General features: G+C 36.3%; 63 protein-coding genes (1 of these 63 cut by a window edge). 9 read left to right on the plus strand and 54 right to left on the minus strand.

Annotation, left to right across the window (positions count from 1 at the left end):
- On the plus strand, positions 1-874 hold the 3' portion of the coding sequence (gene ispG, locus EKQ63_RS22970) for a flavodoxin-dependent (E)-4-hydroxy-3-methylbut-2-enyl-diphosphate synthase (RefSeq protein ID WP_011040674.1). Its footprint begins 230 nt before the window's first position; only the last 874 of its 1,104 coding nucleotides appear in the window; its start codon lies off the left edge, out of view; the stop codon is at positions 872-874.
- Positions 875-954: 80 nt separating this feature from the next.
- Here the strand turns inward: ispG and EKQ63_RS22975 are convergent, their stop codons facing one another.
- The 4 genes from EKQ63_RS22975 to EKQ63_RS22990 form a co-directional block, all read right to left on the minus strand.
- Positions 955-1,368, minus strand: a complete 414-nt coding sequence (locus EKQ63_RS22975) for a Fur family transcriptional regulator (protein ID WP_001054512.1) — start codon at positions 1,366-1,368, stop codon at positions 955-957.
- Positions 1,369-1,381: 13 nt separating this feature from the next.
- On the minus strand, positions 1,382-2,215 hold the full coding sequence (locus EKQ63_RS22980) for a metal ABC transporter permease (protein ID WP_000613827.1): 834 nt from the start codon (positions 2,213-2,215) through the stop codon (positions 1,382-1,384).
- Positions 2,215-2,985, minus strand: coding sequence for a metal ABC transporter ATP-binding protein (locus EKQ63_RS22985; RefSeq protein ID WP_143881541.1), 771 nt, complete (start codon positions 2,983-2,985; stop codon positions 2,215-2,217). The genes EKQ63_RS22980 and EKQ63_RS22985 overlap by 1 nt, the downstream gene beginning before the upstream one ends.
- A gap of 180 nt (positions 2,986-3,165) precedes the next feature.
- Positions 3,166-4,044: a YitT family protein gene (locus EKQ63_RS22990; protein ID WP_000435966.1), complete on the minus strand. Its 879-nt coding sequence runs from the start codon at positions 4,042-4,044 to the stop codon at positions 3,166-3,168.
- 149 nt (positions 4,045-4,193) lie between these two features.
- On the opposite strand from EKQ63_RS22990, the gene EKQ63_RS22995 reads away from it, so the two are divergent.
- Positions 4,194-4,448 (plus strand): DUF2624 domain-containing protein, encoded by a 255-nt coding sequence (locus EKQ63_RS22995; RefSeq protein WP_001048963.1) that lies wholly within the window; start codon positions 4,194-4,196, stop codon positions 4,446-4,448.
- 19 nt (positions 4,449-4,467) lie between these two features.
- Here EKQ63_RS22995 and EKQ63_RS23000 read toward each other — a convergent pair whose 3' ends face one another.
- Positions 4,468-5,364 (minus strand): deoxyribonuclease IV, encoded by an 897-nt coding sequence (locus EKQ63_RS23000; RefSeq protein ID WP_000912469.1) that lies wholly within the window; start codon positions 5,362-5,364, stop codon positions 4,468-4,470.
- Between the two features lie 134 nt (positions 5,365-5,498).
- Positions 5,499-6,809: a DEAD/DEAH box helicase gene (locus tag EKQ63_RS23005; protein WP_087954278.1), complete on the minus strand. Its 1,311-nt coding sequence runs from the start codon at positions 6,807-6,809 to the stop codon at positions 5,499-5,501.
- A gap of 180 nt (positions 6,810-6,989) precedes the next feature.
- Between EKQ63_RS23005 and vrrA the strand changes: the two genes are divergently transcribed.
- Positions 6,990-7,727, plus strand: coding sequence for a VrrA/YqfQ family protein (vrrA, locus tag EKQ63_RS23010; RefSeq protein ID WP_143881542.1), 738 nt, complete (start codon positions 6,990-6,992; stop codon positions 7,725-7,727).
- An 89-nt stretch (positions 7,728-7,816) separates the two neighbouring features.
- Positions 7,817-8,767, plus strand: coding sequence for a 4-hydroxy-3-methylbut-2-enyl diphosphate reductase (locus EKQ63_RS23015; RefSeq protein WP_000706665.1), 951 nt, complete (start codon positions 7,817-7,819; stop codon positions 8,765-8,767).
- Between the two features lie 40 nt (positions 8,768-8,807).
- Here EKQ63_RS23015 and EKQ63_RS23020 read toward each other — a convergent pair whose 3' ends face one another.
- From EKQ63_RS23020 to gpr, 31 genes are all read right to left on the minus strand, one after another.
- Positions 8,808-9,929 (minus strand): Nif3-like dinuclear metal center hexameric protein, encoded by a 1,122-nt coding sequence (locus EKQ63_RS23020; protein ID WP_143881543.1) that lies wholly within the window; start codon positions 9,927-9,929, stop codon positions 8,808-8,810.
- The gene (locus tag EKQ63_RS23025; RefSeq protein ID WP_087954275.1) at positions 9,926-10,633 is read right to left on the minus strand and encodes a tRNA (adenine(22)-N(1))-methyltransferase; all 708 of its coding nucleotides are present in this window, start codon (positions 10,631-10,633) and stop codon (positions 9,926-9,928) included. Before EKQ63_RS23025 ends, EKQ63_RS23020 begins: the two co-directional genes overlap by 4 nt.
- 165 nt (positions 10,634-10,798) lie before the next feature.
- Positions 10,799-11,155, minus strand: coding sequence for a cytochrome c550 (gene cccA, locus EKQ63_RS23030; protein ID WP_087954274.1), 357 nt, complete (start codon positions 11,153-11,155; stop codon positions 10,799-10,801).
- A gap of 385 nt (positions 11,156-11,540) precedes the next feature.
- Positions 11,541-12,668: an RNA polymerase sigma factor RpoD gene (gene rpoD, locus EKQ63_RS23035; RefSeq protein WP_000764060.1), complete on the minus strand. Its 1,128-nt coding sequence runs from the start codon at positions 12,666-12,668 to the stop codon at positions 11,541-11,543.
- Between the two features lie 59 nt (positions 12,669-12,727).
- Positions 12,728-14,524: a DNA primase gene (gene dnaG / locus EKQ63_RS23040; protein WP_048550869.1), complete on the minus strand. Its 1,797-nt coding sequence runs from the start codon at positions 14,522-14,524 to the stop codon at positions 12,728-12,730.
- 854 nt (positions 14,525-15,378) lie between these two features.
- Positions 15,379-16,191: a pyruvate, water dikinase regulatory protein gene (locus EKQ63_RS23045; RefSeq protein WP_000368943.1), complete on the minus strand. Its 813-nt coding sequence runs from the start codon at positions 16,189-16,191 to the stop codon at positions 15,379-15,381.
- A gap of 29 nt (positions 16,192-16,220) precedes the next feature.
- Complete coding sequence (locus EKQ63_RS23050; RefSeq protein WP_000583759.1) at positions 16,221-16,853, minus strand: transcriptional regulator CcpN; 633 nt, start codon at positions 16,851-16,853, stop codon at positions 16,221-16,223.
- Between the two features lie 107 nt (positions 16,854-16,960).
- A complete protein-coding gene (gene recO / locus EKQ63_RS23055; protein ID WP_000487010.1) occupies positions 16,961-17,707 on the minus strand; it encodes a DNA repair protein RecO in 747 nt (248 codons plus the stop codon).
- Positions 17,708-17,740: 33 nt separating this feature from the next.
- Positions 17,741-17,884, minus strand: a complete 144-nt coding sequence (locus tag EKQ63_RS23060) for a YqzL family protein (protein ID WP_000883924.1) — start codon at positions 17,882-17,884, stop codon at positions 17,741-17,743.
- Between the two features lie 176 nt (positions 17,885-18,060).
- The gene (gene era / locus EKQ63_RS23065; RefSeq protein ID WP_001080241.1) at positions 18,061-18,966 is read right to left on the minus strand and encodes a GTPase Era; all 906 of its coding nucleotides are present in this window, start codon (positions 18,964-18,966) and stop codon (positions 18,061-18,063) included.
- Positions 18,959-19,357: a cytidine deaminase gene (locus EKQ63_RS23070; protein ID WP_001086294.1), complete on the minus strand. Its 399-nt coding sequence runs from the start codon at positions 19,355-19,357 to the stop codon at positions 18,959-18,961. The genes era and EKQ63_RS23070 overlap by 8 nt, the downstream gene beginning before the upstream one ends.
- A gap of 99 nt (positions 19,358-19,456) precedes the next feature.
- The gene (locus EKQ63_RS23075; protein ID WP_000715476.1) at positions 19,457-19,810 is read right to left on the minus strand and encodes a diacylglycerol kinase family protein; all 354 of its coding nucleotides are present in this window, start codon (positions 19,808-19,810) and stop codon (positions 19,457-19,459) included.
- On the minus strand, positions 19,807-20,277 hold the full coding sequence (ybeY, locus tag EKQ63_RS23080) for an rRNA maturation RNase YbeY (RefSeq protein ID WP_000054691.1): 471 nt from the start codon (positions 20,275-20,277) through the stop codon (positions 19,807-19,809). Before ybeY ends, EKQ63_RS23075 begins: the two co-directional genes overlap by 4 nt.
- A complete protein-coding gene (locus tag EKQ63_RS23085; RefSeq protein WP_016718495.1) occupies positions 20,274-22,418 on the minus strand; it encodes an HD family phosphohydrolase in 2,145 nt (714 codons plus the stop codon). The genes ybeY and EKQ63_RS23085 overlap by 4 nt, the downstream gene beginning before the upstream one ends.
- Positions 22,419-22,611: 193 nt before the next feature.
- Complete coding sequence (locus EKQ63_RS23090) at positions 22,612-23,571, minus strand: PhoH family protein (protein ID WP_087995411.1); 960 nt, start codon at positions 23,569-23,571, stop codon at positions 22,612-22,614.
- Between the two features lie 3 nt (positions 23,572-23,574).
- Positions 23,575-24,774: a sporulation protein YqfD gene (yqfD, locus tag EKQ63_RS23095; RefSeq protein ID WP_143881544.1), complete on the minus strand. Its 1,200-nt coding sequence runs from the start codon at positions 24,772-24,774 to the stop codon at positions 23,575-23,577.
- A gap of 176 nt (positions 24,775-24,950) precedes the next feature.
- Entirely contained in the window at positions 24,951-25,244 is a 294-nt protein-coding gene (gene yqfC, locus EKQ63_RS23100) for a sporulation protein YqfC (protein WP_000732266.1), read from the minus strand.
- A 108-nt stretch (positions 25,245-25,352) separates the two neighbouring features.
- On the minus strand, positions 25,353-25,796 hold the full coding sequence (locus EKQ63_RS23105; protein WP_000054571.1) for a GatB/YqeY domain-containing protein: 444 nt from the start codon (positions 25,794-25,796) through the stop codon (positions 25,353-25,355).
- 15 nt (positions 25,797-25,811) lie between these two features.
- The gene (gene rpsU / locus EKQ63_RS23110) at positions 25,812-25,985 is read right to left on the minus strand and encodes a 30S ribosomal protein S21 (protein WP_000048061.1); all 174 of its coding nucleotides are present in this window, start codon (positions 25,983-25,985) and stop codon (positions 25,812-25,814) included.
- A gap of 394 nt (positions 25,986-26,379) precedes the next feature.
- Positions 26,380-27,732, minus strand: a complete 1,353-nt coding sequence (mtaB, locus tag EKQ63_RS23120) for a tRNA (N(6)-L-threonylcarbamoyladenosine(37)-C(2))-methylthiotransferase MtaB (RefSeq protein WP_087954270.1) — start codon at positions 27,730-27,732, stop codon at positions 26,380-26,382.
- A gap of 6 nt (positions 27,733-27,738) precedes the next feature.
- A complete protein-coding gene (locus EKQ63_RS23125) occupies positions 27,739-28,488 on the minus strand; it encodes a 16S rRNA (uracil(1498)-N(3))-methyltransferase (protein WP_001190157.1) in 750 nt (249 codons plus the stop codon).
- 144 nt (positions 28,489-28,632) lie between these two features.
- On the minus strand, positions 28,633-29,571 hold the full coding sequence (prmA, locus tag EKQ63_RS23130; RefSeq protein ID WP_000872110.1) for a 50S ribosomal protein L11 methyltransferase: 939 nt from the start codon (positions 29,569-29,571) through the stop codon (positions 28,633-28,635).
- Positions 29,572-29,599: 28 nt separating this feature from the next.
- The gene (dnaJ, locus tag EKQ63_RS23135; RefSeq protein ID WP_071757255.1) at positions 29,600-30,715 is read right to left on the minus strand and encodes a molecular chaperone DnaJ; all 1,116 of its coding nucleotides are present in this window, start codon (positions 30,713-30,715) and stop codon (positions 29,600-29,602) included.
- A gap of 194 nt (positions 30,716-30,909) precedes the next feature.
- Positions 30,910-32,745, minus strand: a complete 1,836-nt coding sequence (gene dnaK / locus EKQ63_RS23140; RefSeq protein WP_000034700.1) for a chaperone protein DnaK — start codon at positions 32,743-32,745, stop codon at positions 30,910-30,912.
- A 26-nt stretch (positions 32,746-32,771) separates the two neighbouring features.
- Positions 32,772-33,338, minus strand: coding sequence for a nucleotide exchange factor GrpE (gene grpE, locus EKQ63_RS23145; RefSeq protein ID WP_087954269.1), 567 nt, complete (start codon positions 33,336-33,338; stop codon positions 32,772-32,774).
- A 114-nt stretch (positions 33,339-33,452) separates the two neighbouring features.
- A complete protein-coding gene (gene hrcA / locus EKQ63_RS23150; protein ID WP_061687119.1) occupies positions 33,453-34,469 on the minus strand; it encodes a heat-inducible transcriptional repressor HrcA in 1,017 nt (338 codons plus the stop codon).
- A 133-nt stretch (positions 34,470-34,602) separates the two neighbouring features.
- Positions 34,603-35,742, minus strand: a complete 1,140-nt coding sequence (gene hemW, locus EKQ63_RS23155) for a radical SAM family heme chaperone HemW (protein WP_143881545.1) — start codon at positions 35,740-35,742, stop codon at positions 34,603-34,605.
- 52 nt (positions 35,743-35,794) lie between these two features.
- The gene (locus tag EKQ63_RS23160) at positions 35,795-36,169 is read right to left on the minus strand and encodes a winged helix-turn-helix transcriptional regulator (protein ID WP_001293546.1); all 375 of its coding nucleotides are present in this window, start codon (positions 36,167-36,169) and stop codon (positions 35,795-35,797) included.
- Between the two features lie 131 nt (positions 36,170-36,300).
- On the minus strand, positions 36,301-38,124 hold the full coding sequence (gene lepA, locus EKQ63_RS23165; protein ID WP_001030953.1) for an elongation factor 4: 1,824 nt from the start codon (positions 38,122-38,124) through the stop codon (positions 36,301-36,303).
- A 210-nt stretch (positions 38,125-38,334) separates the two neighbouring features.
- The gene (locus tag EKQ63_RS23170) at positions 38,335-38,697 is read right to left on the minus strand and encodes a YqxA family protein (RefSeq protein ID WP_140168608.1); all 363 of its coding nucleotides are present in this window, start codon (positions 38,695-38,697) and stop codon (positions 38,335-38,337) included.
- Positions 38,697-39,800, minus strand: coding sequence for a GPR endopeptidase (gene gpr, locus EKQ63_RS23175; RefSeq protein ID WP_087954266.1), 1,104 nt, complete (start codon positions 39,798-39,800; stop codon positions 38,697-38,699). Before gpr ends, EKQ63_RS23170 begins: the two co-directional genes overlap by 1 nt.
- A gap of 181 nt (positions 39,801-39,981) precedes the next feature.
- Between gpr and rpsT the strand changes: the two genes are divergently transcribed.
- Positions 39,982-40,239 (plus strand): 30S ribosomal protein S20, encoded by a 258-nt coding sequence (gene rpsT / locus EKQ63_RS23180; protein ID WP_001274011.1) that lies wholly within the window; start codon positions 39,982-39,984, stop codon positions 40,237-40,239.
- An 83-nt stretch (positions 40,240-40,322) separates the two neighbouring features.
- Here the strand turns inward: rpsT and holA are convergent, their stop codons facing one another.
- Positions 40,323-41,333: a DNA polymerase III subunit delta gene (gene holA / locus EKQ63_RS23185; RefSeq protein ID WP_143881546.1), complete on the minus strand. Its 1,011-nt coding sequence runs from the start codon at positions 41,331-41,333 to the stop codon at positions 40,323-40,325.
- Between the two features lie 345 nt (positions 41,334-41,678).
- Between holA and EKQ63_RS23190 the strand changes: the two genes are divergently transcribed.
- Positions 41,679-41,813 (plus strand): YqzM family protein, encoded by a 135-nt coding sequence (locus tag EKQ63_RS23190; protein WP_000997609.1) that lies wholly within the window; start codon positions 41,679-41,681, stop codon positions 41,811-41,813.
- 26 nt (positions 41,814-41,839) lie between these two features.
- Here EKQ63_RS23190 and EKQ63_RS23195 read toward each other — a convergent pair whose 3' ends face one another.
- The 3 genes from EKQ63_RS23195 to EKQ63_RS23205 form a co-directional block, all read right to left on the minus strand.
- Positions 41,840-44,161, minus strand: coding sequence for a DNA internalization-related competence protein ComEC/Rec2 (locus EKQ63_RS23195; protein WP_143881547.1), 2,322 nt, complete (start codon positions 44,159-44,161; stop codon positions 41,840-41,842).
- 14 nt (positions 44,162-44,175) lie between these two features.
- The gene (locus EKQ63_RS23200) at positions 44,176-44,733 is read right to left on the minus strand and encodes a ComE operon protein 2 (RefSeq protein WP_000439784.1); all 558 of its coding nucleotides are present in this window, start codon (positions 44,731-44,733) and stop codon (positions 44,176-44,178) included.
- 63 nt (positions 44,734-44,796) lie between these two features.
- Positions 44,797-45,396, minus strand: coding sequence for a helix-hairpin-helix domain-containing protein (locus EKQ63_RS23205; RefSeq protein ID WP_087954263.1), 600 nt, complete (start codon positions 45,394-45,396; stop codon positions 44,797-44,799).
- 77 nt (positions 45,397-45,473) lie between these two features.
- On the opposite strand from EKQ63_RS23205, the gene comER reads away from it, so the two are divergent.
- Entirely contained in the window at positions 45,474-46,301 is an 828-nt protein-coding gene (gene comER / locus EKQ63_RS23210) for a late competence protein ComER (protein ID WP_087954262.1), read from the plus strand.
- Positions 46,302-46,472: 171 nt separating this feature from the next.
- Here the strand turns inward: comER and EKQ63_RS23215 are convergent, their stop codons facing one another.
- From EKQ63_RS23215 to EKQ63_RS23250, 8 genes are all read right to left on the minus strand, one after another.
- On the minus strand, positions 46,473-47,222 hold the full coding sequence (locus tag EKQ63_RS23215) for a class I SAM-dependent DNA methyltransferase (protein ID WP_001105574.1): 750 nt from the start codon (positions 47,220-47,222) through the stop codon (positions 46,473-46,475).
- Positions 47,219-47,575: a ribosome silencing factor gene (rsfS, locus tag EKQ63_RS23220; RefSeq protein ID WP_000653200.1), complete on the minus strand. Its 357-nt coding sequence runs from the start codon at positions 47,573-47,575 to the stop codon at positions 47,219-47,221. Before rsfS ends, EKQ63_RS23215 begins: the two co-directional genes overlap by 4 nt.
- Positions 47,572-48,141, minus strand: a complete 570-nt coding sequence (gene yqeK, locus EKQ63_RS23225; protein ID WP_087954261.1) for a bis(5'-nucleosyl)-tetraphosphatase (symmetrical) YqeK — start codon at positions 48,139-48,141, stop codon at positions 47,572-47,574. The genes rsfS and yqeK overlap by 4 nt, the downstream gene beginning before the upstream one ends.
- Positions 48,131-48,700: a nicotinate-nucleotide adenylyltransferase gene (gene nadD / locus EKQ63_RS23230; protein ID WP_029439961.1), complete on the minus strand. Its 570-nt coding sequence runs from the start codon at positions 48,698-48,700 to the stop codon at positions 48,131-48,133. The genes yqeK and nadD overlap by 11 nt, the downstream gene beginning before the upstream one ends.
- 137 nt (positions 48,701-48,837) lie before the next feature.
- A complete protein-coding gene (gene yhbY, locus EKQ63_RS23235) occupies positions 48,838-49,131 on the minus strand; it encodes a ribosome assembly RNA-binding protein YhbY (protein WP_000955224.1) in 294 nt (97 codons plus the stop codon).
- A gap of 5 nt (positions 49,132-49,136) precedes the next feature.
- A complete protein-coding gene (gene aroE, locus EKQ63_RS23240) occupies positions 49,137-49,970 on the minus strand; it encodes a shikimate dehydrogenase (RefSeq protein WP_143881548.1) in 834 nt (277 codons plus the stop codon).
- A 15-nt stretch (positions 49,971-49,985) separates the two neighbouring features.
- Positions 49,986-51,092: a ribosome biogenesis GTPase YqeH gene (gene yqeH / locus EKQ63_RS23245; protein ID WP_000140795.1), complete on the minus strand. Its 1,107-nt coding sequence runs from the start codon at positions 51,090-51,092 to the stop codon at positions 49,986-49,988.
- A 3-nt stretch (positions 51,093-51,095) separates the two neighbouring features.
- Positions 51,096-51,608, minus strand: coding sequence for a YqeG family HAD IIIA-type phosphatase (locus EKQ63_RS23250; RefSeq protein WP_000765309.1), 513 nt, complete (start codon positions 51,606-51,608; stop codon positions 51,096-51,098).
- A 247-nt stretch (positions 51,609-51,855) separates the two neighbouring features.
- Between EKQ63_RS23250 and EKQ63_RS23255 the strand changes: the two genes are divergently transcribed.
- Positions 51,856-52,011, plus strand: coding sequence for a sporulation histidine kinase inhibitor Sda (locus EKQ63_RS23255; protein WP_000850094.1), 156 nt, complete (start codon positions 51,856-51,858; stop codon positions 52,009-52,011).
- Positions 52,012-52,157: 146 nt separating this feature from the next.
- Here EKQ63_RS23255 and EKQ63_RS23260 read toward each other — a convergent pair whose 3' ends face one another.
- Both EKQ63_RS23260 and sigK read right to left on the minus strand, forming a co-directional pair.
- Positions 52,158-52,946 (minus strand): phosphatidylserine decarboxylase, encoded by a 789-nt coding sequence (locus EKQ63_RS23260; protein WP_143881549.1) that lies wholly within the window; start codon positions 52,944-52,946, stop codon positions 52,158-52,160.
- Positions 52,947-53,236: 290 nt separating this feature from the next.
- A complete protein-coding gene (sigK, locus tag EKQ63_RS23265; RefSeq protein WP_000051382.1) occupies positions 53,237-53,950 on the minus strand; it encodes an RNA polymerase sporulation sigma factor SigK in 714 nt (237 codons plus the stop codon).
- Between the two features lie 182 nt (positions 53,951-54,132).
- Between sigK and EKQ63_RS23270 the strand changes: the two genes are divergently transcribed.
- A complete protein-coding gene (locus EKQ63_RS23270; RefSeq protein ID WP_140168605.1) occupies positions 54,133-55,026 on the plus strand; it encodes a hypothetical protein in 894 nt (297 codons plus the stop codon).
- 43 nt (positions 55,027-55,069) lie between these two features.
- Here EKQ63_RS23270 and EKQ63_RS23275 read toward each other — a convergent pair whose 3' ends face one another.
- From EKQ63_RS23275 to EKQ63_RS23285, 3 genes are all read right to left on the minus strand, one after another.
- Positions 55,070-56,563: a YcdB/YcdC domain-containing protein gene (locus tag EKQ63_RS23275; RefSeq protein WP_143881550.1), complete on the minus strand. Its 1,494-nt coding sequence runs from the start codon at positions 56,561-56,563 to the stop codon at positions 55,070-55,072.
- Between the two features lie 91 nt (positions 56,564-56,654).
- A complete protein-coding gene (gene rpmG, locus EKQ63_RS23280) occupies positions 56,655-56,804 on the minus strand; it encodes a 50S ribosomal protein L33 (RefSeq protein WP_001265617.1) in 150 nt (49 codons plus the stop codon).
- Between the two features lie 145 nt (positions 56,805-56,949).
- The gene (locus EKQ63_RS23285) at positions 56,950-57,573 is read right to left on the minus strand and encodes a nitroreductase family protein (protein ID WP_001008510.1); all 624 of its coding nucleotides are present in this window, start codon (positions 57,571-57,573) and stop codon (positions 56,950-56,952) included.
- Between the last annotated feature and the right edge of the window lie 98 nt (positions 57,574-57,671).

Here is a 57,671-nt window from a genome sequence, read left to right on the forward strand (position 1 = left end):
GCTTGTTGCTGATATTCATTTTGATTATCGCCTTGCTTTAAAAGCAATTGAAGGCGGCATTGATAAAGTACGTATCAATCCAGGTAACATTGGTCGTCGCCATAAAGTAGAAGCTGTTGTAAATGCAGCAAAAGAACGTGGTATTCCAATCCGTATCGGTGTAAACGCAGGTTCATTAGAGCGTCACATTTTAGAAAAGTACGGATACCCAACTGCAGATGGTATGGTTGAGAGCGCCCTACATCACATTAAAATTTTAGAGGACTTAGATTTCCATGATATTATCGTATCTATGAAAGCCTCTGATGTTAACTTGGCAATTGAAGCATACGAAAAAGCTGCACGTGCTTTTGATTATCCACTACATTTAGGTATCACAGAATCTGGAACGTTATTTGCAGGAACTGTAAAAAGTGCCGCTGGTCTTGGAGCAATCTTAAGTAAAGGCATCGGAAATACACTACGTATTTCATTAAGTGCTGACCCAGTTGAAGAAGTAAAAGTTGCGCGTGAACTATTAAAGTCATTCGGCCTTGCATCTAATGCAGCAACACTTATTTCTTGTCCAACTTGCGGTCGTATTGAAATTGATTTAATTAGTATCGCTAATGAAGTGGAAGAGTACATTTCTACACTACAAGTACCAATTAAGGTTGCAGTACTTGGCTGCGCTGTAAATGGTCCTGGTGAAGCTCGTGAAGCTGATATCGGTATTGCCGGCGCGCGCGGAGAAGGACTATTATTCCGCAAAGGGCAAGTCGTTCGTAAAGTACCAGAAGAAATAATGGTAGAAGAACTGAAAAAAGAAATCGACGTAATTGCTGCTGAAATGGCTGCTGAACGAGAAAAAGAAAAAGAAACACAAGAACAATAAAAAGAAGGTTGCCCACAACATTTGTGAGCAACCTTCTTTTCTACGTAAAAAAGCTCGTCAGTTATAGAACTGACGAGCTTTTACTTTGCACATTTTGGACAACGGCCGTATATTTCAAACTTATGACCAGTTACTTCATAACCGTTAAAATCTTTATTCATAAAATCCATCGGACAAGAAGTAATCTCTTTCGTCCCTCCGCAATCTAAACAAATAAAATGATGATGATGTTCCATAATAGAACATGTAAAACGAAAATGTTTTTCACCGTTTAATTCCGTTTGTTCTAAAACACCGATTTCAGCAAACACCGTTAAGTTACGATAAATCGTGTCAAAGCTAAGACCTGGATAATCATCCTTCATATGCTCTAGAACGTCCTTCGCCGTTAAATAACGATTGTGAGCTGCAAATAACCTGAGCATTTCTTCCCTTTTCCCAGTATGTTTGTATCCTTTATCTTTCATTAGGCGTAAAGCTTCTGTTAGATTCATATCTATCCCTACTTTATGCAGTTTTTTTCTTTTTCCATAAAATCGCACCAATTAAAATAAGAACCGCTATCATAACAATTGTACCACCTGGTGCTAAATCAAGTTGATACGAAGCAAACATTCCACCAATTACTGCAATTTCACCAAATAAAATGGAGAAGAAAATTGTTTGTTTAAATCCATTCGCAATACGAATACTTGCTGCAACTGGTAACGTCATTAATGATGATACGAGAAGAACCCCCACTACACGCATTGATACCGCAATGACAAGCGCAACCAATATAATGAAAATAAAGTGAATCCACTTTGCACTCAAACCGGTTGATACAGCGTATTCCTCATCGAAAGATAGTAAAAACAGCTCTTTGTATAATAAAGTAATCGTTACAATAACAACAATTGCTACAATGCCAATGATTATTAAATCCGTACTTGTTACAGCACTTACACTCCCAAATAAATAACTAAATAAATCTGTGTTAAATCCATTTGCAAGTGATATAAAAATAACGCCAATTCCCATTCCTGCTGAAAGAATAATCGGAATCGCTAATTCTTGATAATGTTTATATACAGTACGTAGTTTTTCAATAAGTAACGCTCCACCCATAGAAAAAATCATACCCATATATAAAGGATTTAAAAATCCCCCTGTGAAAATTGTTTTTTCTAGTAATAAACTTGCAGCAATACCCGATAATGTCACGTGACTTAACGCATCTGCAATAAGCGACATACGACGAATGACAACAAATACACCGATAAGTGGCGCAACAAGTCCTATTAAAATCCCTGCATATAAAGAGTTACGTAAAAAGTCATATTGTAAAAAATCTTGTATCATTATATCCTCCCGTGATGCTCATGCTCGTGTTCTAAACGATGAACATGATGTCCATATAAGACGGACATTTCTGCATCTTCTAACTCTCGGAACTTCTCTACATTTCCATGGAAATGTAAATGTTGGTTTAAGCATGCAACATGTGTTACTTTCTCGGTAACAGCTCCCATATCATGCGTAACGAGAATTAATGTGATTCCTAACCTCTTGTTTAAATCCTCTAATATCTCATAAAAACTTTCTACATTCTTCACATCGATTCCAACAGTAGGCTCGTCCAAAATAAGTAATTCAGGATCACTAACGAGCGCACGAGCAATAAATACACGCTGTTGTTGTCCACCAGAAAGTTCTCCGATATTGCGCCCTTGAAACTCACTCATTCCTACATCAGCAATCGCTTTTTCTACCTTTTCCTTATCGCTTTTCGTCAAAAAGCGAAATAGCCCTTTTTTCGAAACGAGTCCCATTGACACAACTTCAAACACAGTTGCCGGAAAACCAGAATTAAAGCTATTTGCCTTTTGCGACACATAACCAACTTTGTTCCATTCTTTAAACTTCTTACTATCAACACCAAACAAACGAATACTTCCCTGTTTTGGCTTTAAAACGCCTAATAAACATTTTAGCAACGTTGATTTCCCAGAACCATTTGGTCCAACTAAACCTAAAAAAGCTCCCTTCGGAACTTGCAAATTTATATCTTCTAACACATTTCGATCTTCATATCGAAATGATAATCCTTCTATTTCTAATATATTGTTCATAGCATCTCACCTATTTTAATTCAGAATGATTCCGATTTATATCTATTTGAATTATAGTACAGCTTATTATAGTTGTAAACCAATCTGCCTAAAATATATCTACTTTTTCAAGAAACCTTACTATTATAACAAAAAGCAGAGAAAAATTCTCTGCTTTCAAAAGATATTATAATTAATTTTTTAGTGAATAGCTGATTTAAACTTACCACCATTTGTCTCTTGTGTACTCATAATCGTAACAAACGCATTCGCATCAATTTCATACACAATTGATTTTAACTTTGTCACTTCTAGACGTGTTACCACTGCATAAATAACTTCTTTTTCTTTATCCGTGTAACCGCCTTTCGCTACAAGCTTCGTAGTTCCACGACCAAGACGATGCAAAATCGCATTTGATACTTCCTCATATTGATCTGATACAATTAAAACAGCTTTCGTTTCATCTAAACCTTGAATGACTGTATCAATTGTTTTGAATGCAATGTAGTACGTCATCACAGAATACATCGCTTGTTCAACACCAAATACAAATGCTGCCCATGCAAAAATGAATAAGTTCACAAACATTACAAATTCGCCTACGGAGAAAGGTAATTTCTTCGTTAATAAAATACCCATAATTTCTGTTCCGTCCATTGATCCACCATGACGAATAACGAGCCCTACACCAAGACCTAAAATAAGACCACCAAACACTGTAGCTAAAATTGGCTCTGTTGTAAATGGCGGAACAGCATGTAAAGTTGATTCAATAAACGCTAGAGCTACAATACCGAACGCCGAAGATAACATGAACGTTTTTCCAATTTGCTTATAACCCGAATACATAAATGGGATATTGAGAATAACGACCAAAGTAGAGAAACTTAACCACCAAATATTAGGAGTAAGATAATCTAATATAAGAGAAATACCAATAATTCCACCGTCAATAATTTTATTTGGCATTAAAAACAATTCAATCGCTACCGCTGCGCATGCTGCCCCAAAAATAATCATAACTAAACGATACATAAGATGGATAACACTTTCTTTTCGATGTTGCTTTTGCTCCATAAGTCCTCCCTATACTCTTTTTCTATAGTTTTGTCCTTATATTATAACATACGCTTCTTTTTCTCATGAAAAAAGAAACTCTATACGAATATGTACAAGCTACGTACTCATATATTTCGATAGAAGAACGTGTGAAGGAGGATAACTCGATGAACCTCATTAAACAACTTGTAAATAAAAAATTAAATCATATTTCTACAAAGGAATTATTGAAATATAGTAAAGAATATGACGTTCCAATTACGACTGCACAAGCTGATCAAATTGTTGGACTTATGAAAGGAAAGAATATTAACATTTACGATAATGACGAACGACTAGCGCTCTTAAAACAAATAGCTCAAGTAACCTCGCCCGCTACTGCTCAACAAGTAAATACTTTATTTCAGCAACTACTAAAATAAGGAGGGGATATTCCCCTCCTTATTGCGCTTTAATTTTTTCAAGAAGTCCTTCATCAAAAGTACCATTTTTCAGCATTTCGATTTCTAATTTATATGGCGGCTTCTTGTCCTTTTTATCTTCACCTACATATGGCGTTTCAAGAATTTTTGGTACGTGCATCAATTGCGGATGATGCACAATATGATGCAATGCTTTATAACCGATATGTCCGAAACCGATATTTTCATGACGGTCCTTTCCTGCGCCGCGTACATTTTTACTATCATTAATATGAAGTACTTGTAAACGATCGATACCAACAATCTTATCAAATTCGTTTAATACACCGTCAAAGTCATTTACTATGTCATATCCTGCATCGTGCGTATGGCATGTATCAAAGCATACTGATAGTTTTTCATTATATGTTACACCATCAATAATTTTTGCAATTTCTTCAAAGCTACGGCCGCATTCTGTTCCTTTTCCTGCCATCGTTTCTAACGCAATGTTCACCGTCTGGTCTGGCGTTAATACTTCATTCAGTCCTTTAATAATTTGTTGAATACCAGCGTCTGCCCCTGCACCAACGTGCGCACCTGGGTGAAGAACGATTTGTTTTGCCACACCTAATGCTGATGTTCTCTCAATTTCCATACGAAGGAAATCTACACCTAATTGGAATGTTTCTGGCTTCGTCGTATTTCCAACATTAATAATATATGGCGCATGTACGATAATCTCTTCGATACCGTTTTGTTCCATATGTTTTCTTCCTGCTTCTATGTTCAATTCTTCAATTGGTTTTCTTCTTGTATTTTGCGGTGCACCTGTATAAATCATAAACGTCGTTGCACCGTATGAAACAGCCTCTTCACTTGCTGCTAATAACATTTTCTTACCACTCATAGAAACATGAGATCCAATCTTTAACATACAATCACCTCTTCAATATACAATAGATATAATGATAGCATAATTTGTAGAAATATGTAGTGAATTGTTTTTTCCATTCTCCACTGATTATTATCCCCGTAAATAGCGGGATAAAAAAAGATAAGGGAAATCCCTTATCTTTTTTTATTGCTATATTTTCTCTTCACTTTGTCACGTTCTGTTGCAAGTTTACGTTTATAGTTTGGTTTTACTTTTTTCGGCTTTTTAACAACTTTCGTTGCCATAACATCAAGTTCATCATTTGGTTTTTTACGGCTCTTACGACGACGACGTTCACCTAAATCCGCCCACTCATCTCCGCGTAAATCTACATGTTTAAACTCGATATGACGCTGTTTTTCTAAACTATCTAACGCTTCTTCGTTTGCTGGATCATAAATCGTCACTGCAATACCTGAATGGCCTGCACGTGCTGTTCTTCCCACTCGGTGAACGAAGAAATCTAAATCTGATGGAAGTTCGTAGTTAATAACATGACTAATTCCTTCAATATCAATACCACGCGCTGCTAAATCAGTTGCAACAATATATTGGAATTCAAGGTCACGAATTTGTTTCATCATTTTTTTACGATCACGAGGTGATAAATCTCCGTGAATTCGTCCAACTTTTAAGCCGCGTTCCGTTAATCCGTCAGCAACCTGATCTGCCATTTTCTTCGTATTCGTGAAAACAACTGCTAAATACGGTTTAAATTGTAGTAACATTCTTTTCACTAAATCGATTTTGTTACGATGTTTAGAAGGCACTAAATAATGCTCAATATTTCCAGCCGCAACTTGTTTTGGATTGATATGAATATGCTCTGGATTCTCCATGTATTTCTTCAGAAACGGTTTTAGTTTTTGAGGAATTGTTGCAGAGAAAACTAACATTTGCAAGTTTTTAGGCATGCGTGCTGCAATCTTGTCTACATCATGAATGAATCCCATATCAAGCATTAAGTCTGCTTCATCGACAATAATCGTATTTGCTTTATGAACAAACAGTGCTTGTTCTTCTACTAAGTCTTTAATACGTCCTGGCGTTCCAACTACAATATGAGGTTGTTTTTTCAACTTCTCAATTGATCGTTGTTTATCAGTTCCACCAATTAAACAACGTGCTGTAATCATTTGATCTTCCGTACAGAACTTTGTTAATTTCACGATTTCTTCGTAAATTTGTTGTGCTAACTCACGAGTAGGCGCTGTAATAACAAGTTGTACTTCTTCACGACCTGGGTTAATTCTGTTCAATGTAGGAAGTAAGTATGCATGTGTTTTCCCAGAACCTGTTTGGGATTGTCCAATTACACTTACACCTTTTTTCACGACCGGGAAAATTTTCTGCTGAATTCCTGTCGGCTCTGTAAAGCGTAGTTCACGAACTGCATCTATTAAAAATGGTTTAAAATCATACTGTGTAAAAGTTTGTTGTGTCATAAGTTACACCTTCTTTCTAAATTTCTACTGCGCGCACAAATCAGTCAAGTCTACATTATATCGAAATCTACAAGTAAAATCCATCTTTAGTTTAGGTTTTTACTTCAAAAACTAACCTTCTTCCCTCTTATTGCATATTGTATGTGTATATACCTAACTGAAGAAAGGAGGATTTCTCACATGTTTCCAAAATCCCCCATGAGACAAATGTATCCGAATCCAGGGCAGCAACCTTATACACCATACCCAATTCCACAACTACCACCGATGGCACAAAAAAAGAAAGGATTTCTTGCTAAACTCTTTAAAAAACACGATCCAACCGAACCTTACATGCAAATGGTTCCGCCTTATCGACAAATGGAAGGACCGCCAATGATGCACCAGCAACCGCCACCTCAATATCGACAGCAATATCAGCAACAATACCAACAACAATACCCGCAGCAATATCAACAGCAATATCAACCATACATGCAGCAGCATCCCGAGCAAATGGTCCCTCCTCAAATGTATGAATCAAACGAAACGCGCGGCGGCGCAACAACTCCAACCGCATCAAGTAGTGGCATCGGTAGTTTTTTTTCGAATTTAATTTCGAATCCAACTACTATGATAAATAATATCGAAAAAGTATCACAAGTCGTTCAATCTGTAAGCCCTGTCGTGGAACAGTACGGTCCCATTATGCGTAACCTACCAAGCATTGTTAAGATCCTCACCTCTGGAAAAAGTACGGAAGAAAATCCAACCGAAGATCAAACTGAAGACGTAACAGAAAAGGTTGAGGTAGCAACTCCACATCCTCCACCCAAAAAAAGAAAAAGAAAAAAAATGGTGATTGAGCCAGTCATAGAAAAAGAAGTACGAGAGGAGCCTGTTCAAAAAATAGCAACAAAACCAAAACTATATGTGTAACAATCCTTTGTTTTCTATCCACTCCTCCTTTATAATGTAAAAGACTATGCACAAAAGTATCCCTTGTTTAGAAGGAGAGGATTACTCATATGAAAATTGTTAAAATTTCCCCTCGTGGTTATTGCTACGGTGTTGTGGACGCGATGGTTATTGCACGTAACGCCGCATTAGATACATCATTACCAAGACCTATTTATATTTTAGGTATGATTGTTCACAACAAACATGTAACAGATGCATTCGAAGAAGATGGCATCATCACATTAGATGGTCCAAGTCGATTAGACATTTTAGATAAAATCGATTCTGGTACTGTTATTTTCACTGCACACGGTGTTTCTCCAGAAGTTAAACAACGTGCAAAAGAAAAAGGTTTAACAACAATCGATGCCACTTGCCCAGATGTTACAAAAACACATGACCTTATTGAAGCAAAGAAGGCTGAAGGTTACCATGTCATTTATATCGGCAAAAAAAATCATCCAGAACCAGAAGGCGCAGTTGGTATCGCACCTGATATCGTTCATCTTATCGAAAAAGCCGATGATTTAAAAACATTAGAAATTCCAACGGATAAAATTTTAGTTACAAATCAAACAACGATGAGTCAATGGGATGTTCAACATTTAATGGAGGACATTCAGAAGAAATTCCCAACGGCAGAATTCCATAAGGAAATTTGTTTAGCAACTCAAGTTCGCCAAGAAGCGGTTGCTAAGCAAGCTGATGTTGCAGACTTAACAATTGTTGTCGGTGATCCGAAAAGTAATAACTCAAACCGTTTAGCACAAGTATCACAAGAAATTGCTGGTACGAAAGCATACCGCGTTGCAGATGTAAGTGAAATCAAATTAGAATGGCTACAAGGTGTAGAAAACGTAGCTGTTACAGCAGGTGCTTCTACTCCAACTCCAATTACAAAAGAGGTTATCGCTTTCTTAGAGCAATATGACCCAATGAATCCTGCTACATGGGAAAGAGTTCGAAAAGTACCGTTACAAAAAATATTACCTCGTGTAAAAGTGAAAAAAGAACAATAATAAAAACCGTTGCCTTCATGAGCAACGGTTTTTATTTTTCTTATACAAATGTAAATGGATCTGTATGTAATTGCGAAGCATGAATATGTACATTCAGTTTTTTTGCATCTGCTTTTTCTTGTAATTGCTTTTGTACGCCTTGCTTCATTACTTTTTCAACGTTATGTCCTGGGTCGACGATATTTAAATCGAGCATCATCGCATCATGAGCCACATGATAATACATGTCACCCGTTACATATACATCTGCTCCTTTAAATTTAGCTTGATTGATGTATTTGTTACCATCACCACCAAGTACAGCTACTTTGCGCACTCTATCATTTAATTTTCCAACAACTCGCGCACCCTTTACATCTAATGATTTCTTTACATGTTCTGCAAACTGTCCAAGTGTCATTTCTTCTTGTAAATATCCTATTTTTCCAAGCCCTAATGTTTCACCTTTGTTATCAAGCGGATACACATCATATGCTACTTCTTCATATGGATGTGCCGTTACCATTGCTTTAATTACTTTTCGCTGTAATGAAGCTGGAATAATCGTTTCGATTCGCACTTCTTCTACGCGTTCTAACTGCCCAGTTTCCCCGATATAAGGATTTGTTCCCTCTTGAGGCATAAACATACCTGTACCCTCACTGCTAAACGTACAGTGGCTATAATTGCCGATATGACCAGCACCTGCATCTCCTAATGCTTTTCTTACTTCTTCTGCATGAGTTTCAGGCACAAACACAACAATTTTTTTCATTTCTTCTGCATATGTCGGTGCCAAAACTTCTGTATTTTGCAATCCTAACGCCTCAGCAAGTAAATCATTTACCCCACCCTTAGCAACATCCACATTTGTATGTGCTGCATAGATTGCAATATCATTTTTCATACACTTTTCAATAATTTTCCCATATGCCTTATCTGTATGAATCGCTTTTAGCGGGTTAAAAATTAAAGGGTGATGCGCAATAATGACATTCGCTCCTAATTGAATTGCTTCATCCACAACTTCTTCCGTTACATCTAACGCAATTAATACGTGTTGCACAGGTTTATTAAGCGCTCCAATTTGCAGCCCAATCTTATCTCCTTCCATCGCCAAATGCTTCGGATACATACTTTCAAATAAAGAAATAATTTCATGGCCATTTGGAATTTTACTCATGATAAAACCTCCCCTATCATTTTCATTTTCGCTTCAACTTCCGCACGCTTCGCTTTTGTTTCTTCAGAATCAACCGCACGTTCTAACTGCTTTAAAATATTTTGGAAGTTTTTCAATTCTCCTTCCCACTTTTCAACGAAAGCTTCACTTTTTTCTTTCATTAAAAATGGTCCCATAAATAATTCAGCCTGTTTATTTTCAGAGTAAGGAACCGTAATATTTCCTCGCTCCCCTACTAAAATCTCATAAATTTTCCCATCCTCTTTTACGATTTTTTCATGGATAAGCTCCCATCCATTCTCAATAAACCATTCACGAATGTGATGCGCTGCAATGTTCGGCTGCAAAATTAAACGTGTTACACCTTCTAATTTTTCTTTACCACTTTCTAAAATATCACGAATTAACGCTCCGCCCATTCCAGCAACCGTAATTACATCTACTTCTCCTGGCGCGATAACAGCTAATCCATTCCCTTTACGCACATCTACTTTATCTTGTAAGCCACTTTCAGCTACAGTTGCTTGTGCAGAGCGAAATGGTCCATCTACAACCTCTCCAGCAACTGCTTTAGTAGCAATATTATTTATAATTGTATAGCACGGTAAATACGCATGATCCGATCCAATATCAGCAACTGTAGATCCTACTGGTATTTCACGCACAACTTCTTCTAATCGTTTTGAAAGCTTTACTTCATTCATGTATTTCCATTACTCCTTCTCTTGTCAGTCTGTCTCCATGATAATGAATTTATAGTAGTTGTTGCAAGCCCATAACAACAATTCACATCTCTATCATTCATCGTATTTGAGAAAATATAGAAAAACAAGCCCTTTGCATAAGCAAAAGGCTTGTCATACGGAACTTTATTTTTTCTTTGATAACCAATCAGCTACTTTAGCGGCCTGATCAGCTGGAACTATATTGGCAGGCATATTGCCTTTTCCTTTCGAAAGAATTTCTTTAATTTCATCCTTTGAAAGTTTCCCACCAACCTTTTGTAAATTAGGTCCTACCGCCCCTTGTAACTGATCACCGTGGCAGCTCGTACAGCTTTGTTTCACAATATCCTCTGGCTTGGATGCTGTTTGTGCTGGTTTCCCGCCATTTTTTGCATCAGCTAACTCTTTAGATTTATTTAGCCCCTGAAATGAAAATACAAACATAACGATAATACCCAATGCTGCAATAAGAGCGAACGGAATCAGCGGATTACGTTTCATATCTCTTCTCCCCCCTCTATACCCCTAAATAGTTAGATGATTCAGTCATTTCCATTGTACTTGAAAACGCTCTATCAGAAAAGAGTAAACTGCTAATCGTTAAAAATATTCCATAAATTCAGTTTATTGTTTTTTATTGTTATATCGCTTATTATTTCGATAATTACTAACGTTTCTCATCATATTTTTCACTTTTCTACATATATTTTTGTATAGAATAAACAAAATTAATCGAAAAATCGAAAAATGAGCATTTGCAAATCAAAAGACAATTCTGTAAAATAAATTACAAGAAATTGTAATCGTTGCTGACAGCTAAAGTTTAACAAAAATTAACAAAATAAAAAAGTTTACTTCACAAAGGTGAAGTAAACTTAAAGGTAGCCTATTCTAAGAAATCCTTAAGGCGCTTACTGCGGCTTGGATGTCTCAATTTACGTAATGCTTTTGCTTCAATTTGACGGATACGTTCTCTCGTTACGCCGAATACTTTCCCAACTTCTTCAAGCGTACGAGTTCGTCCATCATCCAAACCAAAACGAAGACGTAGAACATTTTCTTCACGATCTGTTAGTGTATCTAACACATCTTCTAATTGTTCTTTTAGCAATTCATACGCTGCATGGTCCGCAGGTGATGTTGCTTCTTGGTCTTCAATGAAATCACCTAAATGGGAGTCATCTTCTTCACCAATCGGTGTTTCAAGAGAAACTGGCTCCTGTGCAATTTTTAAGATTTCACGTACTTTTTCTGGAGCAAGATCCATTTCTTCACCAATCTCTTCAGGAGATGGTTCACGTCCTAAATCTTGTAATAATTGACGTTGTACACGAATTAACTTATTAATCGTTTCAACCATATGAACTGGAATACGAATTGTTCTTGCTTGGTCTGCAATCGCACGTGTAATTGCTTGGCGAATCCACCAAGTTGCATACGTACTAAATTTGAAACCTTTACGATAATCGAACTTTTCAACCGCTTTAATTAGACCCATATTCCCTTCTTGGATTAAGTCTAAGAAAAGCATACCACGGCCCACGTAGCGCTTTGCAATACTTACTACAAGACGTAAGTTTGCTTCTGCAAGACGACGTTTCGCTTCTTCATCGCCTTCTTCAATACGCGTTGCAAGTCGAATTTCTTCTTCTGCAGATAGTAAATCTACACGACCAATTTCTTTTAAATACATACGAACAGGATCGTTGATTTTAACCCCTGGTGGTACGCTTAAATCATTGAGGTCGAATTCTTCTTCCGATTTTGCTATTTGGCGATTATTAGGGCCTTCGTCGTTGTCATTGTCGCCAACTAAGTCAATCCCTTGTTCACCTAAATATTCATAGTATTCATCCATTTGATCGGATTCAATTTCAAATCCATTCATGCGTTCTGCAATCTCTTCATATGTAAGAACGCCACGTTTTTTTCCGAGCTCAGTGAGTTGTTCTTTCACTTGCTCAAGGGTCATTTCAGTTTCAATTTGTTTAGAACGAGCTGGTTTGTCAGCCATCTGTTCCCCTCCTTACGCGAGATACAAACATTCATTATACTAAAAATTTATCAAAAAAGCTATTTTCTCGCTTTTTGATTTTGTAAATATGCTACATAATATTTAGCAGCCTCTACAGGATCTGTCTTTTCCATTTGTTTTATCTTGAAGATGATTTCCATCTTTTCAAGTTTTTCTTGATGACGTCTAAGCGTCTCCAAATGGCCTTGTAACACTTCTTCTGTGTATTCTGGATTAATAAATTCATCCGTCGAAATATCAGTAATAATATTTTTCAACTTTTCATCAGAGAGCCAACTTAAAAATGTTCCGACTGAAGGTTCATTTCCCTTTTCATAATATGCGTATAGTTCATATAAAATCCCTTTATGTTCTTCTGTATGAAAATCTTCTATGTGGGATTCCATACGAACGGCCACTTCTGGACTTTGCAACATATGGTAAATAATTTCTCTTTCAGCCCTTTCAAAACCTGTTAACTTCGGTTTTGTTTGAACAATTTGAGACGGCTTAGAAACCTGCTTTACTTGTTTTTGTTGTACCTTTTGTTCTTTGCGATATTGGTGCAATTGATTCAAAAGTGTTTCCATTGAATACGAAAATTCTTGCGATAATGACTTCAAATATGATTCTGCCTGCATCGCATCCTGTAACAACGATAACTCTTTTAAAACACTTTTCACATACTCTTCTTTGCCCGACTCATCTTGCAAATTTTTCCCTAAACGCAAATGATTTATTTTAAAACCAACAAAACTTATACTTGATTTCACAAGATTTTCAAAAGCAGTTGTCCCATATTGTTGCACATATTCATCAGGATCAAGCTTATCTGGCAAGGATGTAACTTTCACTTGGCAACCAACTTGCAACAATAATTGCCCTGCTTTCATCGTCGCTTCTCGCCCTGCTTTATCACCATCATAGCAAAGAACAACAGTTTCAACGTTACGTCGCAGAAGTTTTGCTTGTTCTTCAGTTAAAGCTGTTCCCATTGTCGCAACAGCTTCTTCCACACCACTTTTTACCGCAGCTAGTACGTCGGCATACCCTTCAAAAAGGACCACTTGCCCACGTTTTCTAATAAACGGCCTTGCTTGATGGAAGTTATACAACAATTTACTTTTGTGAAAAATTGGTGTTTCTGGGCTATTTAAATATTTCGGAGTGTCATCTCCTAACGCCCTTCCACTAAACGCTATCACTTTACCTTGTAACGTATAGATTGGAAACATAACTCTTCCACGGAAGCGATCATAATGACTACCATCCTTCTCGCTTCTTATGAGAAGACCAGCTTGTTCCATACTAGACAACGATAAACCTCTTTTTTGTAAAATTTTCGTTGCTGCATCCCAAGCAGGTGACGCATAACCAATTTCAAACTTCTCAATCATCTCTTTTGTAATACCACGTTTTAACAAATACGAAAGTGCTTCATTTCCTTCTTCTGTATTTACTAATAAATGATGATAATACTTTTTTAAAAGTTCATGAGCCTGTTGCATGATGACAGTGTCATCAGATATGTCTTCTTGTTGTCCTTGCCCTGATGTATACTCTGCAACCGCAATTCCATTTCTTTCACCTAGCTTTTGAACAGCTTCGGTAAAAGCCAGTCCTTCCATTTTCATTAGAAAGGAAAATACATTTCCACCTTCTCCACATCCGAAGCAATGAAAAATTTGCTTATCAGATGAAACAGAGAATGAAGGAGAATTCTCACCATGAAACGGACAAAGGCCGAAATAGTTACGTCCCTGTTTTCTAAGTTGAACGTATTCACCAATCACTTCGACAATATCGGATGACGTCCGAATTTGTTCAACAACTTCTTCAGGAATTCTGTTCCCCATAACTCCATCTCCGTGTCGTATTTTGTATTCGATATAAATTGAAAAATTCCTTTATAATTCGACAATATTTTTTCTAAACTTATTAGAAAATGTTGTCGATCACGTTATCAAGCGATTTTGCAGACTCTTTTCTGCGTAACTTCGCAGATACGTACCTATTATATAAAATTGTATCCATTTGCTCATCTATTACAAATGTACCTCATGGGGACAATACATATGCACTTTTTCACAAGAAGACTAGCAAGCACCATATCCTATGTGATCACGAGATCTGTTTTTTTTTGCATGTTGATACATATAAAGAAATCAACTTTTGCTTATTCAGCATCTACATAGATCCAAATTCCCTCGCTACTTCCTTAAACGATGAGCATACGATGTGACAAACAACATTTTGACATGAAATTTCGTTCCAACTCGCACAATTGTCAGCCTTCACAGTATATGCATCTGCATCAACTCATACCATATTGATGTTTTGCATATTTCTGTATTCTACATCCCTTCTGCGAATCCTTCCATAATGTGCGTTTTCTTGTATAGATTTTGTCGATTTAACGTAATTACATGTCTTTTCTTAAATCCTATCCCTAGTTTATTCTGAAAAATTAAAGTCTAAACGTAAAATATAGGTTTTTATCACAATTTTTTATTATAATATATTTTCTTCAACTACGCTACATATCCCTTTATTTTTTCATCTTCTATTTCAGGATAGCAGCCCCCTATCTTTAGCATAATAAAAAGACAGAAGAATATAAGTATAACCACTTCGCTATCATCTATTACGAAATCAGCAGGCACTGTGTTTCTCACGAGCGAAAAAAGCACATTCACCTTTGGTAAATGTGCTAAAACATTTTTTGGTTTTGCACTGCATTCACAATAATGTTAGCTGTTTCTTCAATCGCTTTGTTCGATACATCAATTACTTGACAATTTATTTTACTAACTACATTCTCAAAGTGATCAATCTCTTCTTTAATACGATTAATATTGGCATATGTTGCTCCGTCACTTAGTCCAAGTGATTTCAATCGCTCTTTTCGAATATGATTTAACTTCTCTGGCGTAATTTTCAAACCGAAGCATTTTTCTTTAGCCACTTGATATAATTCTTCAGGCGGATCTACTTCTGGTACGAGTGGTACGTTGGCAACTTTCAAACGTTTGTTATGAGCTAAATATTGAGAAAGTGGTGTTTTTGATGTGCGCGAAATCCCAATTAACACGATATCTGCTTTTAAAATACCACGTGCATCTCTACCATCATCATACTTCACCGCAAACTCAATCGCTTCAATCTTTTTAAAGTATTCTTCATCTAATCTACGAACAACACCAGGCTCATATCTAGGCACTTGCCCTGTAATTTCTTCAATTTGATCGATTAGAGGGCCAATAATATCATATGCCTCTACACCTTCTTTTGCAGCCTCTGTCACTAAATATTGGCGCATGTCAGGCTTTACTAACGTAAAACAAATAAGTGCTTGATTGCTCTTAGCAATCGAAATCACTTCTTTTAATGTCCCTGTATCTTCTACATACGGCACACGTCTAATATCAGGAGCAAATGGGAATTGACCCATTGCTGCTCGAACAACCAAATCAGCCGTTTCTCCTACAGAGTCAGATACGACATATACGATTTTATTATCCATTACATTACCTCACTTTAAACAAATTACACTTATTCGTTATTTACTAAGTTTACAAACGCACGTGTAATATTTGTTTTTGTAATTCGTCCAACCACTTCTAAACCTTGTTTCGTATCTTTTACAACTGGCATCGCATCAATCTGTCTTTCTATTAATTCCATCGCAATATCATATAAAGAATCTTCTCTACGACACATCGCGATGTTTGGCATCCTTGTCATGATAATATTAACCGGAAGTGAGGTTAAATCCTGCTTCCCTAAGCTAGCTCGTAATAAATCTTTACGAGATACAACGCCTACTAATAGAGTCGATTGATCTACAACGAATAATGTACCTACATCCTCTAAAAACATAGTACAAATCGCATCGTATACTGATACATTTTTATCAATTACAACCGGTCTAGATTGATAATCTTGTACTTTAATTTTCTTAACAGCTTCAGATAATAACTGCCCCCCAGTTTTACCCGTATAAAAATAACCTACGCGTGGACGTGCTTCTAAATAACCAGCCATCGTTAAAATTGCTAAGTCTGGTCTTAGCGTTGCACGTGTTAATCCCAATTGCGCAGCAATTGACTCCCCTGTAATAGGACCGTGATCTTTTACAATCTGAATGATATGTTCTTGCCGTTTATTCAGCTCTATGATAATCACCACCTTTAATGCACAACGAAAAAAGTTATACTATCTCTTAAATATTATATACTAAATATGCTATTCGAAAAAGAAAGGATGTAAAAAGGACCGTATACGGCCCCAAATTATATTTGAAACTTATCAAGTTGTTCTAAAAAACGTCTTGATTTCAAATAAATCCCGCAATATTCATCATAATATGTATTCAATACTAAACGCATTTGTTTTTTTGTGCTATCCTTCACTGATACATTGCCCAGTCTATGTAAATCGAAGTGGTAGAAAAGACGCAATAATTTATGAACGGCTTCCCCCACTGGTATACGATACTGATCTTGCTCAGCATGACGTGAGCACAGAAAACCGCCCTCCCTAACAGAGAAGGCGACAAAATCTGTTTCTTGATGACAAATCGCACATGTATCAAAGTACGGGCGCATCCCTAATACCGGAAGCATTTTCGTTTGATAAATTAATGATAATACTTCTGGATCAACACCCTCACACATATAATGCAACGTTTGATATAACATTTCAAATAAATATGGATTATGTTTTTTATCTTCTGTTGCTTTATCAGTTAACTCAACAATAAATGATGCATAAGCAGTTAAAAATATATCCTCGCGAATTTCTTTCATAGTTGAAATAATCTCGCCTTGTTGCAAAGTTCCAAGTCCAGATCCCATTTGAATAAGAAAATGACCATGTGTCATAAGTTGCGAAACAGATGCTAACCGGCTTTTCGGTTTTTTCGCTCCTCTTGCCATTGCACTTACCTTACCCAATTCTCTTGAGAATATTGTAACAATCTTGTTCGTTTCTCCGTAATCTGTCGTACGGATAACGATGCCCTCAACTTTTTGAAACATGTTCGTCACCATCCAAGGTTTGAACAAAACGGGTCAAGAAATTGGAGAGTCTAGATGCGCTAGCTCCTCTTCATGTTGATCCATCTCATCGTTTACGTCTTTTTCCATTTCTTTCAAAAGCAAATACGTCTCAATGCTTCCTGTTTTGGAGAAAAACTTCCAGGTAAAATCTAGCATAAGAATCCACCTTTCTCAATAAGCGTAGCCTATAAACCAATTTCCTTTGTTGTTATTAAATTGACCCATTTTGTCCATTTTCATGTGAGAAAAATTTTTCCTAATTTATCAAAACTCATAAAAACCAATAATCAGCGGATGAACAAAACATCCGCTGATTACAGCTTTACTCTATTTTAATACTCGTCTTCGCGGAAACCAAGGTCACGAAGCTGAGACATTTTATTACGCCAATCTTTTTGCACTTTTACCCATACTTCTAAAAATACTTTAGAACCAAGTAATGCTTCAATATCAAAACGAGCTCGCTTACCGACTTCTTTTAACATCTTCCCTTGTTTTCCGATAATAATCCCTTTTTGCGACGGACGTTCAACAACAATCGTTGCATTAATATAAACTGCCCCGCCCTCGCGTTTTTGAATTGCATCGATAACAACAGCCACAGAATGCGGCACTTCTTCACGTGTTAAATGTAGTACTTTCTCACGAATAAGCTCTGCAATAATAAATCTCTCCGGATGATCCGTTACTTGATTATCTGGATAGTATTGTGGTCCTTCCGGTAAATACTTTTTAATTGTACCAATTAGAGCCTCTACGTTATTACCGTCTAATGCAGAAATTGGTACGATTTCTGCAAAGTCATGTAATTTGCGATATTGATCAATTAGCTCTAATAATTGTTCTGGGTGAACTTGGTCAATTTTATTAATAACTAAAAATACTGGTTGTTTCGTTTCTTTTAACTTCTCGATGATGAATTCTTCACCACGACCAAAACCTTCGACAGCATTAACCATAAACAGAACGATATCAACTTCTTTTAATGTCGTTTGCGCCATCTTCACCATGAAGTCGCCTAGTTTATGTTTCGGTTTATGTATTCCTGGTGTATCAATGAAAATTACTTGTGAATCATTTTCTGTATATACGCCTTGAATTTTATTACGAGTTGTTTGTGGCTTGTCACTCATAATAGCAATTTTTTGACCAATAATACGATTTAAAAATGTAGATTTCCCAACATTCGGTCTGCCAATAATAGAGACAAAACCTGATTTATAACCTTTTCTATTCATGTAAATCCTCCGCTAAAAATGCTCCTGGTAACAATTCTCCGACTGTTGTCTCTTGAACGTCACCATGTAAATTTGATAGGTATACTTTCGTATCCTGTTTACATAATTCTACCATAACTTGTCGACATGCTCCACAAGGAGGTACTGGACGCTTCGTATCCGCCACAATCGCGATAGCTACAAACTCTTTATCTCCTTCAGAAACCGCCTTAAATAAAGCTGTTCTTTCTGCACAGTTACATAAGCCATATGACGCATTCTCAACATTACATCCACGATATACTTTTCCATCCTGTGTTAATAATGCTGCACCTACTTGAAATTTAGAATATGGTACGTACGCTTGTTTACGCGCTTCGATTGCTTCTTGAATTAATTGTTTACTATTCATATTCCCGCATCCTTCCTGTTCACAGCTGTGAATAGATACACTCTCTTATTAAAGGCCTTTACGGCACCTTCAAAGCTTAATAAAAGCTTTGGAATGCAACTATACCACATACGGTAAAAAGATAATAGCACCAATTATAACGGCTATTATCGCAAACAACAAAACCGCTCCTGCTGCGACATCCTTTGCGACTTTCGCAAACGGATGTATATCAGCAGTCGCTAAATCTACTGTTTTTTCCACAGCCGTATTTACCATCTCTAAGCTCATTACAATTCCTATTACAATAAGTAATATCATCCACTCTACTTTCGTAATATGGAAATAAAAGCCGCAGCATATAACAATGACTGCGGCTACATAATGAATTTTCATATTTCGTTCATGACGAAGACAAAAGAATACACCTGCTATAGCATATCCAAAACTATCTATAAGTTTTCCTTTTTTCATCGTCCTAATCCAAATGCTTCTAAAATTTCTTTTTGTCTTCCAAACATTTCTTTTTCATCCTCTTCTGTCATGTGGTCATAACCAAGCAAATGTAAAAAGCCATGTAACGCTAAAAAGCCAAGTTCACGATCAAAAGAATGTCCATACTCTTCAGCTTGTTCTTTCGCTCTCGGAATAGAAATAATAAGGTCACCTAACATACGCGGCATTTCTGCGCCCACAATTTCCATTTCCCCTTCTCCCATTTCTTCCATGGCAAAGGAAATGACATCAGTAGGCTGATCTTTATCTCGGTAATCACGATTAATCTCGCGAATGCGTTCATTATCTACAAATGTCACTGATAACTCCGCACCATCCTCTATTTTTTCCATTTGAGCTGCTTTTCCTAATATCTCACGAATTAAATTCACATATTCTTCTTTCACTTCTTCTGTTTCATCAATGAAATCAATTAATAAACTCATTCTTTCTCCTTTTCTTCCGGTGGTTCCGGATATGTAATACGCGAATGGAAAATACCATTTAACGTTTCACATAACGTTTTTCCAACGATTTGTAGTTCCTTAAATGTCAAATCACATTCACTAAATTGCCCATCTTGCAGGCGATCTTTAATAATACTTTGTACTAAATTATTAATTTGCTCTGGCGTTGGATGATTCATAGAACGTACCGCCGCCTCAACACTATCCGCAATACCAACGATTGCCGATTCTTTAGAAGTTGCTTTTGATCCCGGATAACGGAACATCTCTTCTGTATATTTTTCTTTATCTTCTTTAATCGCCTTATAATAAAAATATTTAAGGAGCGTTGTACCATGGTGTTGTCCAGCAATATCAATAATTTCTTGCGGAATATGGTATTCTTCGAGCATCTTTACTCCATCTGTTACATGAGCAATGATAATATCTTTACTCGTCACAGGATCTAATTTATCATGTGGATTCTCAATTCCCATCTGGTTTTCAATAAAGAATTGCGGTTGTACTGTCTTTCCTACATCATGATAATACGCCCCTACACGCGCTAATACACCATTTGCTCCAACTGCTTCACAAGCTGCCTCAGAGAGATTCGCTACCATTACACTGTGATGATATGTTCCTGGCGCTTCTAATAAAATTCTACGCAAAAGCGGATGATTCGGACTTGATAGTTCCATAAGCTTCATACTTGATACAATTCCAAGTCCACTTTCTAAATATGGTAATATCCCCATAGCCAAAACGGATGAGATAATTCCTGAAAGGGAAGCCATTAATAATTGCGTACCAATTTCAAGAGGTGAAAAATTCCCATTACGTAATAATAATAACGCCGCCAAGACGACTACATTTAAGATAGATACGAGTATACCAGCTTGTAAAATCATCGTACGACGATTTTTTTCTCTTAAGAAAATACTCACTGATAATGAACTTAATAACACATAAATACCCACACTATAATTCAGTGTACTTGTTACTCCTTCATTAAACATAATACTTCCGCACACAGAAAAAATCATACTTGTTAAAAATACAAATCGATCGCCAATCATTAGTTTTACAAGTATCGTCCCCATCGCAACTGGGACAACATACGCAATTCCTGCATATTCAAGCTTTTGAAACAAACTAATAATTTTCATTAAAACAATCGTGATAGACAAAATTGTAATATATGCTAAAATGTACGGTTTGTCTTCTCTTTTCCGCTGTAAAAATACTTCAAACTGTTTATGCATAAAGTATAGTAACACACCAATGAGCACCGCTAATCCAACATAAGGCTGAAAACTATTACCTTTCTCTAATAAACCGACTAATTTCAACTGATTATACATATCACTTGAAATTGTTTCACCTTCTCTAACAATAACTTGTCCTTGAAGAATATAAACAGGTGGAACTAAATCTTCTTCTGCTTTCTTCTTCTCTTTCGTTACAGCCGGATCATAGAAATAGTTTGCTGTAATCGCATATGATCCTAGCGCATTCACAGCTTCTTTCAATCCGCTATTCACATTCAGGCTTTTCATTTCATTAACAAATCGCTCTTTCGCTGCCATTTCTTCGGACATTTTAATATTTCCACCCATGATAACGCTAACAGACGTTAAAGCCGCATTCTTTGCTAATTCTAATTGATCCGGTTCTGCATTAATAAAGTATAATAAATTCTCATCCGATAATTCCTTCGTTAAATTAGATGGCAACTTCTTCTTCAACTTTTCTAATTTATTCGCATCGGTCATCTTTTTTTGCTCTTCAGGTCCAGCAGCTTTCATCTCCTGAATTACTTCATTCACCTTAGCAAAAACATCATTTACAATATCTACTCTATTTTGTTTATATTCACTTCTATATGTATATTGATCCCCGACTTTTTGAGCGGCCTCTTGTTTTTTTCTTTCCGTTATAACCTTATCTTCAATTTTAATAGGAGAATGAATTGTTTTTTTCGCAATAGAATACATATCAACATCTAATTGCTCTGGTTTCACATTATTCATAAGTGCAAAAAACAGCACTGCTCCTAATAAAACGTAAGAAATCCAACTTAGTTTTTTCGAATGTTGTAAATTACGAAACCACTTAGAAATTTCTTGAGATCTTAACATGATTTCAATACCTTCTCCTCTCTAGAAATAAAGTGAAACTATTTATAGCTTTCATTTCTTCTAGCCAACGATACTTTTAGGTAACATTTTTATACACCAGTACCTATAGTTTATTTCTCTTATCTTTTATGATAGTAAAAAATATGCCGTTCGCCAACCTTAATACAAAAAGAAATGATCCTGACAAATAGGATCATTCCATTTTATCATATGCCTCAATAATACGTTGTACCAGTGGATGCCTTACAACGTCCGTTTGTTCTAACGTAATGAATGAAAGACCTGATACACCAGATAAAATGTTAGAGGCTAGCGTAAGCCCTGATTTTACCCCTTTTGGTAAGTCTACTTGTGAGGGATCCCCCGTAATAACCATTTTAGAACTAAAACCTAATCTTGTTAAAAACATTTTTATTTGTGCACCCGTTGTATTTTGCGCTTCATCTAAAATAACAAATGAATCATCGAGCGTACGTCCTCTCATATAAGCAAGAGGCGCGATTTCAATTACACCTCTCTCCATCATACGCTGCGTATATTCTTGTCCAAGAATATCGTGCAGAGCATCATACAATGGACGTAAGTACGGATCTACCTTCTCTTTCAAATCACCTGGTAAAAACCCTAAACTTTCTCCAGCTTCTACAGCCGGTCTCGTTAAAATGATTTTCTTTACATACCCTTGCTTTAAAGCTCTTACAGCCATTACTACAGCTAAGTATGTTTTCCCAGTCCCGGCAGGTCCTATTCCAAATACAATATCATTTTTCTTCATTGCATGAATATATCTTCTTTGTCCCATCGTTTTTACACGAATGGATTTACCTTTTGCCGTTTTAAAGATTTCTTCTTCATATAACTCTTCAAATTGAGCAATTTTTCCTTGTTGTGCGAGCTGAATTGCATACGCAACATCTCTTTCTGTAATTGACACACCTTTTCGAATAACAACAAGTAATTGCTGTAAGATTTTTTCTACGAGTGTCACATTTTCAACTGCTCCAGATACATGAACAGTTTCACCTCTAGTTACAATCGATACATTCAGTTCCCGTTCAATTACTTTCAAATGAGCATCATTAACTCCAAAAAGAGCGATTGCTTCGTTAGTATTTTCCAATTGTTGGTTTATTTCTACTAATTGTTCTGCCATTACTCAGTCTCCTTGAATATCGGATTCGGATATCGGTTGTGGCTCTGCAATATTTTCAATCACAGTATAATGCAAAGTGACTTTTAGTTGATCCGCCTCAACCTCTTTACTCAAAATCTTATCACTTACAATCATAGCATGTTCATCCAATTTTTTCTTTAGTTCTTTTTCAGCCATTTCTTTCGCTACTTTCATTGCCTGTTTTTCTGTATATTCTCGGTTCGCCTCTTCCTCTTCCCGCACTATATCTTTTTCATATGCAATCGGCAGTGTAAAACCAAATAATTTCACATCATTTTTTACACTTTCCGTACGGGAGCGCTTATACTTATCATGCTGAAATCCCCATATTTTTATTTTCGTACTCCCAAATGTAAGATAATGCTCATTATACGTATTACCAGTATATACTTGAAATTGCGTCTTGAGTGGTACATTCACCTCAGATGTGTACCACGTTTCTCCATATACAATACCTTTCGCCGAAACAATCGTTGGACTCTCCTCATTACCGTATATCCCTGATACGAGAAGCTGCCCTTTTTCTACATGATCATTTTTTAAAACGACTGGTTTTCCAACTTCAACAAATGTTTTTGTAACAATCGCTTCTTTTTTTGCCACTAAATTTTGCGGCCTTTGTTCCTTTTCTTTTTTCGGCTCATTTTTTTCAACAATTTTAAAATGGTACGTCGTTCCCCTTACTTCTAGTCCTGCCCAAGTAATCGCATTAATATTGTCCGTCAAATGACGTTGTACATCTTCTACACTAGGCATTTGGAATTGTAATTTTCCTTTTTTAATACCCATTTTGTCCAATTCTTTCATCAATATATATTCTGTTTCAGGTTTCGCTCCTGTAATTTCAATTTTCCAAACCATATTCGATAATGCAATCATACCAAAAAAGAAAATTAAAAACCCAATTAAGAATCCACTATTTTTAATTAGGCGCTTATTCCAAAAAGGAAAACCGTAACGCCCAATAAAATATAGTTTACACTCATTTTTTCTATAAATTGGCTTTATTTTTTTCACATCTCGTAATAGCATACAAAAGACTAACGTTTCATCAGCGATTTTCTTAACGTCCCAAACTAATAATTTTCTACGCACACATTCGTTAACGAACCGTTCCGCTCCTCTACCTTCAATTCGTACCTTTACATATCCAAGCCACTTTATAAACCATTTATTTTTCATCTACTACCTTCACTACCTTTCCAAAAGTAGACACACTACTTTTCACTTTAATTAGCAAAATAGCTCGTACGAAAATGAAATAAAGAGTTTTATTTTCCATAAATAGCGGGATAAACTACATAGTAGGGGCAAATCATTAGAACAAAGAAGAAAAACTTCACATACGGAAGTTTCCCTTACTTCTCTTTCTGTTCGTCTTCTAAAAACGTCACTTGCTCAATTATCCCTTCAAGCAAAAGTTCTTCCGGAAGGATTGTTTTAATAACAAAGGACTGCCCCTTAATTAATAACTGACCATGCTTTAACAACAATCTTACTTCTTTATCTGAAAACACTAATAAACCTCGATGATTTTCTATATAGATATGCACTTGCCCAACAAGCGTGATCCGAGGTAGATCCATTAGCACATCCACTGGCAGGTCTATTTGCTTCGTTAACCAATTCTTCATTTGTTCTAATTTTTTCATCCCAAAAGACCCCCTCTCATCCCATATGTATGAAAAAAGAGCTTGTAATATCACGTCCAAACTGAAAAAAAGCATAAAAAAACGTCTCATACGAAATGAGACGTTTTTTTATGCTAATAGCTGGATAACCAGCTTATTCACAAGCGATCCATCTGTTTTACCTTTTACTTTCGGCATAACAGCAGTCATCACCTTACCCATATCTGCTTTAGAAGTCGCACCAACTTCAGAAATAACTTGCTTGATTATATCAACTAGCTCTTCTTCCGTTAATTGCTCCGGCAAATATGCGCTTAAAATCTGAATTTCACTTTGCAGTTTATTAACAAGGTCTTCACGACCAGCTTTTTTAAATTCAAGGAGGGAGTCCTTATGCTGTTTTACTTCACGAGCTAAAACTGTTAGTTCCTCTTCTTCAGTAAGAGTATGCTGTAGTTTAATACCTTCATTTTGTAAAGCAGCCTTAACCATACGAATGACGGTTAATTTTTCTTTTTGTTTATTCTTCATCGCTTGTTTCATATCATCGTTTAAACGACCGAGAAGACTCATAACTTACACCCTCTCTTAGAATTTACGCTTTCTTGCCGCTTCAGATTTCTTCTTACGTTTTACACTTGGTTTTTCATAAAACTCGCGCTTTCTTGCTTCAGCAAGTGTACCAGTTTTAGAAACCGATCTTTTAAAACGGCGAAGTGCATCCTCCAAAGACTCGTTTTTACGAACGACTGTTTTTGACATTCTCTTTCCCTCCCTCCGAAACATCACACTTACATACTAACTTCAGCATGCAAAAAGAAACACTTCTTCAGCATGTCTTTTACGATTATAATACATTTTATCACTTCAGGTCAACTATTTGGCAGAATAAAAGAAGAATAGATGCTCTTCCTTTTTCAAAAACTATACAGATAGCTGCTATCCTTTCCCCTGAAGGCAACTATATTTTTGTCATTACACTTTTTTTCATGCAGGAACGTACGAAACAACTACTCATTTCGTACATTTTCAGTACTTAACTTCTCCACTAAAAAAGAAAGCATGCAAATCGTTTCCGTTTGCATGCTTTTTTATCCCGATTGGCGCGGGCTAATAATCAGCGGGAAATGAATCCCACGCTGATTAAAGCTTCACTTTATGCGCTTGCTGATTCCTTTTTCACATCATCTTCAAGGACACGAACAAATTGCGCTTCGTTATATGGATAACCAGCTTTTGTGATTTTTACTTTCACTAGTTTACCGATTAATTCTTCTGATCCTTCAAATACAATTTTCAAGTAGTTATCTGTATAACCTACATATAGGCCTTCACGGTCACCCTCTTTAAATTGTTCTTCTGGAATAATTTCAAGTACTTCTCCTTCAAACTGTGATGCATACTCTTTCGCTAATTGATTAGATAGTTCAATTAAACGGTGAACACGATCATTCTTCACATCTTCAGGAACTTGATCTTCCATACGCGCTGCAGGTGTTCCTGTACGTTTTGAGTACGGGAATACGTGTAACTCAGAGAAGCGATTCTCTTTAATGAAATTGTATGTTTCCATGAATTCTTCTTCTGTTTCACCTGGGAAACCAACGATTACGTCTGATGTAATCGCAAGACCTGGTAACGCTTCTTTCAAACGATCTAAGCGCTCTTGGAAAAATTCCATCGTATACTTACGACGCATACGCTTTAATACAGTATTAGATCCAGATTGCAACGGAATGTGTAAGTGACGTACAACTACTTCAGACTTATCTAACACTTCAATTACTTCATCTGAAATCTGACTCGCTTCAATAGAAGAAATACGAAGACGTTTTAATCCATCTACTTCCACTTCCATATCACGAAGTAATCCAGCTAAGTTATAATCTTTAATATCTTCACCGTACCCACCTGTATGAATACCTGTTAATACGATTTCTTTATAGCCTGCATCTACTAATTGCTGCGCTTGTTTAATAACTTCTTTCCCATCGCGAGAGCGCATTAAACCACGCGCCCAAGGAATAATACAGAATGTACAGAAGTTATTACAACCTTCTTGTATTTTTAAAGATGCGCGTGTACGGTCCGTGAAGTAAGGTACATCAAGTTCTTCATATACACGTGTTTTCATAATGTTACGCACAGCATTAATTGGCTGACGCTCTTTACGGAATTCTTCGATGTATCCTAACATCTTTTCACGATCTTGTGTACCAACTACAATATCTACACCTGGAATCGCCATAATTTCCGCTGGAGATGTTTGTGCATAACATCCTGTTACACAAATAACCGCATCTGGGTTTTGACGAACAGCACGTCTAATAACTTGACGACTTTTCTTATCCCCCGTATTCGTTACTGTACATGTATTAATAACATATACATCAGCTTTCTTTTCATATTCAGTTCTTTCATATCCACCTTGTTTAAACAATTGCCAAATGGCTTCTGTTTCATAGTGGTTTACTTTACAACCTAACGTATGGAACGCAACAGTTGACATTGATCATCACCCCATCAATTCAAAATGATACGAAGCAGCACTTAACGCGTATAACGGCGCCGTTTCTGTTCTTAAAATTCTTGGTCCTAAACTACATGGTACAAATTTATGTTCACGAAGCGCTGTAATCTCTTCCTCAGCCAAACCGCCTTCTGGGCCAAATACAATCAATAACTTTTGACCTGGTTTCATCATCGTTAAAGCTTTCGCAAAATTAGATTTCTCCCCTTGTTTCGCTTCCTCTTCGTAAGCAACAAGGCAAACATCATACTCACCACTCATTGACAGCAATTGTTTAAACGATGCTGGGGCGTGTACTTCTGGAATTTCACTTCTATGTGATTGTTCCGCAGCTTCTTTCACAATTTTTCTTAAACGCTCAACTTTTTTATCAGCTTTTTTTGCATCCCATTTTACGATAGAGCGAGATGCTTGAAATGGTAAGAATGCAGCTGCCCCAAGCTCAGTTCCTTTTTGAAAAATTAACTCTAGCTTGTCTCCTTTCGGCAGTCCACTTGCAATCGTCACGAAAACAGGAAGTTCACTTGACGCCTCTACCCATTCTACAATAGCCGTATTAATAAATTCACTGGTAATTTCATCAATTGAACATACGGCTGTTTTTCCGTTTACACAGCAATAAATGTGATCTCCAGCTGACATACGCATTACTCTTGCGATATGATGGACGTCATCACCTACAATGCGAATACTTGTCTCATTTACATATTTCTCTTCTACAAAATAACGTTGCATATAATCACCTTAGTAGAGTTTCGTTCCTTTCGTAAGCCAATACTTACGAAAAGAACGAAACGTTATCATTTTTCATATAACAAACGGCAAGTCCCTCACCTTATAGTGAGAGACTCCCCTTTTCATTATAGACTAAAATCTATATTACGCATTTCGTGCAATAATTGCTACCCAATCTTCCATTCGTAACACTTCTTCAATTGTAAATCCAGCTTTTTCTAGCGCTTCAGAAATTACTTTTTCCTTCGCAGCAATAATGCCCGATGTAATAAATAATCCGCCTGACTTCACAACTCTCGCTGCATCTTCAGGGAATAATAAAATAATTTCTGCTAATAAGTTAGCTACGATTAAATCAACAGGACCTTCAATACCTTCTAAAAGACTATTTTGTCCAACAGATACAATATCATCTGTTTTATTTAAACGCACATTCATTTCTGCACTTTCAACCGCAACCGGATCTAAATCATATGCTTGAACAGAAGACGCACCTAATTTTGCTGCTGCAATACTCAGTACACCAGAACCTGTTCCTACATCAATGATAGTATCACCTTGCTGTACTGTTTTTTCTAAAGCACGGATACACATCGTTGTTGTCGGATGAGTTCCCGTTCCAAATGCCATACCCGGATCTAATTCAATAATTTTTTCTTCCGGAGAAGATGGTGTATATTCTTCCCAAGTCGGCACAATTGTGAATGTATCAGAAATTTGTACTGGATGGTAATATTTTTTCCAAGCAGTAGCCCAATCTTCTTCATTGACTTCGTTAACGGTAATATTTCCAGTACCAATTTCGATGTCGTAAGATGGAAGCACATCAATAGATGATTTTACACCTGCAATCGTTTCATGTAAAGAATCCGTTTGCGGGAAATATGCTTTTATTAATACACCTTCCGCCGGATACTCATCTGGGTTCAATGCATAAATTTCACCATATTGTTGCTCGCGCTCTTTCGTCAACTCTGCTGGATCCTCAATTGCAACTCCACTAGCACCAGCCTCATGTAAAATATGAGAGACAGCTTCTACTGCTTCTTCTGTTGTATGAATACTAATTTCTGACCATTTCACAATTTACCAACTCCATTTTTTATTTCCATTATTCCCCTTTGAAAGCACGTTTAAGCTTTCCGAATAAACTATCATCCTGCTCTTCTTGTCCCGCAAATTCACGCAATAAATCTTTTTGATGTGAAGTTAATTTCGTCGGTACAACAACACGAACGACTACATATTGATCTCCTTGACCATATCCACGTACGTTCGGAGCACCTTTCCCTTTTAAGCGGAATTCTGTTCCTGTTTGTGTTCCTGCTGGAATTTTCAGCTTCACTTTACCATGAACAGTAGGAACTTCCACTTCAGCACCAAGTGCCATTTGCGCGAATGTTAATGGCATTTCGCAAATAATGTGATCTCCTTCACGTTCAAAGAATTCATGATCTCTTACATGAACAACAACATATAAATCTCCTGCCGGTCCGCCATTTACGCCCGCTTCACCTTTTCCAGATACACGGATTTGTTGACCATTATCGATACCCGCTGGAATTTTAACGTTGATTTTTTTACGTTTACGTACTTTACCAGAACCGTGGCATGTCGTACATTTTTCTTTAATCATTTGACCAGTTCCTGAACAATGACCACAAGCTTGACGGTTTACGATACGACCAAATGGTGTATTTTGTTCTACACTTACTTGCCCTGATCCTGAGCAATGTTTACATGTTTCTTTTGAAGTTCCTGGTTTTGCCCCGCTACCTTTACAAGTATCACATGGATCTTCTACCGGAATCTCGACATTTAATTCTTTACCAAAAATCGCTTCTTCAAAATCTAAAGTGACTTGATATTGTAAGTCAGCACCTTGGCGCGGAGCATTTGGATCACGACGTCTGCCGCCACCGCCGCCAAAGAATGAACTAAAGATATCTTCAAAACCGAAGCCACCGCCGAAGTCTCCTCCTCCGCCAAAGCCACCGAAACCTTGATTTGCACCAGCATGACCAAATTGATCATATTGCGCACGCTTTTGGTCGTCGCTTAATACTTCGTATGCTTCTTGTACTTCTTTAAACTTTTCAATTGCATTTTCTTCTTTACTTACGTCTGGATGGTATTTTTTAGCCAAACGACGATACGCTTTTTTTATTTCATCTTTTGAAGCACCCTTGCTAAGTCCAAGGACCTCATAATAATCTCGTTTACTCATAAATTTACAACCCCCGAATCTTTCACATAAACGTAATTTTAACACCGAAAGAAAGTGCTTTGCAACAAAGTTTCCTCACTTACAGTATGCAAAGTAAAAAACTTAAGACCCTCACACATTCCTTCTCATTCGTGAAAAAAGCCAAAGCCAAGGCACGCTTGACTTTGACTTTTTGTCATCTTACTTATTTATTATTACTTATCTTCTTTTACTTCTTCAAACTCAGCGTCTACTACATTGTCTTTCTTCGCGCCAGCATCTTGTGCTCCTTGTGCACCTTCCGCTTGCCCTGCAGCTGCTTGAGCTTGCTCGTATAATTTAACAGTTAATTGTTGTACGATTTCTTGTAAAGCATCTTTTTTCGCACGGATTTCCTCAAGCTCGTTCTTCTCAATCGCAGCTTGTAATGCTTCTTTCGCTTCTGTTGCTTTTGCAACTTCAGCCGCATCCACTTTACCTTCTAAATCTTTTACAACTTTATCAGTTTGGAATACAAGTTGGTCAGCTTCGTTACGAAGTTCAACTTCTTCCTTACGTTTTTGGTCAGCGTCAGCATTTGCTTCTGCTTCTTGTACCATACGTTCTACCTCTTCATCAGAAAGACCTGAAGAAGATTGGATTGTAATAGCTTGCTCTTTGCTTGTTCCTAAATCTTTCGCACGTACGTTAACAATACCGTTCGCATCAATATCGAATGTTACTTCGATTTGTGGAATACCACGTGGTGCTGGTGGAAGGTCTGTTAATTGGAAACGACCTAATGTTTTGTTGTCAGCTGACATTGGACGCTCACCTTGTAATACGTGAATATCTACTGCTGGTTGGTTATCAGCAGCTGTTGAGAATACTTGTGACTTACTTGTTGGAATTGTAGTGTTACGCTCAATTAATTTCGTGAATACGCCACCCATAGTTTCAATACCTAAAGAAAGTGGAGTTACGTCTAATAATAGTACGCCTTCTACATCACCAGTAAGTACGCCACCTTGAACTGCAGCACCTAATGCTACAACTTCATCCGGGTTTACACCTTTATATGGTTCTTTACCAGTTTCACGTTTAATAGCTTCTTGTACAGCTGGGATACGAGTAGATCCACCAACAAGGATAACTTTATCTAATTCACTTGGAGCAAAACCAGCGTCTTTTAATGCACGGCGAGTTGGCTCTAATGTTCTTTCAACAAGACCTGCTGAAAGCTCTTCGAATTTCGCTCTTGTTAATGTTAATTCTAAGTGTAATGGACCAGCAGCTCCAGCACTAATGAATGGTAATGAAATTTGTGTTTGTGTTACACCAGAAAGATCTTTTTTCGCTTTTTCAGCTGCATCTTTCAGACGTTGAAGTGCCATTTTATCTTGGCTTAAATCAATGTTATTTTCTTTTTTGAACTCAGCTACTAAGTGGTCAATAATAACTTGGTCAAAGTCATCTCCACCAAGACGGTTGTCACCAGCAGTTGAAATAACTTCGAATGTTCCGTCTGCTAACTCAAGGATAGATACGTCAAATGTACCGCCACCTAAGTCATATACTAAGATTTTTTGCTCTTCATCTTGTTTCTCTAAACCGTAAGCAAGCGCTGCTGCTGTTGGTTCGTTAATGATACGCTCAACTTCTAAACCAGCGATACGACCAGCATCTTTCGTTGCTTGACGTTCTGCATCGTTGAAGTATGCAGGTACTGTAATAACAGCTTTCGTTACTGTTTCACCTAAGTATGCTTCAGCAGAAGCTTTTAGGTTTTGTAAAATGATTGCAGAAATTTCTTGAGGTGTATAATCTTTACCTTCAACTTCTACTTTGTAGTCTGTACCCATATGACGTTTAACAGACATGATTGTATTTGGGTTTGTAATTGCTTGACGCTTTGCAACTTCCCCAACTTGACGCTCTTCATTTTTGAAAGCTACAACAGAAGGTGTTGTACGGTTTCCTTCTGGATTTGGGATAACCTTTGGCTCTCCACCTTCCATAACAGCTACACAAGAGTTTGTTGTACCTAAGTCAATACCGATAATTTTACTCATGGCGAATCCTCCTACTTTTATGTAAATTATTGATTTACTTTTACCATTGATGGGCGAATCACACGGTCTTTTAGTTTATAACCTTTTTGGAATTCTTCAACTACCGCATTTGATTCAAATTCACTGTCTTCCACTTGCATAATAGCTTGGTGTTCATTAGGATCAAACTGTTTACCAACAGCTTCAATCACTTCAACACCTTCTTTATTCAACGCTTCTAGCAATTGACGATGCACCATTTCCATACCTTGTAACAAGGATTTCGTTTGCTCATCAGTTGCTTCCACTTGCATCGCTCTTTCAAAATTATCAAGAGCTGGCAAAATATCTGAAACTAGACTTTGTGCTCTATATTTTTCAGCAGCCTGTTTATCCATTTGGACACGGCGCTTATAATTTTCAAAATCAGCTTGTAGACGTAATGTGCGACCTTCCGTTTCCGTTAGTTTCACTTGTAACTCATCTACTTTTTCTTGTAAAAGAGCAGCCTCACTTTTTTCTTCTACAGTTTCTGCACTGTTTTCTGGCGTGACAGCTTCTTCAACTTGCGCTTCTTTTACTTCTTCTACCACTTGTTCGTTACGCTCTTCCACAATATTCACCTCCTTAAAAGGTATTAGGTACTATGTTAAACACAATTACCTAAGCATTATATATTACACACAGCAATGAAAAGTTCATCACTTGAGCGAATGTATTACTCTCATTTACTTTTTAAGTCCATCTGTAAATTGTCTCGTAAATAACTGTAATAAACTAATTACCCGAGAGTATTGCATTCTTGTCGGACCTAAAATAGCAATTGTTCCAAGCTGTTCTTCTCCAATCGAATATGTTGCAGAAATCAAACTACAATCTTCCATGGCTGTCGCAGAGTTTTCCCTACCAATTTTCACTTGAATACCTACTTGTTTATGACGCAAAATATCATAAAACTCAGCTTCGTTATCAATCATTGTCAGCAAGGATCTTACTTTGTGAATGTCATGGAACTCTGGTTGCGAAAGCATATTTGCTTTTCCTCCAAAGTATATCTTTTCCGATAAAGGAACTTGAAATGTACCATCTAACATTTTTATTGCACTATCGTAATTATGAACATACCCGCGCAATACCGTAACAATCTCCTTAAAGATTTTATTATGGAGTTCCGACATTGGTACGCCCGATAGCTTTTCATTTAAAATATTAACCATTTTTTCTAAATCTGATAAATCAACAGATTCCGGAACGGTAATCGTTTTGCTTTGTACATGCCCTGTATCCGTTACAATAATAGCGACTGCAGTTTGACGATCAAGCGGAACAATTTGTACGTTTTTAAGTTTATTTGTGCTTAACTTCGGTCCAAGAACAATGGCCGTATAATTTGTAAGCTCTGATAAAATTTGAGCCGATTGTTGTGCAATCTTTTCAGCTTCAAAAATTCTTTCAGCAAATAAATCTTTAATTTGTACAATTTCATCTTTCGGTAAGTTTTGCGGCGCTAAAAGATGGTCTACATAAAATCGGTATCCTTTTTCAGAAGGGACACGTCCAGAAGAACTATGCGTTTTCTCAATAAATCCTAGTTCCTCTAAATCAGCCATTTCATTTCGTATAGTAGCTGAACTAAATGTAATTTCATCTTTTTTAGCCAACGTCCTTGACCCAACAGGTTGCGCTGATCCAATAAAGTCATCAATAATTGTTTGTAAAATTAAGAGCTGACGTTCCGTAAGCATCTCATCATCACCTCTGTTAGCACTCTTTGTCTTCGAGTGCTAAATCTATTAATAACTTACCAAAATTGACATTCAATTGTCAACGGAAACGTCACGAAATAATGAAACTTTTTCACGTTAATGGAACATTTAATTAGTCAATCAAAAATGATTGGAATACTTCATTCCCTAATAATTTTCCTTTTCGCGTTAAACGAACATATCCATCGCTCTCTTCAAGCAATCCTTGTTCTTGGTTGTTTTGTAACTGCTTCGCGAAAACTTGATCCATTTCCATATTAAATTTCTTTTGAAACGCTATTTTAGATACACCTTTTGTTTTTCGGAGTCCTAAGAACAACTCTTCTTCCATTTTTTCTTTCTCCGTCACCACATGAACATCTAAATACGGAAATCCGGTTTCATCGATCTTATTGAAATATTGCTTGAGCGGCCCTACATTTTGGATACGTTCTCCATTTACATAACTATGCGCTCCAGCTCCAAATCCATAATACTCTTCATTATTCCAGTATGTGAGATTATGTCTACTTTCATTATTACCTTTTGAAAAATTACTAATTTCATACTGGGTATAGCCATGTTTCTCCATTTCATCCATTACCATTTCGTACATTTTCGCTTCATGGTCTTCACCTGGAAGTCTTAATTTCCCTTTATTCATTAAGTTATAAAACACAGTTTTCGGTTCCACAATTAATGAATATGCAGAGAAATGTTGTACACCAAGCGTAAAAGCAATATGTAACGTTTCTTTTACATCTTCTATCGTCTGTCCTGGCAAAGCATAAATAATATCTACATTTATATTTTTGAAGCCCACTTCCTGCGCTTCTCTAATTGCTACAAACGCATCTTCTCTCGTATGCTTGCGTCCAATTTTCTCAAGTAATTCATCTCGAAATGTTTGCACACCAAAACTAATTCGGTTCACTCCACCTTCTAGCAATACATTTAATTTCTCTTTCGGCAAATCACCTGGATTCGCTTCAAATGTTAATTCACAATTCGGGGCAAACGGACGTAAACGACGATTTATAATATCTAATAATTTCTTTGTCTGTTCCATATTTAATGCTGTTGGAGTTCCCCCGCCAACAAAAATCGTTTTCATACTATCAAACGGTACCTTTTGAACTGTATTGATTATTTCTTTCTCTAAATACTCTAAATATTGATCGACCGGCTGGCGTTCAATAAACACTTTATTAAAATCACAATAGTGACAAATATGCTGACAAAACGGAATATGAATATATGCAGCTTGCACCAAAAATAACTCCTACCTTTCTAAAAAGAAAACCTCCGCGCTCGGGAGGCTTCTTTTACTTCTCTAACGTATTACGAATTTGTTCCATTCGCATTTTTCCCCAATCATACATCATTTCAACGATTGGTAAAAGCGACATGCCTAATTCCGTCATATAATATTCCACTCGCGGAGGAATTTCTGGGTATACTGTTCGATCAACAATCCCATCTTCCATTAACTCTTTTAATTGGTTTGACAAAACTTTATGAGAAATGCTCGGAAATAATCGCTGTAATTCACTAAAACGATGAGGCCCTTCCACACCAAGATGCCACAATATTACAACTTTCCACTTTCCACTAATAATAGAAAGCGTCAATTCCTTTTCACAATTAAAATTGCCATTTTGTATTTTTTCTTGAATATCTTTTCGAATATTTTCGGACATTAACAAACTCCTAACTCTATATGAACTAAAAAGCTCTCTCACTATTGTAAATGAGAGCTACTCAGATGTCTAAAAAGTAATTATACATAAAAAAGAAGCCGCATAAACGACTTCTTTTTTTATTCCAAATATTAGTTGTCATCCATTTTCAGTACAGCCATGAATGCTTCTTGCGGTACTTCTACAGAACCAACAGACTTCATACGTTTTTTACCTTCTTTTTGCTTATCAAGAAGTTTACGCTTACGAGAAATGTCACCACCGTAACATTTCGCAAGTACGTTTTTACGCATCGCCTTAATTGTAGAACGCGCTACAACTTTGTTTCCGATCGTCGCTTGAATTGGCACTTCGAACTGCTGTCTTGGAATTAATTCTTTTAATTTTTCTACGATTACTTTACCACGGTCATACGCTGAATCACGGTGTACGATAAATGATAGAGCATCGACTTGCTCAGAATTTAAAAGAATATCCATTTTCACAAGTTTAGATGGTTTGTAACCAATTAACTCATAATCAAATGATGCATATCCTTTCGTATTTGATTTCAACTGATCGAAGAAGTCATATACGATTTCTGATAATGGAATTTCATATGTCAATGTAACACGCGTTTCATCTAAATATTGCATATCAATAAACGTTCCGCGTTTACCTTGGCAAATTTCCATTACAGCTCCAACATAGTCATTCGGAACCATAATTGCTGCTTTAACAAATGGCTCTTCAACACGATCAATTGTCTGTGGATCCGGCATATTAGACGGGTTATCGACAATCATGTCTTCACCGTTCGTTAAGAATACTTTATAAATAACGCTTGGCGCTGTTGTAATTAAATCAATTTTAAATTCACGTTCAATACGCTCTTGGATAATTTCCATATGAAGAAGTCCTAAGAATCCACAACGGAAACCAAATCCTAGCGCTTGTGATGTTTCTGGTTCAAACTCAAGTGCAGAATCGTTTAACTCTAATTTTTCTAACGCATCACGTAAGTCATTGTAACGTGCAGAATCAATTGGATATAAACCACAGAATACCATCGGGTTTAATTTACGATAACCTGCTAACGGCTCAGCTGCCGGACGTTTCGCGTGTGTAATCGTATCACCAACGCGTGTATCACCAACATTTTTAATCGATGCTGCTAAGAAACCTACATCACCTACTGTTAACTCGTCACGTTGCGTAGTTTTCGGTGTAAATACACCTACTTCTGTTACTTCAAATTCTTTTCCAGTTGCCATCATGCGTACTTTATCTCCAACTTTTACCGTTCCATTTACAACACGGATATACGCAATTACACCGCGGTATGGATCATATAAAGAGTCAAAGATCATACATTGTAACGGTTCTTCTGAATCACCTGTTGGTGCTGGCACTTTTTCAACGATTTGTTCTAAAATCTCTTCGATACCAATCCCAGCTTTTGCCGAAGCAAGTACAGCTTCTGATGCATCTAATCCAATTACATCTTCTACCTCTTGGCGTACACGCTCTGGGTCTGCACTTGGTAAGTCAATTTTATTAATAACCGGTAAAATTTCTAAATTGTTATCAAGCGCTAAGTATACGTTCGCTAACGTTTGCGCTTCAATACCTTGCGCTGCATCTACTACAAGAATCGCACCTTCACAAGCCGCTAAACTACGAGATACTTCGTACGTAAAGTCGACGTGTCCTGGTGTATCAATTAAGTGAAGAATATATTCTTCGCCGTCTTTTGCTTTATAGTTTAATTGTACTGCGTTTAATTTAATTGTAATACCACGCTCACGCTCTAAATCCATAGAGTCAAGCAACTGAGCTTTCATTTCACGTTGTGTTAACGCGTTTGTTTTCTCTAAAATACGGTCTGCTAACGTTGACTTTCCGTGGTCAATATGAGCAATGATAGAGAAATTACGAATTTTGGACTGTCTTTTTGCTCTTTCTTCTTTGTTCATCTATGTTCTCAACTCCTAATAGTCTCGCCAATATACACTAGCACTGATTATATCAATAGAGCAGCAAAGATTCAATGAAAACTCGTGCTGCTTACAATACAAATCATTCTATTTATATCTTATGCGAACAAACCATAAGAGACAAACCTTTTTCAAATTAAAAAACGGCTGTCTTACAAACCTGTAAAACAACCGTCCTCCGTTTGACTCTTAACTAAAAATCCCTTTTACTTTCCCAACAACTATATCTGTTCCAAACTTTGTTATTTCGTAGGCAACGCTTGCTATCGCCATACCCATTCCTTCTACAATATTAAAACTTTTTAAGCTTTCTAATTGTTTTTGTTTTTCAGTAGCGGAAAACGAACCTTCCAAAGTTTCTGATTCAGCAGCCTCACCTTTTGTTCCTGTCATATGAGCGATTTGTTCATACGACATTTGCTGATAACCTTTCATACTTTTCAATCCATGATTTGCAAGTGCCACCCCTGCTATTACCATAAGTAAGCATATAGCCACACTACATATACATAAAAGCCAAAAGCGGCTTACATGATTATCCTCACTTCCCATCAATGTGTATATGCTCCTGTATTATCTTGGTCAATTTGATGATGCAGCGCTGCATTTAAACCACTTGCTATTACATTTGCCATATCCTCTATGAAGGCATCCACTTCTTTTGGGGTCACCATTAAATTATGACCAAGAGGAGATAACACTTCATAAATTAATTTTCTCTTCTCTTCATCTTCCAGTGTACCTACAGCACCTAAAAACATATTCCGGCTCTTTTCATCCGGCATATCCTCTTCTGTTAATTTTTTCTTTTCTCCAAATGTAAAACCAGCCGGTAACAAAGATCGGGAAGGTTTGTTTCCTTCTTTCATCTCCCGTCCAAAATGTTTCAAAATAAAATCAATTGTATCGCTTGTAATCGAAACGGCATCCACCACAGTCGGAACACCAATTGCGATAACAGGAATACCTAATGTTTCTTTACTGAGTTCCTTACGTTTATTCCCAACACCCGATCCAGGATGAATTCCTGTATCAGAAATTTGTATCGTACTATTTACCCTTTCAATAGAACGAGCAGCTAATGCATCAATTGCAATGACAAAGTCTGGCTTTGTCTTCTCAATGATTCCATAAATAACATCGCTAGTTTCAATTCCTGTAATCCCCATTACCCCCGGCCGAATTGCACTAACAGGCCTAAACCCTTCTTCTACACTTTCAGGCTGCAATTGAAACAAATGTCTCGTTACCAATACATTTTCTACAACTATCGGTCCAAGCGCATCCGGCGTTACATTCCAATTTCCAAGACCAACAATTAAACAACTCGCTTCTTTCGTAACGCCAACCTCTTCTAAGAAATAAGAAAATTCTTTTGCAAAAATACGCTCTACTTTTTGTTGCAACTCCGTATCTTGTTGACGTATACCTTGCACTTCAAGCGTTAAATAATTTCCAGGTTTTTTACCCATCGATTCAGAGGCAGCTTCATCAATTGTAACTTTTGTAATGGTAATACCTTCTTCTTCCCTCTCTTTTACAATAACGCCTTGTATCCCTTTTTGCTCTTCTTGACGCTCTTGCAGCATTTGATGCGCCTCTACAGCAAGGTCCGTTCTAACACTATATTTACTTAAATCTAATGGTTCTTTCATCGTATCTCCTCCGTCATTCATAGTAAATATCGTTAGATTTCCCAAAGTTATATAAGGTCATTCTTTCCTTTACGTGAAATTTCATAGATATACTATTGCAATTCTCTTCACCGTTTGATAGAATATCACTTGTTCTATGTTAAGAATCGAGTCATTCGATTGCACCAGGGAGGTGAAAAGTATGGCAAACATCAAATCTGCTATCAAACGCGCTAAACTTAGCGAAGAGCGTCGTGCACATAACGCTTCTATCAAGTCTGACATGCGTTCTGCTGTTAAAACTGTAGAAGCTTTAGTTACTAATAACGATCTTGAAAATGCTAAAGAAGCTTTCAAAACTGCTTCTAAAAAACTTGACAAAGCAGCTCGTAAAGGTCTTATCCACCAAAACGCTGCAGCTCGTCAAAAATCTCGCTTAGCGAAACAAGTAAACGCGTAAGGCGTTTAAAAAACGATCCATTCGGATCGTTTTTTTATATACAAAAAAGTTCACGTTCTTAGCACGTGAACTTTTTTGTTTTATCACATATGATTTAACCGCATTAAGAAAAACTCAAGCACAAGTTTCTTATCCATTTTTCCCGTTTTCATACTATAATCAGCTTCCGCTAATTCTATTATCACTTTTTTTAATTCTTCAAAAGAGAAAAACTTCGTTTGATTCATCGCTAATTTTACACGATATGGATGCACACCAATATGGGACGCAATTTGATTTTGGCCGTAACCACGCTGCTGTAACTCTTTCACTTGATGCAGTAAACGGAATTGACTTACTAGTAACGCAAGCAATTTAATAGGTTCCTCCTGCTGCGTAAATAATCCATCCAAAATTTGCATCGCACCTGCGATATCTTTTTTTACTACTTTTTCTGTCAAAGCAAACACATTTTGTTCAACTGATTTTGGCACAAGCTCTGCAACAAGTTTCGGTGTAATGTCTCCGCCCATACCGACATATAACGTTAACTTGTCCATTTCCTTCGCCAACATCGTTACATTACTTCCCACAAGCTCTAACAACAAACTAACAGCTGCATGATCAATATGCACATGCACTTCATCTGCCTGAGCAACAATCCACTTCTGAACATCCTGCACTTGCATTGCATTCGCTTCTACTACATCCGCTGTTTTCTTTAATAGTTTTGTAATTTTTTTTCGTTCATCCAGCTTTTCGTAAGGCGCAACAAAAACAAGAATAGAAAAGGGAGAAGGTTCCCCGATATATTCTTCTAAAATTTTTATATTTTGTTCTAACTTTTCTTTTTGTGAAGTTAAAAAGAGTGGTGATTTTATTAATAGCACTTTACGTTCTCCGAAAAAAGGAAGTGTACGTGCATCCTCTACTACATCTTCTAAATATGCTTCTTCTAAATCATATGTCACAACATTAAACTCGCGATCTTCCTCTTCAAGCGCTTCTGTTGTAATAAGCTTTATCGTTTCATTTATAAAAAACACTTCTGTTCCATACAGTAAATATAACGGAGCAAACTGCTTCTTTTTAATCTTTTTATGTATATCACTCATACTTTTTCCTACTCCCTAACTTGGCAATATATATTTATACTAATGCCCTAGCTTTTGTTTTACAAGTACAAAGGAACAGGCAATATAACCCGTCCCTTTATTTATATTAAACGCCACGCAATAAGCCCCGGGTTTCTTATTGGTGTGCGGTAATCACCTTCCCTTTATTATTCGCAATAAAAATTCGAGTATAAGTGCCAACTGTTAACATGCTTGGAAACAAAAACTCACGTTACTTCATGATCTAAAAGTAGTAAAAACGCTATATCTCTCTTCATATGGAAATTGTAGATTTTTTTCTGACAATATTTTATACTAAAGTGGAATGTTGGGGAGGGATTCTAAATGAATGATTTTGAACAAAACGTTCAAAGTAAACGCAATGACGCTATTGATTCAGGGGTAGGATTTATCGTCTCATTTGGTTTTTTCGCAACACTTTTCATCATTGCAACTGTTATTAAATTTATCGGTTCTTAAAGACTGCTGCTTACTGGCAGTCTTTTTTATCTATTATGTGTTTCATCATATGTGATTTTGCTGCGAAAGGTTCCGTTTTCCCCTTTAAAAACATAGGAGATAGCCCCTTGCTTATCCGTACGCCATATTTCAATCCCCCTCTTCTCAAAACGCTCTATAACATCCTTATGAGGGTGCCCATACCTATTACGCTCACCGACAGAAATAATCGCTATATTAGGCTGTATGACGCTCAGAAAAGGTGTTGTAGATGACGTATTACTCCCATGATGAGCAACCTTTAAAACATCCGCTCGCAACTCTGGATACGTAGCTACTAAAAACTTCTCTCCTTCTTCTTCTAAATCACCTGTAAACAACCACGTTAGTCCTCCTAATTTTGCCAACAGTACAATTGAAGCGTTATTTTCACTGCTCTCCTTTCCTGTTGGCGCTAATACGAAAAATTCCGCTCCATTTATGCTCCAACTTTCTCCTTCTCTCACTTCTCTTATTTTCACTTCCTTTTCTAAAGCCTGTTTCTTTACTATTTTTTCTAATTCCGCATCTTGTTCCTTTCGGCCAAATACAACTTCTTTTACGGTTATATTTGATAATAACTGTTGCGCAGCACCTATATGGTCCGCATCTCCATGCGTTATAATTAATTTATCGATCTTTTTAATACCTTCCTTTTGTAAATAAGGGATCAAAATATCATTTCCGACAGAAAATTCATGCTTTTTCCTTTGCCATTCTTCCTTGTTCGGACGAATTGTTCCACCAGTATCAATAAGGTAAATCTCTTGATCATACAGGAGGCGAATTAATATTGCATCTCCCTGTCCAACATCGAGAAAGGTAACACTCCCACTTTCTCGAAAATACGGATATACATAATGACATGTACTAATAAAAAGAAATACACCCGCAGATATAAACAGAATTCCCTTCGCCATTCGCCTTTCCCAAACCATCAATATACTAATAATACTCACGCAATATAAGGCTACAAGAAGGATAGGTGTTTGTCCGAAATTCAGACGGGTAAATGGTAATTTTTCACAATAACTTAAAAAATCATTAGAAAGATTCAAACCTATTGATAGTACATTCGCAAGCCTTTTTGCAAGAAACGGGATGATCGGTATACATATCAAAATAACAATACTACACGGCAATACAACGAGAGATAAAAACGGAACGTATAGGATATTTAGAAAAATACTATATGGAGAAAAATAACCGAAGTGATATAACAAAATCGGAGTACTAACGAGCTGTGAAATGAAAGAAATATAAATAGAATTTCGAATTACTCCATTGCCACTCTCTAGTAAAAGCGGGGCAGATAAAAGTAAAGCAAAACTACCGACGAAAGAAAACTGAAAGCCAATATTAAACACGAGATACGGATCAAATATAAGCATACATATAGCTGTTATACTTAGAGCATCTAAGCTAGATAAACGAATAGAACACATAAAAGCAATTAACATGAAAACTCCTGTTATAGAAGCTCTTATAACAGATGGTGACGCTCCTGCTAAAATCATATATAGAGGAATACAGAAGATAAGACATACTGTTGCTACCTCCCTTGTCACACCGCTTCTTAGCAAAATAAAATACACGATTACCATTAATAATACGATATGCGATCCTGAAATCGCCAACAAATGCACGAGACCGAATTGTTGATATTGCTCTTCAACTTCAAATGTCATTTGTTGTCTATCACCAAATACTAATGCATTCATAAAAGCGCCTGATTGCTCTGGAAACATTTCTGTAACTTCTGAGATTGCTTGTTGCCTCAAAAGAAGAATCCATTGCACGAGTGACAACGATGTTTTATGGCATTCAGAAATATATGTAGCGTCCAATATGAAATGAATATTTTGCTTATATAAATAATCATGATAATTAAACCCATGGAAATTCCGAGCTATTTGCGGTTCTTTCCTCTCACCTTCGAATACACATGATACTCCTGCATGTAATTGTCGCATTTGTTTCTTTTCCGAGGCTGATTTCATTTTGTAACTTAACTGCACTATATTTTTATTCTGATCTTCAACTTGAAATGAGAGGCGATCGCCGTTAATAAGAGGTGTAGTATGTATCACTCCTCTTGTAGCTTCGTAGGACTCTCCCAGAGGCTTGTTTTGCCCTTGAACATACGCGGTGTACATAGCGCCACTAAAACACGCTATCATACAATATAAGAAGGTTTTACGCGAAGTACGATATAAACAAAAGAAAACATATATAACGAGACAACAAGTCAGCAATACAACTGAAGAGGAGAAGGCAATTGCAATCCCTATTATAAATGAGATTGCAACATAGCCCCATTGTCCTTGCAACTCATACTCACTCCTTATAGCATCATTTTTGCTTTCGTGAATACACGCTGTAATTCTTCCATTGATAAGTTCTCTTTTTCTAAAGATGCAAATAGTTCTTTTAACTCCATATGACGTTTTTGATCCTCTAATGCTGCAATATCATATTCTAGCGGAACGTGTTTCACCGTTACATTCGCTTTTTCAAATAACTCTACGGCATACGGATGATTTTTATAATCCTGTGCATAATAAACTGCTGTAATACCACTTTGAATAATCGCCTTACAACATTGTAAACAAGGAAAATGCGTAACATAAATTTCAGCTTCCTCCGTTTTCACGCCAAATTTTGCACACTGTAATAAAGCATTCATTTCTGCATGAATTGTACGAACACAATGATTATCAATAACGTAGCATCCATCATCTATACAATGTACACCACCTTTAATTGAACCATTATATCCACCAGCAATAATTCGTTTATCACGAACGATTGTCGCTCCTACTGCAAGCCTTGTACATGTACTACGCAAAGATAACAAATGGCTTTGCGTCATAAAATATTGATCCCATGAAATTCGTTCCATATTCTTCACCTACTTTTTTGTCTACTTGTAGTGTAGCGAATGAAGAAAAACTTCGTCAATCTTTTACGGAATAATAATTTGATCTTTTATTTTCTCCAAAGACTTCACACCAATCCCATCAATCTCTAACAAATCTTCTATTTTTTGAAACGGACCATGTTCCTCTCGATATTTCAAAATACTTTCTGCTTTCCGAGAACCAATACCTGTAATTTTTTCAAGTTGTTCTTTAGAAGCTGTATTTATTTGAACTTTTCCCTCTCCCTTTGAAACAGCAGCTACTTCTTGCACTTGTTCGTTTTTATTCGGTACGTAAAGAATCATTTGGTCTTGTACCATTTGTGCTAAATTTACTTTCATCCTATCTGCCTCAGGCAAAAAACCTCCTGCTTTTTCAATAGCATCCTTGACCCGGTCCCCTTCTTTCATTTCATACACCCCCTCTTTAACAACAGCCCCTTTCATATCAATTACAATTATTTTTTTCTGCTGCTTTGTATCGGATATTTTCGGTTTATTTTTCTTCTCTATATCTTTCTCTTGAGCATCCGTTGCAATAACTGATCGCTCTGTATGCTCATTCGTTTTCCAGAAAATAAGAAAAAGCACAGTTCCAATAATAGCAACTAATCCTAACCATTTCTTTGGAAAATCCCACATCATTTTTCACCTCTAATCATAAATTTATAACATCATTCATATTGTTTAGGAGAACGCTGTTACGAAGGAGGGATGAAACATTGAACATAGGAATTATAGGGACAGGAAACATGGGGAATATACTAATCGATGCATTTTTAGAAACCCGTGCTGTCAAACCTTCGTGCCTTACGATCATTAATCGAACGCCCGCCAAAGCATATCATATAAAGGAAAAACACCCTTCTGTTCATATAGCCAAAACTATTGATGAGGTAATCGAACGATCACATCTTATTTTTATTTGCGTAAAGCCGATAGATATATACCCGATCTTGCAAAAATACGCTAAACATTTTTCTGATGAAAAGTGCTTAGTTTCTATCACAAGTCCAATATCTCCATCACAATTAGAGACACTTGTACCTTGCCATGTTGCCCGTATTATTCCGAGCATTACAAACCGCGCCCTGTCCGGCGCATCACTATTTACATTTGGAAGTAACTGCTCTGAAGAATGGCAACAAAAACTATTTCGCTTATTCAAAAACATTTCTACTCCCCTTGTAATAGAAGAAGATATAACGCGCGTTTCATCTGATATAGCAAGCTGCGGCCCTGCATTCTTTAGTTATTTATTACAATGTTTCATTAACGCTGCTGTAGATAAAACAAATATTACACATGAAGAAGCCACTACTTTAGTAAGTGAAATGGTCGTTGGAATGGGGAAACTACTCGACAAAGGGATTTTCACTTTGCCTACTTTACAAGAAAAAGTATGTGTGAAAGGCGGCGTTACAGGAGAAGGTATTCGGGTTTTAGAAGAACATGTTGGAGATATGTTTCATAAATTAATCGAGCGGACACACGAGAAATTTGATGAAGATTTAAAATGCGTTGATCAGCAATTCAATAAACACACATAATAAATACGTCATCGTCATTCCAAATCCTTTTTATAAATACTTAATTTTTCACATTACATTTTCACTTAAACTAGTACTTTCACAATTCACGTATATCATCTTCTTATTATCCTAGAACTAAAATTACAGCTTCTTCATAAAACAAAAGCAACCTTCCCGGTTGCTTTTGTTTTATCCGTTTTTCTTCGCCATGAAGAAAATACGCTCTGTTTGTTCTGTAACTTCAAGTCGCTCAAAGTCACCAGTTACACGAAGCACTGTAAAACCAGCTTCTTCAAGCCATTTCGTTAACTCTTCAACCGGATATGCACGTTGTACGTGACATTCATCAAAACGATGGTACACATCTTCTTCTGGGTCTTGAACAAAGAATGTTAAATCATGTTCTACACTGTTTGAATCTTCACCAGGGAAGCAATTCCAAATAAGAGATATTTCTTCTCCATTCACTGTGTATGTTTCATTTTGAAATACATGATGTATTTTATATAAAGAATGTACATCAAATAAAAACAAACCATCTTGACGTAAATGATGAAACACTCTTCGGAATGTTTCTTGCACTCCATCTTCTTGCAATACATAGTTTAATGAATCACAAAAGATCGTTACACAGTCAAACTCACCGGGAACATCAAGCTCTCGCATGTCTTGTTGGTAAAAAGGAATAAAATATCCTGCCTCGCCTAGTTTTTGCTGTGCGACTGCTAACATTTCTTCCGAAAGATCGACACCGATTACATCGTAACCCTTTTGTACAAGCGGAAGCGTTACGTTACCAGTACCGCATGCTACATCAAGAATCTTCGCCTCTTTCACATCCGCTTGCTGTAAGCTTTCCTCTGTGAATTCCACCCATTTATCATAAGGGACATCATTCATTAGTTCATCGTACAGCAACGCAAATTGCTCGTAGTTCATTGGCCTAACTCTTCTGTAATATCTTCACGTGGCACATCGCCCCATAGACGCTCTAAATTATAGTGATTACGCTCATCTTTATGGAATACATGAGCAACTACATCTCCAAGGTCAACTAATACCCAGCGAGCTTCGTCAAAACCTTCCATACGTTGTACGTCGATTTGGAACTCGTGTGCTTTCGCTTTAATTTCACGTGCAATTGCTTGCACTTGCTTATCTGAGTTACCGTGACAAATAATGAAATAATCTGCAATTGGTGAAATACCTTGCATATTTAGGACAACCATATCTTCTGCTCTCTTATCATCAGCCGCTTTTGCTGCTAATACTAATAAATCTTTATCTTTCATTTACTCATTTCCTCCTTGATAACTGCATTGTATGTTTGGAATGTTAATGGATAAATCGTTTGATCTTTTTCCATTAAAAATTGAATTGTTCTCTTTAACGCAAATAATAAAGCTTGATCTATATCCGTATATGCGAGTTTACGAGCTTCCTCCACCCCCGGAAACTTTCGCCCAGGCTCAATGTAATCAGCTACATAAATTACTTTATCTAACATCGTCATTTTCTCATGACCACTTGTATGATATGTAATAGCTTGCAGGATTTCAGGATCCGTAATGCCTACTTCTTTTTCTACTAAGTATGCCCCAACAGGTGCATGCCATAACTCTTTGTTATAACAAAGTAAATCTTTCGGCAAACCTTCACTTTTAATGATCTCTTCCATCTCTGAAATCGCTCTACACTTCGCATAATCATGGAATATAGCTGCAACTTCAGCCTTTTTTTCATCCACACCGTATAACTTAGCAAGTTCAATTGCTGTTTCCATTACACCAATTGTGTGTATATAACGTTTTTCATGCATTTGTTGTTTGACAATATGAAGTGCTTTCTCACGATTCATACAACCCATTCCTCTCGATATATACCTGTACTTTTTCAGGAAGTAAATATTTACACGTTTTCTTCTCTTTATATCTCTCACGTAATAAAGATGAAGAAACTGCAAACTCCGGAATTTCCACAGTGGTGATAGGATAAGGTGTATGCAATGTATACCCAGGTCTTGCAACCCCAACAAACGTTACAAGATCAAGTAACGCTTCAATGTTATACCACTTCGGTAAATACTCAACCATATCTCCACCAATAATAAAGTGAAACTGCACATCCGGATGCTTCTTCGTCAATTGTAGCATAGTGTCATACGTATAAGATGGGCCATTCCTGCTTAGCTCTTCTAAACAAATAGAAAAATGTTCCTCTGCCTCAGTCGCAAGCTCTAACATTTGTAAACGACTTTCTACACTTGTAATATTTCGCCCTTGTTTATGCGGCGGAATTTGGTTCGGTAAGAACCATACTTCTTCTAAATTCAAAGCGTGAAATACTTCATTTGCAATGAGCAAATGTCCATAATGTGGCGGATCAAATGTACCGCCAATGATGCCAATTTTCCTCAAAAGAAACGCCCCTTCCTTTTACGTACAGCAACTCTCTTCTGTTAGGAATGAAGAGAGTTGCTATTAATAAAAGTTCAATTGGTTTCGCTCTCTACATCATTACGCATCAACGATAAAAATAGCGCATGCTAATCTTTTTATCGAGGAAGCTTAATTTGTTTATTTTCTCTTGACTCTTTGTATAAAACGATTGTGCTTCCAATTACTTGAACGATTTCAGCACGTGCACCTTTTGCAAGTTCTTCTGCAACTTCACGGCGATCGAATTCACAGTTTTGTAGCACACTTACTTTAAATAGCTCACGAGCTTCTAAAGTATCTGCGATTTGTTTAATCATATTTTCATTTACTCCGCCTTTTCCCACTTGAAAAATCGGTGTTAAATGATGTGCCTGTGCACGTAAAAATCTTTTTTGTTTTCCTGTTAACATATATGTTAGCCTCCAAGCTTTCTTATAACTAATTGTTTCATTCGTTCGATATTTGGCGTGTACCCTGTCCACATTTCAAATGCAAGCGCTCCTTGATAAACAAACATATCAATACCATTTTGAATCAGTGCACCTTGCTCTTTCGCCTCACATAAAATTTTCGTTTCAAATGGGTTATAAATTATATCTGATACAATCGTTCCCTTTTTCAACGAAGAAATTTGTAACGGCGTATGTTCGACGCGTGGATGCATACCTATTGTTGTCGTCTGAATGATAATATCATAATTCTCTTGTTCTTCTGTTGCTTTCTCTAGCGATAGAGCAACAGAATGAACAGTAGCCGTACATGCAGCAATAAGTTCTTTCGCCTTATCTACTGTACGATTCGCTACATCAATCTCTTTCACACCTACATCAGCAAGTGAAAAATAAATAGCTCGACTAGCACCACCTGCGCCAAGCAATAAAATACGTTTCTCTTGAAGTGGTTCACTACTAATTGACTGTAGCGCTCGGACAAAACCAATTCCATCTGTATTGTGGCCAATCAATTTTCCATCCTTATGAACCACCGTATTTACTGCACCAATTTGTTTTGCTAGCGGGTCAATCTCATCCAAATAATCCATAATCGCAACTTTGTGCGGAGTTGTTACATTAAATCCTGAAATACCTAACGCTTTTAAACCTCTTACTGCTTCCCCTAGCACTTCCTCTTTAACAAGAAAGGCATGATAATGGGCATCCATATTCAAGTGTTCAAATGCATCGTTATGCATAACGGGTGATAATGAATGTCCAATTGGATTTCCGATTACACCATATAATTGTTTCATAAATCCCTCTCCATATTAAATTAAAGATTTACGCAATGAAACACTTACTCCTTTTGGTACGTGTGCAACAATTTTTGCTCCCGGTTCGTTCACAGTAACCCATCCTAATCCAGAGAATACAACATCCGTTTTTGGTTCACGAATATTAAACTCGTATTTCACTAGCTCTGGCATATTTTCTAATTCTTCTGGTGTTGGCGGGCTTAGTAAATCCCCTGCATGATTTTTATACAATTCATCTGCTTTCTCAAGCTTTGTACGATGGATTGTTAAACGATTTGAGAAGTGACAAGTAAATGCGCGACGACCGCCACTTACGTAATCAAAACGTGCCAGTCCGCTAAAGAACAATGTTTGTTCTTCATTTAATTGGAATACCATTGGCTTAATTTCTTTTGTTGGTGTAATAAGCTTTAAGCTTTGTTTTCCAACATAATGAGCCATTTGATGGTGGTTAATAATACCTGGCGTATCATATAAAGAAGATTCTTCGTCTAACGGGATATCAATTAAATCAAGCGTTGTTCCTGGGAAATGAGATGTTGTAATTACATTTTCAGTCTCATCACTAAATTCTTTAATCATACGATTAATGAATGTTGATTTCCCTACATTTGTACATCCAACAACGTAAACATCTTTTCCGCCGCGGTAATACTCAATCGCATCTGCCAGCTCAGCAATCCCTTGTCCCTTTGCTGCACTAATTAAAAAGACATCTTCTGGCTTTAATCCTAGCTGCTTTGCACTATAGCGCATCCAATGCTTTACTTTATCATGTTTTACTGACTTAGGAATTAAATCAGCTTTATTCCCAACAAGTAATACTTTATTATTTCCCACGAAACGATGTAAGCCAGGTAACCAGCTACCATTAAAATCAAAAATATCTACAATCTTAACTACTAACGCATCTGATTTTCCAATACCGTTTAGAATACGTAGGAAATCATCATCTGTTAATGATACATCTTGAATTTCGTTATAATGTTTCAATCGAAAACAACGTTGACAAATGACTTGTTCTTTTTCTAAAGATGAGGCAGGAGCATATCCCACTTCATTTTTATCTTCTGTTTGAATTTCTACACCGCAACCAATACATTTAATTGTTTCAGTCAAACTTTATTCCTCCCAGTTAATTAAACCTTTTTTCTTCATGTTTCTCATAATTCTTCGTTCAATTTTTCGATTAAAGCGCGTTACTAATCCGTCCGTTTGTGCTACTGGTACAACTAAAATTGTATGAAGTCCAACTCGGTTTCCACCTAGCACATCCGTTAGTAATTGATCTCCAATTACTACAACTTCATCTGGCTGCAACTGCATCTCTTGTATCGCACGCTTAAACGCACGGACAAATGGCTTACGCGCACTATGAATAAATGGAATGCCTAATGGATCAGCAAAGTCTTTCACTCGTTGCTCATTATTATTTGAAACGACCGTTACTTGAATGCCTTGCTCTTTCATTTTCAAAAACCATTCTTCAAGTTGTGGCGTTGCATTTGGACGATCCCATTCAATTAAAGTGTTATCTAAATCAGTAATAACACCTTTAATTCCACGTTTTTTCAAATCTTCTGGTTGAACATGATATACATTTTTCACATATTCATTTGGTAAAAATAGTTTCAATTTCTTTCACCTCTTTGAGGAGTTTTCATAAAAATTTTTCGACAACATATTTCGATATATGGCCTGTGGATAAAATTGTACACATTTTCCACATTAATTTTTCGGTCAATTTGGAATTTACTAACAATCTATACACATTTTATCCACCTAGGTTTGTGGATAACCACTCGTTTGTGACTGTCATATTTTTTTGGTACATTAAATGCAACAACGAATCAATCCTTATATTATTAGGAGGTGACTCACCTTGAAAACAAAACATATGGAACAGTTATCTACTGAGTTACTCACTGAGTCTTATTATAAAGCAAAAGAACTAAAATTAAATCCCGACTTCATTTTACTTATAAAACAAGAAATTATTAGACGCTCATTAGAGGACAAGCTTGTCAAATCGTCTTGATTACATATAAAGTGAAATTTCAAGTAACTAACTTGTAAAAAGAGCCATCCTGCGATGGCTCTCGAATAAACAAGTACTCCCATCTAGGGAATTTCATCATTACGCATCTTTGTCCATAAATCTTGCTTACAGTTATGAAATCTTTTTTACTTATGAGCCAATCGAGTAGCAATCTTTTCACCAAGGCGAAGCTCTTGTCCACTCTTCAATTCTTGCACTACTTCTATCATATCTTTTTCAAACAATAACACAACTGTTGAACCGAATGTAAAGTATGCCATTTCTTCACCTTTTTGAACAATGTTTCTTTCATGCAGCAGCTCAATACTATTTACAAACATAGCTCCTACTTTTACAAGCGCCATATGTTCACCGTTACTATTCACTTCTGTAACAGAACGATAATTTTTTGACAATGGTTCTTTCCCGTATTCCATACCAGCTGCATTTACCGGATATGATTTTCTACCGAGTACAAATCTTTCGGTCACAGAACCAGAAAGCGGACTATGAATACGATGATAATGACTTGGGCTTAAATAAATAACCATGTATGTACCACCTGCATATCGCTGTGCACGTTCTTCATTACCTAGCATATCCACAATCGAATAACGCTTGCCTTTAATATCAAATGTTTTTGTGTCCTCAATAGGACCGTGATCAGCAAAAACACCATCAACAGGACTAACGATACTTGATGCATCTGTATCAATACTACGCTTTCCTTCTTTTAGCTTACGCGTAAATAATTCATGCAACGTTCTATATTCCTTCAAACCCTTTTCCATCTCATCTTGATTAATTTGAAACACTTTCGCATACGATGGAATAATGATAGAGCTTAAACGAGATTGTGCAAATTTACGTAATATATAAGAAGTAAAACGACCATTTGTAAGTTCTATCATAAGTCGATATAATGTACGTCGCAAATTGCGGAACCTCCTAATCAGTCTATAACTTTAGCTTCCCCTTCTTTACCTTCTATATCATATGTAAAATTGGTTCTTATTCCCACATAACATATAGAACTGTTTCAGTATACATGCGGAAAACTAAGTATGGTATTATTCTTAAATTGTTTAGCACCTTCTAATATTACAGATAGAATCCGTCATTTTCAACAGTGAACATGGATTTCTTCTGAACACAACTCTTTTTCTTTCCTTATTTACAAAAAGAAAAGCAGCCCATTTTAAAACATGGCTGCTTGCAATGTACATTATTCTTTTGCTTTTTTCTCTTTCTCTGCTCTTACAAATTCATGGAACATTTTCATTAAAGCCCGCTTTTCAATTCTTGATACGTAGCTTCTGGAAATGCCAAGCGCTTTTGCAATCTCTCGTTGCGTTTTCTCCTTATCAAGCCCTAGTCCAAAACGCTTCACGATTACTTCTTTCTCTCGTTCGTCTAAAATATCGATATACTCTTTAATTTTTTCTAACTCCATACTAAGCTGGATCATATCAATTACATCTTCAGACTCTGATTTTAATATATCAATAAGCGATATTTCATTCCCCTCTTTATCTTGCCCGATCGGATCATGAAGTGAAACGTCCTTTTTTGTTTTCTTTAATACACGTAAATGCATCAAAATTTCATTTTCAATACAGCGTGCTGCATACGTCGCAAGTTTTGTTCCTTTTCCTGCCGAATAACTCTCGATTGCTTTAATGAGCCCGATTGTACCAATTGAAATTAAATCTTCTGCATCTTCCCCTGTGTTTTCAAATTTTTTAACGATATGAGCTACAAGCCGTAAATTATGTTCAATTAACAGATTCCTCGCTTGAGCATCACCTTGCTCCATTAACTCTAAGTACTTTCTCTCATCGTCTGATGATAACGGCTGCGGAAACGCATTGTTCTTCACATAAGAAACAAAAACAAACACTTCTCGAACCATATATCCAATTGCGGCGAATAGACTCAAACCTTTCACCTCCGCCAAAATAGTGGTCTTTACTAAGTGTATGTGGGCGTAAGGTTGTTTGTGTCTGTACAGTTTATTTATAAAACTCAACACTTCCAACATTTAAAATATTTTATTGTTATATTATAATTATATAAAATTGTTGTTTATATATGAATATGCTATTAAAGGGGACACTATTCATGCTTACATTAGACCGATTATTAAATGTAACAATTTATTTAGGGGTATTTTTACTTTTCATTTCGTTCATTACTTTTGTTATTAAGAGAGGACCTGATTTATTATTTTTTCAATTTGGAATTTCTTTATTTTTAGGAGCTCAAATTATAATTGGAATGATTTTTTTTCATAACTATGGTTTCTCCTTTCACTCAAAACTAGAACTACTTATCTTTATTTTCTATGTAATTGGATTTATTACATGTATACTACTGTTCTTTCACTTTCCAAATTCCTATCGAATTTTTTTATTAATCTGTAGTTTTTTATTTTTAACTGTATCCAATTATTACTTTAAAGAAATAATGAATTTTAGCAAAAAAATTCCAAAGCAACATAAAACTTTTTTAAGTACACAAGAAGAAGACTCTTTCCCAAAAGAAGTCCATAAATTTTCAGAGGATTACAACAACATAATAAGGAATGATTTTTATGAAATACCGATGATTCCCACTGAATTACAGATTACAAGCAAAAAAGATTCTTCCCATAGTACATCTTTCTTAGTTGAACTTAATAATATGGAGGATGAAATTACTGATGACTCTGTACAATTAACTCCATCAGACCGTTTTTATATACTGTTAAATACACAAAAAACAAAAATATCAAAAATAGTATATGAAGGGCGAGATTTTTTCACATTAACAGTCACACTAAAGGCTCTTAATTTACAGCAGGAACCAGAAATTCATAATATGTTTTTAGAAATAGATAAACGTAGAGCAATGAATCTTCTTGATTTCGAAATTAAAGCCCATTCTAAAGAATGGAAAGTAACATTTAAAAGTGATAGTTCTTCTTCCAGTCTCCCTATCACATTTACTTTTGAAAAACGAACAGGCAAATTATAAAAATAAAAAGAGTTATTTTCTTTGAAAAATAACTCTTTTTATTTTACTTGCTCAAAATTTTCTCCCCCGTATGCGCATCAATATAACGAATTTCCCGACTACAACCGAAGGATTCTTTATGATTTTCATCCGTTGTTTGTTTATACAGCAATTGATATACCGTTTCCTCTACATCATGATCTATAGACCATTCTAATTTAACTCGAATACCCCCTCTGTATATTTCTAATGCTTTTTCTTTTGTTACTTTTGGTGTTGTTTCGTATGTGAGTAATTCTTTTATACGATTGCTAGGCTCTCCAGAGTAGTGCATCACTGCACCATTTTCTGTATTAATGTTAATCATAATATATTTTCCCTCTACTTGAATGTCATTTACATATATTGAAAAGGAAAATCTCTCAATTCCATCTTCCACTTCTTCACGTTCTTCCCAAAGACGTAAATATTGTGTGATATCTGGAATAACTTGTTCCAAAAATCGAAGTGCTTTTTGTAAACATTCCTCTCTAGACAGTATTTGCTTTACTTCTTTATCGTCTGTCAGTTTTATAAAACCAGTTAATTCATTGGTAGATTTATCAATCATAATGCAAACAAAATTATTATATTTTAACATCGATAAATGCTTCTTAAAAAATTCATTCATTAAATATGGATTTTTTTCTTCTTTTTGTTTTTGTAATTCCTCTTTCGGAACAAATTTCATCCTTATTTCATCAGCATCTTCCGTCTCAGCTACTTTTGTAAAACTTTCTTTATGCCAGTCAAGCAAATCGAATATAACATCTTGCCGGCTATCTTTTTTCGTTATTTCAACAGCTACAGTTGGAGGCAATTTATAATGATCTGGTCCAAACAAGTCTTTACCTGTACTTGCATCAATAAACGCATGACTTGGATCTGGTTCATATACAAGACGGTACCCTTTTACTTCTTCTCCATTTTCATACTCACATGAAGAGTGTGTTAAATCTACAAATACTAGTCTCATATCTTGTCTAGCTTTCAAACTTTCTAAGACGACGTTCTCCTCAACAATGTCACTTGGCCATAACGGTTTTTTCTCTATAGCTTTTTGTCCATTATAATGAAAATGCATCACATCACCTAAAGGATGCACTAGCATAACACACCCCGTATTCGGCAATGGACAGCTATTCACTTCCTGCATATAATTTACTTCTTTCCAACCGCGCCCATCATCCTTAACAGTTACATATGTATAAAATTCAGATTCTTCTTTTGTATATTTTTTTAAGAATGTATTTGCAATCTCTCTTGCTTTATTCTCGTTTATCGCTTCCTTACTGCTCGAAACAGCTTTTTCATCCTCTATCCTAAAGTCAATTAAATTATCAGTATGTCTATTCAACGTAATCTGTATTGTTCTCTCCCCATCCCCTTTATGTTCCCACCATAATAGGTGATATGGGTCATCCACACCTTCTTGATCATCTACAACAAGCCTATAATCATCTGGAATGTCAATAATATGAGCCACTTGCTCTTTTCTTTCTTTATCTTTTTGATTCATCATACCGCTCCCTTTATTACAATTTAAGGTAATTATAACAAACAAAACCAAATAAATATAAACAAAAAAGAATAGAGATATCTCTATTCTTCTACTTCGTTTCACGATGTAACGTTACTCGCTTTAATCGTGGACAATATTTTTTTAGTTCGATGCGCTCTGGATTGTTTCGTTTATTTTTTTTAGAAATATAATTACGATCACCGCACTCCGTACAAGCTAATGTAATATTTACACGCATATGCAATTCTCCTTTCTTTTAAAGATCGCAAACTAAAACGTAATGATTACGATTTAAATATTATATAACTTCATTTTATTTGTCAATTGCAAAATAAAAAGGTTCTAAATAGAACCTTTTTATTTTTAGTACTTTATACTTTTTATTAAAATGTCTCATATGTAACAAACTCACTAATCGGTTTTCGATATCCTCGTGGTCGAGTTTTAGTAGTATCACTTTTTCCTATCGTAATCATTAAAACAGGTACTACATGCTCTGGCATATTCAATTCACTTTGTACTGCTTTTTCATCAAAACCGATCATTGGACACGTATCATATCCATAATATTTAGCTGCGTACATAAAAGTCATCGCACTTAACGAAGCATTTCTAATCGCTTCTTCTTCCATGAAGCGTTCTCCTTTTCCTTCATATAACCCTTTCGTTTGCCTAATTGTATCTTCATACTCACATTCATCAATCATCTTTAAAACCTTCATACCGAAATAAATATTTTCGACATTTTGGTATGCTCTCTTGTCACCACAAACAAGTATTACCGCAGATGCACTCGATACTTTATATTGCCTAAAAGCTAACTCTTTTAATCTTTCTTTGCGCTCTTGATCACGAATTACAACATAATGTGTATGTTGCAAATTGTAACAAGATGGAGAAAGCTTTGTTAGCTCAAATATTTTTTTAAAATCCTCATCTGGGATTTCTATTCCTTGTACAAATTTCATTGCAGAACGTCTAGCAATTGCTAATTCTTCAAAATTCACCGTATAGCCCCCTAATAACCATAAATTCAAATATACATTAATTTATACAATTGAATAAATCAAATGAAAACACTTTAAATTATGGATAATAATGATGA

The sequence above is a fragment of the Bacillus sp. BD59S genome (assembly GCF_007363175.1).
GTDB lineage: Bacteria > Bacillota > Bacilli > Bacillales > Bacillaceae_G > Bacillus_A > Bacillus_A pacificus.

Bases quoted from the DNA above. Each gene is read 5' to 3' on its own strand.
- EKQ63_RS22975 (WP_001054512.1), bottom strand. From the start codon at position 1,368: ATGAATCTAACAGAAGCTTTACGCCTAATGAAAGATAAAGGATACAAA.
- EKQ63_RS22980 (WP_000613827.1), bottom strand. From the start codon at position 2,215: ATGATACAAGATTTTTTACAATATGACTTTTTACGTAACTCTTTATAT.
- EKQ63_RS22985 (WP_143881541.1), bottom strand. From the start codon at position 2,985: ATGAACAATATATTAGAAATAGAAGGATTATCATTTCGATATGAAGAT.
- EKQ63_RS22990 (WP_000435966.1), bottom strand. From the start codon at position 4,044: ATGGAGCAAAAGCAACATCGAAAAGAAAGTGTTATCCATCTTATGTAT.
- EKQ63_RS22995 (WP_001048963.1), top strand. From the start codon at position 4,194: ATGAACCTCATTAAACAACTTGTAAATAAAAAATTAAATCATATTTCT.
- EKQ63_RS23000 (WP_000912469.1), bottom strand. From the start codon at position 5,364: ATGTTAAAGATTGGATCTCATGTTTCTATGAGTGGTAAGAAAATGTTA.
- EKQ63_RS23005 (WP_087954278.1), bottom strand. From the start codon at position 6,809: ATGACACAACAAACTTTTACACAGTATGATTTTAAACCATTTTTAATA.
- vrrA (WP_143881542.1), top strand. From the start codon at position 6,990: ATGTTTCCAAAATCCCCCATGAGACAAATGTATCCGAATCCAGGGCAG.
- EKQ63_RS23015 (WP_000706665.1), top strand. From the start codon at position 7,817: ATGAAAATTGTTAAAATTTCCCCTCGTGGTTATTGCTACGGTGTTGTG.
- EKQ63_RS23020 (WP_143881543.1), bottom strand. From the start codon at position 9,929: ATGAGTAAAATTCCAAATGGCCATGAAATTATTTCTTTATTTGAAAGT.
- EKQ63_RS23025 (WP_087954275.1), bottom strand. From the start codon at position 10,633: ATGAATGAAGTAAAGCTTTCAAAACGATTAGAAGAAGTTGTGCGTGAA.
- cccA (WP_087954274.1), bottom strand. From the start codon at position 11,155: ATGAAACGTAATCCGCTGATTCCGTTCGCTCTTATTGCAGCATTGGGT.
- rpoD (WP_000764060.1), bottom strand. From the start codon at position 12,668: ATGGCTGACAAACCAGCTCGTTCTAAACAAATTGAAACTGAAATGACC.
- dnaG (WP_048550869.1), bottom strand. From the start codon at position 14,524: ATGGGGAACAGAATTCCTGAAGAAGTTGTTGAACAAATTCGGACGTCA.
- EKQ63_RS23045 (WP_000368943.1), bottom strand. From the start codon at position 16,191: ATGGATAATAAAATCGTATATGTCGTATCTGACTCTGTAGGAGAAACG.
- recO (WP_000487010.1), bottom strand. From the start codon at position 17,707: ATGTTTCAAAAAGTTGAGGGCATCGTTATCCGTACGACAGATTACGGA.
- EKQ63_RS23060 (WP_000883924.1), bottom strand. From the start codon at position 17,884: ATGCTAGATTTTACCTGGAAGTTTTTCTCCAAAACAGGAAGCATTGAG.
- era (WP_001080241.1), bottom strand. From the start codon at position 18,966: ATGAATAGAAAAGGTTATAAATCAGGTTTTGTCTCTATTATTGGCAGA.
- EKQ63_RS23070 (WP_001086294.1), bottom strand. From the start codon at position 19,357: ATGAATAGTAAACAATTAATTCAAGAAGCAATCGAAGCGCGTAAACAA.
- EKQ63_RS23075 (WP_000715476.1), bottom strand. From the start codon at position 19,810: ATGAAAAAAGGAAAACTTATAGATAGTTTTGGATATGCTATAGCAGGT.
- ybeY (WP_000054691.1), bottom strand. From the start codon at position 20,277: ATGAGTTTATTAATTGATTTCATTGATGAAACAGAAGAAGTGAAAGAA.
- EKQ63_RS23085 (WP_016718495.1), bottom strand. From the start codon at position 22,418: ATGTTAAGATCTCAAGAAATTTCTAAGTGGTTTCGTAATTTACAACAT.
- EKQ63_RS23090 (WP_087995411.1), bottom strand. From the start codon at position 23,571: ATGGCAGAACAATTAGTAGAAATAAACCAACAATTGGAAAATACTAAC.
- yqfD (WP_143881544.1), bottom strand. From the start codon at position 24,774: ATGAAAAATAAATGGTTTATAAAGTGGCTTGGATATGTAAAGGTACGA.
- yqfC (WP_000732266.1), bottom strand. From the start codon at position 25,244: ATGAAAAAATTAGAACAAATGAAGAATTGGTTAACGAAGCAAATAGAC.
- EKQ63_RS23105 (WP_000054571.1), bottom strand. From the start codon at position 25,796: ATGAGTCTTCTCGGTCGTTTAAACGATGATATGAAACAAGCGATGAAG.
- rpsU (WP_000048061.1), bottom strand. From the start codon at position 25,985: ATGTCAAAAACAGTCGTTCGTAAAAACGAGTCTTTGGAGGATGCACTT.
- mtaB (WP_087954270.1), bottom strand. From the start codon at position 27,732: ATGTCAACTGTTGCGTTCCATACGTTAGGTTGTAAAGTAAACCACTAT.
- EKQ63_RS23125 (WP_001190157.1), bottom strand. From the start codon at position 28,488: ATGCAACGTTATTTTGTAGAAGAGAAATATGTAAATGAGACAAGTATT.
- dnaJ (WP_071757255.1), bottom strand. From the start codon at position 30,715: ATGAGTAAACGAGATTATTATGAGGTCCTTGGACTTAGCAAGGGTGCT.
- dnaK (WP_000034700.1), bottom strand. From the start codon at position 32,745: ATGAGTAAAATTATCGGTATTGACTTAGGTACAACAAACTCTTGTGTA.
- hrcA (WP_061687119.1), bottom strand. From the start codon at position 34,469: ATGCTTACGGAACGTCAGCTCTTAATTTTACAAACAATTATTGATGAC.
- EKQ63_RS23160 (WP_001293546.1), bottom strand. From the start codon at position 36,169: ATGTCCGAAAATATTCGAAAAGATATTCAAGAAAAAATACAAAATGGC.
- lepA (WP_001030953.1), bottom strand. From the start codon at position 38,124: ATGAACAAAGAAGAAAGAGCAAAAAGACAGTCCAAAATTCGTAATTTC.
- EKQ63_RS23170 (WP_140168608.1), bottom strand. From the start codon at position 38,697: ATGGGAAGTGAGGATAATCATGTAAGCCGCTTTTGGCTTTTATGTATA.
- gpr (WP_087954266.1), bottom strand. From the start codon at position 39,800: ATGAAAGAACCATTAGATTTAAGTAAATATAGTGTTAGAACGGACCTT.
- rpsT (WP_001274011.1), top strand. From the start codon at position 39,982: ATGGCAAACATCAAATCTGCTATCAAACGCGCTAAACTTAGCGAAGAG.
- holA (WP_143881546.1), bottom strand. From the start codon at position 41,333: ATGAGTGATATACATAAAAAGATTAAAAAGAAGCAGTTTGCTCCGTTA.
- EKQ63_RS23190 (WP_000997609.1), top strand. From the start codon at position 41,679: ATGAATGATTTTGAACAAAACGTTCAAAGTAAACGCAATGACGCTATT.
- EKQ63_RS23200 (WP_000439784.1), bottom strand. From the start codon at position 44,733: ATGGAACGAATTTCATGGGATCAATATTTTATGACGCAAAGCCATTTG.
- EKQ63_RS23205 (WP_087954263.1), bottom strand. From the start codon at position 45,396: ATGATGTGGGATTTTCCAAAGAAATGGTTAGGATTAGTTGCTATTATT.
- EKQ63_RS23215 (WP_001105574.1), bottom strand. From the start codon at position 47,222: ATGAACTACGAGCAATTTGCGTTGCTGTACGATGAACTAATGAATGAT.
- rsfS (WP_000653200.1), bottom strand. From the start codon at position 47,575: ATGAAAGATAAAGATTTATTAGTATTAGCAGCAAAAGCGGCTGATGAT.
- yqeK (WP_087954261.1), bottom strand. From the start codon at position 48,141: ATGAATCGTGAGAAAGCACTTCATATTGTCAAACAACAAATGCATGAA.
- yhbY (WP_000955224.1), bottom strand. From the start codon at position 49,131: ATGTTAACAGGAAAACAAAAAAGATTTTTACGTGCACAGGCACATCAT.
- aroE (WP_143881548.1), bottom strand. From the start codon at position 49,970: ATGAAACAATTATATGGTGTAATCGGAAATCCAATTGGACATTCATTA.
- EKQ63_RS23270 (WP_140168605.1), top strand. From the start codon at position 54,133: ATGCTTACATTAGACCGATTATTAAATGTAACAATTTATTTAGGGGTA.
- EKQ63_RS23275 (WP_143881550.1), bottom strand. From the start codon at position 56,563: ATGAATCAAAAAGATAAAGAAAGAAAAGAGCAAGTGGCTCATATTATT.
- rpmG (WP_001265617.1), bottom strand. From the start codon at position 56,804: ATGCGTGTAAATATTACATTAGCTTGTACGGAGTGCGGTGATCGTAAT.